The organism is Microbacterium trichothecenolyticum, from assembly GCF_000956465.1.
Classification (GTDB): Bacteria; Actinomycetota; Actinomycetes; order Actinomycetales; family Microbacteriaceae; genus Microbacterium; species Microbacterium trichothecenolyticum.
Window position 1 is genome coordinate 57,672 of sequence record NZ_JYJA01000024.1, and the last position, 42,778, is coordinate 100,449.

The following is a 42,778-nucleotide window of genomic DNA, read 5'->3' on the forward strand; positions in this document are numbered from 1 at the left end:
GGCCAACGGTGTGGCGATGTGGCTGCTGAGCTCCGCCCAGCGACACAGCATCAACGTGCGCGGCGCGTATCTCGAGGTCCTCGGAGACCTCATCGGCTCGGCGGCCGTGATCGTCGCCGCGATCGTCATCGTCACCACCGGCTGGTACCATGCGGACGCCATCGCCTCGCTGTTCATTGCGGCGATGATCATCCCGCGCGCGGTCGGCCTGCTGCGCGAAGTCGTGTCGGTACTCGCCGAGTCGGCGCCCGAGGGTACGCACGTGCACGAGATCCGCGAGCACATCCTCGCGACACCCGGGGTCGTGGACGCGCACGACGTGCACGTGTGGCAGCTCACGCGCGGGGCGCCGGTGTTCACCGCGCACGTGGTCGTCGACGGCGCCGCTCTCACCGACGGCCGGGCCGCCGGGATCCTCAGCACCCTCCAGTCGTGCCTGTCCGACCACTTCGACGTCGAGCATTCCACCTTCCAGCTCGAGCCCGCCGGACACGTCGAGCACGAAGCCCACGCGTAGCGCCGGACGTCAGTCTTCGCGGCGCACTTCGGCGGGGGACTTGTCGGGGCGCAGCCCTCGCCACCGTGGGTGGCGCAGGATGCCGCCCGGGGTGAACTCGCCGTACTCGACTTCGCCGACGAGCTCGGGCCGTACCCAGAGCGCGTCTCGCGCGTCGAGCGGCGGCACGCCGACCAGGGGGTTCCGGTCGGTGCGCAGCGGCGTCAGCTTCTTCAGCAGCATCGACAGCGTCGAGTCGCTGAACCCGCTGCCCACGCGGCCGGCGTACTGCAGGCCGTCGGCGCCCGGGATGCCGAGCAGCAGCGACCCGAAGGTGCTGCTGCGCCCGCCCTTGCCGGGACGGATGCCCGCGATCACGACCTCCTGCGTCCGGGTGTTCTTGACCTTCAACCAGGACTCCGAGCGGCCGCCGCGGAGATATCGCGACGCCGGGTCCTTCACGACGATGCCCTCGAGGCGCAGCTGCTCGCTGGTGTCGAGCGCGGCGTCGACATCGTCGAACACGGGCGGTACGGTGATCGCTTCGACGGATGCTGCGGCCACCGCCTCGAGCACATCACGGCGTTCGCGCAGCGTGAGCGCGGCAAGGTCGTCGCCGTCGTGCGAGAGCGCGTCGAACAGGTAGTACCGCACCGGCGTCCGCCGCGCCACGCGAGCGATGTCGCCGGCGTGCTCCAGGTTCATCCGGGTCTGCAGGAGCGGGAAGCTGGGCCTGCCGTCGGGTTCGAGGGCGACGAGCTCGCCGTCCACGACGCACGGCTCCGCACCGAGGCCGGCGTCCACCGCCGTCAGCTCGGGGTAGCGGTGCGTGACTTCGTTGCCGCTGCGGGCGAACAGGCGCAGGCGCCGCCCGTCCCATGCGCCGACCGCGCGTATGCCGTCCCACTTCATCTCGACCCAGGCGTCGGTGCCCTCTCCGCGATCGGCCCACGTGCGCGCCGCCAGACGCGCCTGGGCGGGAGTCGCACTCGTCGCGAGCATCGGGCGCAGCTCTGATGCCCTTGCCGGCTGTGCGTGCTCGCGCGGATCGCCGGTGAGGGTCCGGTTCGCCTGACGGGTCCGGTGAGGCTCGGGATCTTTGTTCGAGCCGGAGCTCGCATCGCCGGCAGAAGCGGACTCCCGCCCGACAGGTGCGCGCCCGCCAGAGGGGCGAGGCGCATCGGCCTGGGGACTGGGCTCGACGACGGCGCCGCTCGGCTGAGGCCGGCCGGCAGCATCCGTCTTCATTCGATGCAGGAGCCAGCTGGACTTCTCACCTTGCCCGGCCGTGCGGATCAGCGCCAGCCGCACACGCCCGAGCGGGCCGCCGGGGCGCCCCTCGAGGGTCGCGATGACCTCGTCGTCACGCCACTTCTCCAGCTCATAGCGGCCGTCGTCCCAGATGGTCACGGTGCCGCCGCCGTATTCGCCCGCAGGGATCGTGCCCTCGAACGTGGCGTACTCCATGGGGTGGTCCTCGGTCATGATCGCGAGGTTGTTGCGCTGGTACGAGTGCGGGACGCCGCGCGGCACGGCCCAGCTCACCAGGACGCCGTCGTGTTCGAGGCGGAAGTCCCAGTGCAGTGCGGTCGCGTGATGCTCCTGGATGACGAATCGCGGCAGTTCGCCGTGAGGCGACGCGCCGAGGGGGTTCGCCGGCACCGGCTCGGGGGTCCGGTCGGCGCTCCGCTTGGAGATGTACGCCGAAAGCGGACCCGACTCGGCTTCGCGCCCGCCCGCGTGGAACCCCAGCGCGGCCATGGGGTCGCCGATGGTCTCGGCCCGCTCGAGCACCTCGGTGAACTCGAGGTGGCGCAGCCCGGGATCGTCGAGCTCGTCCCAGGTGCGCGGCGCGGCGACCGTCGGATGCGGCCGGCCACGCAGCGAGTACGGCGCGATCGTCGTCTTGGATCCGTTGTTCTGGCTCCAGTCGATGAGCACCTTGCCGTGTCGCTCGGCCTTCTTCATGCTGCTGACCACGAGGTCCTTGTGGTCGGCCTCGATCGCACGTGCGAGCTCGTTCGCGAGCGCGGAGGCCTGCTCCGTGGACTGCCCCGGCGGCAGCGCCGTGTACAGGTGGATGCCCTTGCTGCCGCTCGTGACGGGGTAGGGCTCGAGCCCCATGTCGAGCAGGATCTCGCGTGCCCAACCCGCCACCACGGCGCATTCCGCAAGCCCGGCGCCGGGCCCGGGGTCGAGGTCGAGTACGAGCCGGTCGGCGGGCCCGCGCCCCCCGACGGCGTCGAGGCGCCCGCCTGCTTGTTCGTGAAGCGCGAAGCGCCACTGGGGCACGTGCAGCTCGAGGCTCGCCACCTGAGCCAGATAGACGAGCGTCGGCACATCGCCCACCAGCGGATACTCTTTGGTGCCCGTGGAGTGGGGGATCGGCATCCTTCGCACCCACGACGGCGCGCCGCGCTCGAGGTCCTTCGCGAAGAAGACCATGCCGGGGTCGTCGTCGGTGCCGACGCCGTCCGGCCACCGCTTGCGGGTGACGGGTCGTCCCACGACATGGGGGATGAGCAGCTCGGCGATGTGCGAGTAGTAGTCGATGACCTCGCCCTTGGTGGTGCCGGTCGCGGGGTAGAGCACCTTCTCGAGGTTCGTGATGCGCAGGCGGCGGCCGCCGATGCGCACCAGCTGCTCGTCGCCCGCCATGCGCTCAGAGTATCGGCGCGGCGTCGCGCAAGGGGTGGCCGCGTGTCGGCGCCCTGGTGTTCACTGGTGGGGTGAGAGCGATCTGGAAGGGTGCACTGACGTTCGGGCTCGTCAACGTGCCGGTGAAGGTGTACTCGGCGACCGAGGACCACGATGTCTCGCTGCATCAGGTGCACAACAAGGACGGCGGGCGCATCCGCTATCAGCGGATCTGCGAGATCGACGGTGAGGTCGTGCCGTACTCCGACATAGACAAGGCCTACGACGACGGTGAGAAGACCGTGGTCCTGACCAAGGAGGACCTCGAGTCCCTGCCGGCGGAACGCAGTCGCGAGATCGACGTCGTCGAGTTCGTGCCGAGCGAGCAGATCGACCTCCTGACGCTGGACCGCGCGTACTACCTCGAGCCGGATTCGGCCTCTCCCAAGGCATATGTGCTGCTGCGCAAGACGCTCGAGCAGACCGATCGCACGGCCATCGTGCGGTTCTCCCTCCGGCAGAAGACCCGGCTGGCGGCGCTCAGGGTGCGCGACGACGTGCTGGTGCTGCAGACACTGCTGTGGGCGGACGAGGTGCGCGAAGCCGCGTTCCCGTCGCTCGACGAGTCGGTGCGCATCTCGGCGAAGGAGCTCGAGCTGTCGGCATCGCTGGTCGAGAGCTTCTCGAGCGACTTCGATCCGGAGGAGTTCAAGGACGAGTACCAGGAGGAGTTGCGCACCCTCATCGAGGCGAAGCTCGAGAAGGGCGACGCACTCGACACCTCCGAGACCTTCGGCGAGCAGGAGGAAGAGGAGGCCGGTGGCGAGGTGATCGACCTGATGGCCGCGCTCCGCGCCAGCGTCGAGAAGTCCCGTGCAGCCCGTGAGGGCGCGGGCGCGAAGGCGGCCTCAGGGACGGATGCTGCAGCCCCGGCGAAGGCCGACGCCGAGGCGCCCGCCAAGAAGCCCGCGGCGAAGAAGAAGAAGGCGTCCTGACCGGCGGTACGCCGTCGGCTCAGGCTTTGGGCGCCTCGCCGTGCTCGGGGCCCCGTTCGAACACCTCGGGATCGAGCACGAGGGCCTCTGCCTCGGCGTGGTCGGTGACGACGTCCTCACCCGCCGCGGCGGCCTTCTTGGCCTTGCTGCGCTCGCGGAGGTAGTGCCACAGCGTCACGAGCGCGGTGCCGCCGACGGCCACGAGGAGAATGAGGTCGATGTAGTTCTCGACGAACGTGGCGACGGGCGGGATATAGCCGAGCAGGTAGCCGAACATCGTGAGCCCGAAGCCCCACAGCACGGCTCCGATGAGGTTGTAGAGCGTGTACTTCCACTTGTTCATGTGGCCGATGCCGGCGGCGACGGGCGCGAAGGTGCGGACGATCGGCACGAAGCGCGCCAGGATGATCGTGAGCCCGCCGAACCGCTCGAAGAAGGCGTTGGTGCGTTCGACGTTCTTGACGCTGAACAGGCCTGATTCCTTCTTCTCGAAGACCGCAGGGCCACCCTTGTGGCCGATGTAGTACCCGACTTCACCGCCGACGAAGGCCGAGAGGCCGATCAGCAGGGACACCACCCAGATGTTGACGCCGAAGATGTTGCTCGTGTGCGTCAGCAGGCCGGAGATGACGAGCAGCGTGTCACCCGGGAGCAGGAAGCCGATGAGCAGCCCTGTCTCGGCGAACACGATGAAGCACACGACGACCAGCGCCCAGGGCCCTGCCCATTCGATGATGGCGGCCGGATCCAGCCAGGGGATCAGGGCTGTGGGAACTGCGTGCACGATGGTTGTCCCGTCGTCAGTCGGCGGAGGATGCGAGAACTCGCGTGCGGAAGGTGGGACTTGAACCCACACGCCCGAAGGCACAGGAACCTAAATCCTGCGTGTCTGCCGATTTCACCACTCCCGCGAGTGGCTCTCAGTCTACTGAGGGGACTGAGGGTCGGCTGTGGGGTGGGCCCCCGGTCGGCCAGGAGGTTTAGCGGCGGATCCCGAACAGGAAGTAGCTGGCAGGACCGATCCAGTTCACGAGGAGCGCGGGGATCCATGCGGCCTTGGGCCCGCGGACCTCGTCGGGGTCGCGATGGGCGAGATCCCAGAATGCGAGGAACGCGAACGCGACCTGCACGATGCCGAGCACGCCGAGTCCTGCCTTCGCCGCAGGGGCCATCTCCGTCTTGGTCATCTTCGTCCCTTCGTCTGTTCCTCCATCCTGCCGCGCCGGCGGTCCGCCCGCATCTGTGGATAACTTTCGGCTGGCTCTGCGGCGAATTGGGAGGATGCCTGCGTGACTTCCCCCGCCGCCCCCGTCGCGACCCTCGTGGCGGAGCGTGTGCGGGAACTGCTCCGCGCGGAGCGGTCGGATCCGGCCCGCGACCCCGAGTTCGCCGCGCAGATCGCCCGTGCGGAGGTGCGCCGCCACAACGACTTCGCTCTCGCGCGCGGCCTCGCGCCCGTCGACGACGAGACGGCATGCGTGCGGGAAGTGCTCGCCGCGGTATCAGGGTTCGGCCCGCTGCAGGCTTACCTCGACGACCCGACGGTCGAGGAGGTCTGGATCAACGCACCCGACCGGATCTTCGTGGCCCGCAGCGGAGTCCCGGAGCGCACGCCGCTCATGCTCACCGATACCGCGGTGCGCGATCTGGTGGAACGGATGCTGCAGTCCAGCGGTCGGCGGGTCGACCTGAGTCAGCCGTTCGTCGACGCGTCGCTTCCGGACGGCTCCCGGCTTCATGTCGTGATCCCCGACATCACCCGCCGGCACTGGGCCGTCAACATCCGCAAGTTCCTTCCCGCGTACCGAGATCTCGGGCGACTCGTCGCCGCGGGCTCGATCGCCCCCGAAGCTGCCACGCTGCTGCGCGACGCGATGATCGCGGGGCAGTCGGTGCTGGTCTCGGGGGCGACGCATGCGGGGAAGACGACGCTGCTCGGCGCGCTCATCGCGGCGTGCCCGCATGAGCAGCGCATCGTCACGGTCGAGGAGACCTTCGAGCTCGCCGTCGCTGCGCCGGATCTCGTCGCCCTGCAGGGCCGGCAGCCGAGTCTCGAGGGCACCGGCGAGGTGACGCTCCGCCGGCTCGTGAAGGAGGCGCTGCGCATGCGCCCCGACCGGCTCGTCGTGGGCGAGGTGCGCGATGCCGAGGCGCTCGACCTGCTGCTGGCGCTCAACACCGGCGTTCCCGGAGCCGCCACGATCCATGCCAACTCCGCCCGCGAAGCGCTCGGAAAGCTCGCCGCGCTGCCGTTGCTGGCCGGGCGCAACATCGACGCGAGCTTCGTGCAGCCGGCGGTGGCGGCATCCGTCCACGTCGTCGCGCATTGCGAGCGCGACGCGAGCGGCGCACGACGCGTGGTCGAGATCGTCGCGCCGACCGGAGTCGCGGACGGCGTGATCACCGCGCGCACGCTCTACCGGACGGTCGACGCGTGACCTTCGTATGGGGAGCGGCGCTCGCCGCCGGGCTGCTGCTGATGATGTCGCCGTGGTTCTGGCCCGCGGGCTCCGGCCGCCCGAGCGTGACGCGCCGCGGGCGGATCTCGCGACTTCTCGAAGACGCGGGGATGGCACGCGCGTCGGTGCCCTCGGTCGTCGTGGTCGCGGGGGTGTGCGCGGCAGTGGCGGCCGCGGTGGCATGGCTCATCGCGCCGGTGGCCGCGCTCGCCCTGGTCGCGGCCGTGGCCGGCGCGCTCGCTCCCTTCACCTGGCTGCGCTCGCGTCGCTCGAAGCTGCTGCGCACGCGGCGCGGACTCTGGCCGGACGTCTGCGATCTGCTCATCGCGTCGGTGCGCGCGGGGATGTCGCTGCCCGACGCGGTAGCCAGCCTCGCAGACTCGGCTCCCGCTGAACTGCGGCCTGCGTTCGCGGCGTTCGCGCGCGACATGGCGGCGTCGGGGCACTTCGACTCGAGCGTCCAGCGGCTCAAGACGAATCTGGCCGACCCCGTCGCCGACCGCATCGTCGAGACCCTGCGCATGGCGCGTCAGGTAGGCGGCACCGAGCTCACCGCGGTGCTGCGCGCGCTCGCGTCCTCCGTGCGAGCGGACGCGGCGCTGCGGGCCGAGGTCGAATCGCGGCAGTCGTGGATCCGGGGCGCGGCCGTGCTCGGCGTGATCGCCCCATGGGTCATCCTCGCGATGCTCGCCATGCGTCCCGAGGGCGCCCGCGCGTACGGCAGTCCTGGCGGCATCGCGCTCATCCTCGTCGGCGCGGCGGTGTCGCTCGTCGCGTACCGGCTCATGATCCGTCTCGGCCGCCTCCCCGAACCGAGGCGGTGGTTCGGGTGATCGGGCTCGCGATGGGCGACGTCGCGTACGCCGTCGTGCTCGGCACGGCGCTCGGTGTCGGGGTGTGCCTGCTGATCTCGCTCGCTCCGCGGTGGGGCGCGCCCAGCCTCGCGCGGCGGATCGCGCCCTACATCCGCGATGTGACCGATCCGCGCGGGCTCGACGTGGCCGCCCCCGCGGTCGGGGGCTCGCCGTTCGCGTGGTCGGCGTTCGCGCATCGCCGCCTCGCGCGGCTGGCCGGTGGAGATGCGGTGCTCGCCCGTCGCCTGCATCAAGCCGCGTGGACGATCGACGCGGCCCGCTTCCGCGGGCGGCAGCTCGCCTGGGCCATCGCCGGACTCGCGATCGGCGGCGGAGTGGTCGTCGTGCTCGTACTGGTGGGCCGCGGATCGCCCGTCCTCGGGCTGCTGCCGCCCGTCGCCGCCGTTGCGGCGGCCCTCGCGTACGACGCGTGGCTCACGCGTGCGGCAAGGGCACGGGCCACGCGGATCGAGGAGGAGCTGCCGACGGTGCTCGAGTTCCTCGCGCTGTGCCTCTCGGCGGGCGAGGGCATCCTCGACTCGCTGCGTCGTGTCAGCGACGTGGGCGCGGGGGAGCTCACCGCGGAGCTTCGCGGCGTCGTCGTGGCGGTGGGCACCGGCTCACCGCTGTCGGAATCCCTCACGCGCCTTGCCGCGGGCCTTGAGATCCCCGCTCTCACCCGCTCGATCGACCAGCTCGTGGCGGCGATAGAGCGAGGCGCGCCGCTCGCGCACGTTCTCCAGGCGCAGGCGATCGACGCCCGCGAGGACGCGAAGCGCACACTCATCGAACGCGCGGGCCGGAAGGAGATCTACATGCTCTTTCCGCTCGTCTTCTTGATCCTCCCGCTCAGCGTTCTCTTCGCGGTGTTCCCGGGGATCTTCATGCTGCGACTCGGACTCGGCTGACGGCCGGAAGGAGAAATGATGAAAGCACGGATGCTGCACCTCGCTGCTCGTCTTCGCGCGACCGCGCGCGACCTCGCCGACGACGAGCGGGGTGACGTCCCCGGGTGGGTCCTCATCACGCTGATGACCGCGGGGCTCGTCGTCGTGATCTGGGCGATGGCCGGGCCTGCCTTGGCCGACCTGTTCGAGCAGGCGATCAGTCGCGTCTCCGGGCTCTGACGTCGTGCGTGTCGTCCTCGCCCGCGCCGTGTCGGGCGTACGCGCCCGACTCGCCGCAGACCTGATCGACGACGCCGGGGCGAGTCCGGTCGAGTTCGTCCTCGTCGGGACGCTGCTCACCGTGCTCACCCTCGGAGTGCTGCAGTTCGGCCTCGCCGTGTACGTCCGCAACGTCGTGCACGACGCAGCCGTGGAGGGCGCGTATCACGCGGCCCTGGCCGACACGACGCTCGGCGACGGTGCGGAACGCACGCGCGACATCGTGGGTCGCACGATCGGCGCCGGGTACGCCACCGAGGTCAGCGTGCAGGAGACGGCGTCGCTCGGTCAGCAGACCATCGAGGTGCGTGTCCGGGCGACGCTGCCCCTTGTGGGCCTGCTCGGTGCATCGCGTGGACTGGAGGTGACGGCGCATGCACCGGTCGAATCGTTCGGCTGACGAGATCGCAGCGGGTCCGCTCGGCGACGATCGCGGATCGGCGGCGCTCGAGTTCATCCTCGTCGGGCTCCTCCTCCTGGTGCCCCTCGTCTACTTGGTCGTGACGCTGGGCCTCATCCAGGGGCAGAGCCTCGGTGCGGAGGCCGCCGCCCGTCACATCGCGCGCGCGGTGTCGACGGCGAGCGACGTCGACGACGCCCGCACGCGGGCCGACGCGGTGCTCGGGGCGGTGTCGGAGGAGTACGGACTCGACGACGTCGACCTCTCCATCGCCTGCACGCCGTCGAGCGGCATCTGTCCGCGGGCGGGCGCGACACTGCACGTGCGCGTCCGCACAACAGTCACGCTGCCGCTCGTGCCGCCCGTGCTCGACCTGGAGCGCATCGCCGCGATCCCGATCGAGGCCTCTTCGGCGCACAAGGTCTCGCGCTTCTGGAGCGAGCGGTGATCGCTCAGGTACGGCGCGCCCTCGCCCCGAAGCCCGAGTCACGCGATCCCGACGACGGAGGCAGCGTCCTCATCCTCACCCTCGGCTACGCCGTGCTCGCGATCGCGGTGATCCTCGTGTGCACCGCCGCGACGAGCCTGTACCTCGCGCAGAAGCAGCTCGACGCGGTGGCGGATGCCGCGGCTCTGGCCGCGGCAGATGGGTTCGACTTGACGGTGGTCGGTGGCGAGCCGGTCGCCACCCTCACCGACGCGGGGGTGCGCCGTGAAGCCGAGGCGATGATGGGAGCTCTCGATCCCGAGGCGCGACTCGTCTCGGCCTCGACCCCCGACGGGGTCTCCGCGCGGGTGCGGGTCGCCGGGCAGTGGCAGCCTCCCATCGTCACCGTGTTCGTGCCCGGCGGCGTCGCCCTCGAATCCACCGCGACGAGCCGCACGGCGCTGCGCTGACGCGCGGGGTTCGCAGGCGCTACGCCTCCGACGTGGCCGAGGCGCGCGCGGCGCGCGCAACCGCCTCCATGCGCGAGTGCACATCGAGCGTGCCGAGCACGTTCTGCATGTGCGCGCCGACCGTCTTGATGCTGATGCCCATCTCGGTGGCGACCTGCTTCTGGGACATCCCCTCCGTGCGACCGTCATGGATGGCGTCCGGACCCGATCCGGGCGCCATCCGTGTGCGTGCGCACGGATGAAGGGTGGATGCGATGGATGCCGTCGGCTACAGTGTCCCGGAGTCGGTGCGAGCGTCGTGCCCGCACACCGGACCGGAGGGAGGAAGAACGATGGCTGTCTCTGTAGCGCCTCGCAACCCCACCCCCTTCCGCGAGGTCGCCCGCACGCGTTGACCCGTCGGCGACCTCCTGTCCTGGAGTGTCCCACCGATGTCATACGAACGCCTCGACGCGTCCGCATCCGTTCTCTCGCCGGATCTCGAACCCGGCCGCGATCAGCGCTGGTCCACGTGGCCGGCTTCTCCGCCCACCCAGCGCGGCCCGCTGCCGCACCCGGAATGGGTCGTCACCGCGTCCGGCGCGTTCGATACCGAGCTGGGTGTCGTGAAGACCGGCAAAGAAGCCGACGTGCACCTGATCGAGCGCGCGGTGCCCGGCACCGCCGGCGTGCTCCTGGCAGCCAAGCGCTACCGCGACTCCCATCACAGTGATTTCCACCGCTCGGGCAGCTACGAGGAGGGGCGCACGATGCGCAACACGCGCGACGCACGGGCCGTGAATCGCGGGTCCTCATACGGGCGGTCGGTCGCTGCAGGCCACTGGGCGGTGAGCGAATTCGACGCGCTCTGCCGTGCCTGGCGCGCGGGGGTCCCGGTGCCGTATCCGGTGCAGGTGAGCGGCACCGAGGTGCTCATGGAGTTCGTCGGCGAGGGGCGGGCAGCCGCGCCGCGGCTGGCGCAGAGCCGGTTGCACGGAGAGCAGCTGCGCAGCGCCTTCGACCAGGTCGTCGGCATGCTCGAGGCGTTCGCGCACGCGGGATACGCACACGGCGACCTCTCGCCCTACAACCTGCTCCACCACGACGGCCGTGTCGTCGTGATCGATCTCCCGCAGATCGTCGACGTCGCCGCGAACCCTCAGGGTCTCGACTTCCTCCACCGTGACGTCGTCAACGTGTCGACGTGGTTCACCCGTCGCGGCCTCGAAAACGACCCCGAGGATGTGTTCGCCCACCTCGTCGCGATGCTCTGGTGAGCGTGGGTCAGGTGGAGTCGCGGACGTTGGACACGGGGATCTGCTTCACGTGCTGCGGGCGCGAACGACCGGAGAGAACGCCGGAGACCCCGGCGCGCGTGCGCCGGGGTCTCCGGACCCTTGGACTACCGGACGCCCTTGGCCGGTGTGGCCTCGAACGCCTTCTCGATCTCCTGCGTGAAGGTGTTGCCCTCGGCGTCCTTCGCCGTGACGCGCAGGTCGACCCAGCCGCCCTTGTCGGGCACGGGGATCTGCGCGGTGAACCCGCTGACCCACGCGCGGCTCGTGACGAAGATGTCGCCGTCACCCTCGACCGCCCCGGTGGGGGCGTCCGTCTTGGCGGACTTCAGCTCCACCGGCCTCCACTGTCCGTTCTCCCCGCGCGCCTCCAGCGTCGCACCGGTGATGGCACCGGCGGGCGAGGTGCCGGCGACATGACCGAGTTCGAGGCCGAGCGTGACCCCCGAACCCTTCTTGCGACCTTGGCCCACCTGATTGTCGATGTTGACGTCGACGTCGTAGTACGCCTGGATCATCGGCAGCAGGCGGTTGCCCCAGTCGCCGAGCTTGCCCGCGGAACGGAAGGTCCAGTCGCTGACCGTCCTCGTCGATCCTTCGAGATGCGCGCCGTCATGGGTCGCCGTGCTCACCACACGCCACTGCTGGTCGCCGTCAGGGAGGTCGAACAGATTCACGCCCTGGTGCTCCTGCTGCTTGACGAGCTGTCCGTCGATGTAGACATCGGCGGTCTGGTGCACGGTCGACGGCTCGACCCACGTGTCGAACGTCCCGGTGTGGTCGGCGTCACCGCCGTCCGCCCAGCTGGGGATGTTGACCTGGGCCCAGTCCGACACACGGTAGGGCACCCAGAACCCGGTGGCCACGTACGGGCGCACGATGCCGCCGAAGTACTCCTCGGAGGTGCGCTCGCCGCGTGTGTACGTCGTCTGCTTGTCGCGGATCTCCCACATCACGGAGCTGACGGCGACCCATTGGTTCCAGCGGAGGCTGTCGGTATTGACCCATTCGGTGCGATCCATGCCGCGCTGCGCGCGGAACGGGAACCCGCTGCCGTACTGTGCCCCGGGGACGAAGTCGTACCGGAACTCGGCCAGCTCCTCCTGCTGGCCGTGGAAGCGTGTGTCGATACGAGCCAGGTCTCTCGACGAGTGCTTGTACGCCAGCTTCTGCGGGATCTGCCCGTCGCCGTACTCGGCGATGTCGTACACGACGTCCGTCGTGGGCACACCCACCGCCGACAGCGTGACCTTCTTCCTCCCGCCGAGCTGCCCGAGCAGGGCTCGCCCTTCGACGCCGCTGATGCCGGCGACCGGGATGGACACGTTCGAGAAGTCGGCCTCCGAACCGACCCACGTGCTGAACTCGCCGTCCGCGTCGTTGACGAGGACGAGAAGCTTCGCCCCCGCCGCGGCGGCGTTGGCAGCCTGCTCGGATGGGGAGAGGTCGGTGCTGCGGGTGACCACGGCGATCTTGCCGCCCACCTCTGCCGCGGCGAGCTCGTCGGGTCTTCCCGAGCCGGCCTCGACCGCAGTGGCCTTGAACGAGCCGTCGAGGAAGGTCGAACCTGGCTGGAGGATGAGATCCAGGGCGTTCTTGCCGGCGCTCACCGTGAGCAGCGGCGTCTGCAGGCGCCAGCGCGTCGTGAACCCGAAGTCGGCGTCGTCTATCTTCATCGGCTGCGCCCACATCTCATCCGTCCACACCGGCATCGTGGCGCTGGCGAGAAAATCACCCACCTTCATGTCCATGCGGCGGAAGACCGGCTCGAGTCCCTTCTCGCCGACGTCGAGGGTGACCTGCTTCGCCGCGCGGGCGTCCAGAGCGACGGTCTTGTCGCCGTCGAGCTGGAGCGTCGGCTCGCCCACGAGGACGCTGGCGATCGTGTCGGGCGTCCGGCTGAGCTCCATGAACGACACGACCGAGTAGTCGCCCTTCATGAGGCGGAGCGTCGTCTCGCCGTCCACGGGGATCGGCTCGGCGAACTGCGTAGCCGCGTTCCACAGGAACGCGTACGTCTGGACCGGGTTGCCGTCGAAGCCCGTCGCCGTGATGGTGAGGTCGTAGCGCTCGGCCTCGGCGATCGTGCCGAGAGCGGTGCGCGTGACCGCGTCGCCGTCGACGAGGCCAACGAGCGCGCCCGAGAGCTGCGTGCCGGCCGGTACTTTCGCGGGGTCGACCGTCATGGTCACGGAGCGGGTCTCGCCTGCGGGGATGGTGAGCGACGCGGAGTCGATCGTGAGGGCGTCGAACGCGATGCCGTCCGAGAGCGGGCCCGGCTCGCCGGTGCCGTCGTCGGGGGTTGTATCGCTGAGCGTCGGCTCGAGCGCCACCGTGAGCTCGGCGTCTGTGCGGTTCGTGTACTCGATCGTGCGGGTCACCGGCGCCGGCGCCTGTCCCCACGCGAGCATTCCGAAGTCGCCGGTGCCCGACGCGATGACCGGTGCATCGAGGGCGGCCGCGACGTTGATGACGCCCGTGCCGCCCTGGTACGGCGTGTAGCCGAGGTCGACGGCGCTGCTCGCGAGCGCAGCCTTGAGCTGGGCCGACGTGTAGTCGGGGTGGGCGCCGAGCAGGATCGCGGCGGCGCCGGCGACGTGGGGCGTCGCCATCGACGTGCCGCTCATCGCGACGTAGGAGCCTTCTCCGGGGCTGTCGGCCGAGCGTGCGGCCGTGACGTCGTTGCCGGGACCGGTGACGTCGGGCTTCATTGCCCCGGAGCGCGCGAGCGGACCCTGGCTTGTGAAGTACGAAAGCGAACCGGACGGGTCGTCGACCGAGCCGACCGTGAGCGCTCGCTCCGCCGAGCCGGGGGCGCCGATGGTCTCGGGCGCGCCGGCGTTGCCGGCCGCGACCACGAACAGGGTGCCGGTCTCCTCCGAGATGCGGTTCAGGGACTCCGCCATCAGGTCCTTGCCGTCGGAGGCTTCCGTCGAACCGAGGCTCATCGACACGATCGGGGCGTTCTGGCCGGCCCACTCCATCGCGTCGATGATCCATGAGTCCTGCCCGTAGCCGTCAGCGCCGAGCACCTTGCCCACGAGCAGCTGGGCGCCGTCGGCGACGCCGCGGTGGGTGCCCCCGCTGGCCGCGCCCGTGCCGGCGATGGTGGACGCGACGTGCGTGCCGTGGCCGTTGGGGTCGGAGTCGACGTCCTCGCCGGGCACGAAGCTCTTCGATTCGGCGCTCACGTGGCCCTGCAGGTCGAGGTGGGTGTCGTCGTAGCCGGTGTCGAGAACCGCCACCGTCACGCCCTGACCGGTGTAGCCCTCAGCCCACGCTTCCGGGGCGTCGATGTAGGGCACGCTCGAGTCGAGCGTCGCGCGCACCTTGCCGTCGAGGTGGATGGACTGGATGCCTCCGGCGAAGCCGGGGGCAGTGGAGAAGCTGCGCGCGGTCGGCGCCGTGAGCGACTGCCACGCGGATGCTGCGGCGTCGTGGCCGAGGGTCGCCGCGGCGCCGCCGATGCTCTCGAGCGGCGTCAGCACGTCGAAGCCGGGGACCGGTGCCGTGAAGGACCTGGCCGCTGCGGTGTCCTGCTCGACGATGATCGGCGTCGCGTCGACGGTCGCGTCGTCGTAGCCGTAGTCGATGAGCAGCGTGACGTTGAACAGATCGGAGTCCAGCGCGCCGGACGCGAGGTAGGGCAACGCCGCGTCGGGGACGACGTGAAGATCGCCCGCCGCCTCGTACGTGCGGACCCCGGCGCCGTCGACGGCGGTGTCGATGGAGACCGTGTGGGTGCCGTCGCTGAGGTCGGTGACGGTGACGCGGTCACCCGTGATGAGGGTGACGGAGTGGGAACTGCCGGCGACCGCCCGTGTGGCGGGGGAGTTGTCTGGGGCGGAAGTGGCGGCCGCCGGCAGGGTGGTGAGGCCGATGCCTGCGATCGCGATCGTCAGGCCGCTTGTGGCGGCGACGATCGGACGGAGGCGAGGGCCGAAGGGCTGGGGTCGTGACATGCGCGAGCCTCTCGGTGTGTGGGGATCCGTGTAACCCCCACCTTCCTGTGCCGGGTGCATAAAGTGGATGGCGGAGAAATGCCATGGCCTGCATCCGCCAACGTCGGTGGGTGACGATGAACAGATGGAGAAGCTCGCCGTGCTCGATGCGCTCGGCCTCGACGAGGCCCACACCGCGGTCTACCGATTCGTGCTGCAGCAGCCGTCAGCGTCGACCGCGGAGATCGGGTCGGGCCTCAGTATTTCTCTGCCGCGCACGCGACCGATCGTCGCCGAGCTGGAACGCCTCGGCCTGCTCGCCCGCCAGGCCGCGCGCAGCGACCGGTTCGTGGCTTCGCCGCCTTCGATCTCGCTGCGCCCCCTGCTGCTCGAGCGCGAGCGCGGGCTCACCCGCGCCCACGAGGCCCTCGTCGAACTCAGCGACCTCTACCGTCGTTCGGCCGAGCAGCGCAGCGTGGCTGACGTTGTGGATGTCGTGATCGGCGACGACGCCGTGCGCCAGCGCGTCGCGCAGCTGCAGGCGGCTTCCGTCGAGCAGGTGCGCGTGCTCGTGCTGCACGAAGTCGCGCTGCTGAGCGGCGAGGAGAACATCGAGGAGGACCGCGCGCTCGCGCGCGGCGTGCGGTATCGCGTGATCGTCGAGAATGCAGTGCTCGAACGACCGGGCTTCCTCGACGCGGCCCGCGAGATGGCCCAGATCGGCGAGGAGATCCGGGTGCTGCCCACGCTGCCCACGCGGATGTTCATCGCAGACGACCAGATGGCGCTCGTGCCCATGCACTCGCAGGCCGAGGATCAGGGATTCGGGGCCCTCCTCATCCATCCCAGCGGCCTGCTCGACCTCGTGACCTCGATCTTCGAGGAGTACTGGCGGGCCGCCACCGAGTTCCTGCCGATCGCCGCCGTCCCGACCGCCGACGCCGTCGACACCGACCTCCTCCGCCTGCTCCTTCTCGGCGTGACGGATGCTGCCGCCGCCGCGCAGCTCGGCATCTCGTTGCGTACCGTCCAGCGCCGGGTATCCGACCTGATGGAGACGGCAGGCGTCACCACGCGCATGCAGCTGGGGGCTGAGGCCGTGCGGCGGAACTGGGTGTGACGCGTCCGCTACCAGCCGTGAGTGTTGAACCACTCGGCGCGACGCCGGGCCTCGGCATCCGTTTCGCCCTCGTCTGCGGTGTCGTGCCTGATCAGGCGACCCGCGTCGTCGAGCGGGACGAACCGCAGGCACACCGGGCACAGCGCGCGGCCGCCGGGGAAGCCGTCGGCGAGGGTGGCTGCTGGCTCGCCGGGTTCGCCAGAGCCGGGGCACTGCGTGGGGTCTGCGCCGGCATCCGTCCACATGATCGTGCGGTGGCGGTGCAGTCCGGCATGCCCGAGGTGGCGTGTGCAGCGACGTCCGTCGTTGCGGCTGCGGCAGAATCTCACGACCTCGCTCACGGGCGTGCTTGCGGGACGTGGCGCGGCACCCACCGCACGAAGGCGAGCGCGCCGACGAGACCGATCGCACCCATGATCCCGGTCGCGACGGAGAGGGACGCGACGGCGGCGATGACCGACACGAGCAGGGGTGCGACCGCGCCGCCCGCGTCGGTCAGGGTCCGCCACGAGCCGAGGAAGGGTGCGGGGTCGGCCTTCGGTGCGACGTCGGCGCCGAGGGTGAGCAGAATGCCGCTCGACAGGCCGTTGCCGACGCCCAGCACCGCCGCGAACATCGCGAACCACATCGCCGCCTGGGGGAGATCGTGCGTGAACGCGAGGGCGACGAAGCCCGCACCCATCAGGATCATGGCCGGCAGGGCGGCCCACAGCCGCCCGAAGCGATCCATGACCTGTCCGCTCGCGTAGAAGAGGGCGAAGTCGATCGCGCCCGAGATCCCGACCACGAGGGCGATCGTCTGCGCGTCGAGGCCGATCGACACACCCCACAGCGGCAGAACGACCTGGCGCGCCGAACGGACGGCGGAGAGGGATGCCGCGGCCAGGCCGAGCGTCGACAGCACGCGGCGGTGCCGCCACATCGTGCGGAACACGCCGGTTCCGGGAACGGTGCCGGAGGTCTCCCGCCGTGGAAGGCGGATGGAACCGGTGACCGGCTCGCCCGTGTCTTCGGTGTCGACGGACGCGTCGCGCAGCGCTTGCTCCTCCGGCATGAGGAATCGCTTCTCGGGGTCGGGGCCGAGGAGCACCAGGAGCACCGTGGCCACGAGGCATCCGCCGAAGAACCAGATCGTGGCGCGCTCGTCGCCGAACAGGGCGAGAAGTCCGGCCGCGACGAACGGGCCGACGAACATGCCGAGGCGGAACGTGCCGCCCAGCAGCGACAGTGCGCGAGCGCGGAACGACAGGGGGACACGGGTCGTCATGAACGAATGGCGGGCCAGGCCGAAGGCCGCGGCGCAGAAGCCGATGAGGAAGACCGCGAGGGCGAAGATGCCGAGCGACGGCGCGAACGCCATGCCCACCACCCCGCCGAGTGAGATGACCCCGGCGATCACCATGGTCAGCCGCTCGCCGACACGGGCGACCGCCCAGCCCGCGGGGATGTTGCCGCAGAGCTGCCCCACGACGAGCGCGGAAGCGACGAGGGCAGCGGTGGCGACATCCGCGCCGAGCTGTGCGGCGATGACGGGGATCAGCGGGATGACGGCGCCTTCGCCGAGCGCGAACAGCACGGTGGGGCCGTAGACCATCGGCCCGAACCGCCACAGCACGTCACGAGCGGTGGGGGAGCCTGTGTGATCGGTCATCGCTTCCACGTTAGTCTGGAGTGTCATGCTCGACTTCGATCCCTCCGCCGACATCCAGGCCCTGCGTTCCACGTTCGCCGACATCAAGGCCGTGGTCGACGTCGAGGCACTCAACGCCGACATCGCCCGACTCAGCGAGGAGGCCGGCGCCCCCAATCTGTGGGATGACGTCGAGAAGGCGCAGAAGGTCACCAGCGCCCTCAGCCACCGCCAGGCCGAGCTCAAGCGCGTCACCGACGTCGAGCAGCGCCTCGACGATCTCGATGTGCTCGTCGAGCTCGCCAACGAGATGGACGACGAAGACTCCGCCGAAGAAGCGCGCCACGAGATCGCCGAGCTGGAGGACATCGTCAGCCAGCTCGAGGTGCAGACGCTCCTCGACGGCGAGTACGACGAGCGCTCCGCGGTCGTGACGATCCGCTCCGGCGCGGGCGGCGACGATGCCACGGACTTCGCCGAGATGCTGATGCGCATGTACCTGCGCTGGGCCGAGCGTCACAAGTACCCCGTCAAGGTCATGGACACCTCGTACGCGGAGGGCGCCGGGATCAAGTCGGCGACGTTCGAGATCGACGCACCGTACGCGTACGGCACGCTCTCGGTCGAGGCCGGCACGCACCGGCTCGCGCGGATCAGCCCGTTCGGCTCCGCCGACAAGCGACAGACGAGCTTCGCCGCCGTCGAGGTGATCCCGGTGATGGAAGAGGCCGTCGAGGTCGACATCCCCGAGAACGACCTGCGCGTCGACGTCTTCCGCTCGTCGGGCCCGGGTGGTCAGTCGGTCAACACCACCGACTCCGCGGTGCGTCTGACCCACATCCCCAGTGGCATCGTGGTGTCGATGCAGAACGAGAAGTCGCAGATCCAGAACCGCGCCGCAGCCATGCGCGTGCTGCAGACCCGCCTGCTCCTGCTGCAGCGCGAGAAGGAGGCGGCGAAGAAGAAGGAGCTCGCCGGCACCATCACCGCGAGCTGGGGCGACCAGATGCGCTCGTACTTCCTCTACGGTCAGCAGCTCGTCAAGGACCTCCGCACCGGCCACGAGGTGGGCAACCCGGCGATCGTCTTCGACGGCGACCTCGACGGCTTCATCTCCGCCGGCATCCGCTGGCGCAAGCGCAAGGACGACGACGACTGATCCGGCCCGCACTCGTCAGACCGATGCGCAAACGACGAGTGTCGCTGAACCGGGGCGGGTGGCGTCCGCATAGGCTCGTTAGGCCATGATCCGGTTCGAGAACGTCACGAAGCGCTTTCGCGGCACTTCCAAACCCGCCCTGAGCGATGTCGATTTCGAGGTGCTGCGCGGGGAGTTCGTCTTCCTCGTCGGCGCATCGGGCTCCGGCAAGTCATCCTGCCTCCGCCTGATCCTCCGCGAGGAGACGCCGTCCGAAGGGCGTGTGGTCGTCCTCGGGCGCGACCTGCGCACGTTGTCGAACCGCAAGGTCCCGTACTTCCGCCGCCATGTCGGCGCGGTCTTCCAGGACTTCCGGCTGCTGCCCACCAAGACCGTGTTCCAGAACGTCGCGTTCACGCTGCAGGTCATCGGATCGTCGCGCGGCTTCATCCAGCAGGCGGTCCCCGAGGTGCTGGCACTCGTCGGCCTCGCCGGCAAGGAGAAGCGGTTCCCGCACGAGCTGTCGGGCGGTGAGCAGCAGCGTGTCGCGATCGCCCGTGCGCTGGTGAATCGGCCCCAGATCCTGCTCGCGGATGAGCCGACCGGAAACCTCGACCCTGCGACATCCATAGACATCATGCAGCTGCTCGCGCGCATCAACGCGGGCGGCACCACCGTCGTGATGGCCACCCATGAGGCAGGCTTCGTGGACCAGATGCAGCGCCGCGTCATCGAACTGCGCCACGGTGAGATCATCCGCGACGAGCGGCACGGCGGGTACGGCGACCGGTCCAGCCTGCCGAGCCTCGCGCCGGAGCCGGAGCGCGGCGCCGCCGCTGTCGCCGCGCTCACCGCGGTGCTCGAAGTTCAGCGCGAAGCCGCGATCGCAGCGGCTGCGGGCCTCGACCCGACGGCCGTGCAGGACGACGACGAAGCCGTCGGTGCGGAACCGGGCGCAGCGTCGCCGGCCGCCGGTGTCGCGGCGGCTGCGGCCGCCGCAGCCGCCGCGGTCGCGGTCACGGCGGCAGAGGCCCAGCAGGCGGAGGGCCTTGCACAGGCCCTCGAAGAGCCGGTCGTCGAAGATGCGCCCGCGGCCGAGGCGTCCGCTCCCGCGAAGCCCACCCACACCCAGCCGATCCCGCTCGTCGACGCCGTCGAGCTGCAGGTCGAGGAGCTCGGTCTCGCCGATCGGCTCGGCCTCGGCACCACCGATCCCGACGACGAAGTGGGGCCCACCTCATGAGGTTCGGACTCATCATGTCGGAGGCGTTCACCGGCCTCCGGCGCAACGTCTCGATGGTCGTCTCGGTGGTGCTGGTCACCTTCGTGTCGCTCACGTTCGTCGGTGCGGCGATCCTCATGCAGATGCAGATCGGCACGATGCGCGACTTCTGGGTCGAGCGCGCGCAGGTCGCGGTGTACATGTGCACCAGCATCTCGACGCCGGCGACGTGCTCGAACGGCGAGGCGTCGCCCGAGCAGGTCGAAGAGGTGCGCGCGAAGCTGGAGGGCAGCGCGCTGGCGCCCCTCATCCGCGACCTGACGTTCCTCGACCACCAGCAGGCGTACGACGAGCTGCTGCAGATCGCCGGCGAAGAGAACGCGAGCATGATCACGCCCGAGCAGGTGAACGAGACCTTCCGCATCACGCTCGTCGACCCCGAGCAGTCGGACGTCATCATCGAGGCCTTCAGCGGCATGCAGGGGGTCGAGCTGGTGAAGGACCAGATGCAGTACCTCGACCCGCTGTTCTCCGCCCTGACCATCGCGACGTACATCGCGGTCGGCATCGCTGTGCTGATGCTGATCGCCGCGGTGCTGCTGATCGCCACGACCATCCGCCTCTCCGCCTTCGCGCGAAGGCGGGAGCTCGGCATCATGCGCCTGGTCGGGGCATCCAATCGCTTCATTCAGACGCCGTTCATCCTCGAGGGCGTGATCGCGGCGCTGCTCGGGTCGATCCTCGCGAGTGCGGCCGTCATCGCCGGCGTGCACTTCGGCGTCAACAACTACCTGCGCAACCGCGTCGACTTCGTCACGACGTGGGTCGGCATGGCGGATGCGTGGCTGGTGGTGCCCGTCCTGATCCTCGTCGGCGTGGTGCTCGCTGCGCTGTCGGCGAGCTTCGCGATCCGCAGGTGGCTGCGCGCGTGATCATCGGCCCCGTCGCAGGGGTAGACTGACAGGCTGCCGTCCGCCCCTTCGACAGGCTCAGGGGCCAGCGGGTCGGCATCAGCGAGGAGACATCATGCCCAGGGAACGCGGGGAGAAGGTCGTGGCGACCAATCGTCGCGCGCGCCACGAGTACGCGATCGAGAAGACGTACGAGGCCGGCCTCGTGCTGACCGGCACCGAGGTGAAGTCGCTGCGCGAAGGCCGCGCGAACCTCTCGGACGGCTACGCGTACATCGACAACGGCGAGGCGTACCTCGACGCGGTGCACATCCCGGAGTACTCGCAGGGGCACTGGACGAATCACTCGTCCAAGCGCACGCGCAAGCTGCTCCTCCACAAGGAGGAGATCGTCAAGCTCTCGCACGCCATCTCGGCGGGCGGCTACACCCTGATCCCGCTGAAGCTGTACTTCTCGGACGGCCGCGCCAAGGTCGAGATCGCCGTCGCCAAGGGCAAGCGCGAATTCGAGAAGCGCCAGACGATCCGCGAGCGCGAGGACAAACGCGAGGCGGAGCGCGCGATGCGGTCCCGCAACCGCCTCGGCGAGTAGAGCCTCAGCTCACAGCTTCCGCAGCATCCGCGCCGTGCGCGGCCCGGTCGCTGAACGCCGTCTTCGGGACGAAGCACAGCAGGATGGCGGCGGCCAGTGCGGTCACGCCGCACACCACCCACACCGTGACGTAGCCCGAGAACGATCCCGCCGTGCCCTCGGTCGCCGCACCGGTCGCGCCGTGCAGCAGCGCGATGCCGAACACGCACGACGCGATGGCGCCGCCGACGGTCTTGACCGAGTTCGTGAGACCTGTCGCGACACCGGTCTGAGTGGGCGGAGCAGCGGATGCCGCGGCCGCCGGCAGCGCCGCGACCAGGGCTCCCGAGCCGAGGCCCACGATCACCATGTTCACGATCACCTGCGTGTAGGTGTCGTGGAACGGCAGGAACATGAGGAACCCGATGCCGACGAGCGTCGCCGCGCCGATGAGAGTCAGCCGGGGCGCGGTGAGCCGGGCGATGAGCGGGAACAGCAGGGCGCCTGTGATCATCGCGATGAGGTAGACGCCGATGATGAGCGAGGTCTGGAAGCCCGTCGTGCCCAGGCCGTATCCGTACACCGACGGGTCGGTGCGGGCGAAGGTCGACAGCGGGGCCTGCGCGCCGAGCACGCTCACTCCGAACAGGCCGGCCGTGAGGAACACCGGCCCGAGCGCAGGGGAGCGGAACATCCGCACATCGATGAGCGGGTCGTCGTGGCGCAGCTCCCACAGCGCGAAGGGCACTACGAGCAGCACCCCGAGAGCCGTGACGAGCCAGGCGATCGGATCTGCCGGGCCGTTGAGGCGCAGCAGACTGAGGCCGCCCGTGAAGGCGACGAGTGCGAGGGAGATGAGCACCAGACCGACGTTGTCGAGGCGGCCGCCGGTGGGCTCGGGCGACTCCTTGACTCCGAACAGGATCACGAAGAAGCACGCGACGACGAGCAGGGCCGGCACCAGAAGCACGATCCACAGCGGCAGGCTGTCGATGAGCATGCCGCCCACGAGGGCGCCGGTGATGGCGCCCGTCTCGAGCGCCGCCACGAGGAATCCGGCGGCTCGTGCCGTGATCGTCGCACGGCCCTCCATGCGCCGTGAGCGCGACCAGATCAGCGCGATCTCCAGAGGCAGCCACACCACGTAGAACCCCTGGATGGCCCACGCCGCGAGGAAGACGCCGAACGAGTCGGTGAACGGCAGGACGAGGGATGCCGCGGCCGTGATCGCCGTCGAGATCACCAGCATCCGCTTGTGCCCGACCATGTCGCCGAGCTTCGCGAATGCGGGCACGACGAGCGCCGAGAGCATGAGCTGCGTGCCCTCGAGCCAATTGACGTCGGCGTCGTGCACCCCGAGGTGGCGGGCGATGTCGGTGAGCATGGGCGTGTAGAAGCCTTGGATCACGCCGCTCGTGAACTCGACGAACGCGAGGAAGCCGACGACTCCCGCGAGCGCGCCGATGGTGACGCGTGAGGACACGGCGCTGCCCGTCATCGGTACTCCTTCGCTCGGGCCCCAGACCCGGTCACTGCTGCGCTCCGCCCCCTGGGCATGCCGAAGGGTGGGTGCGAATCACTCTAAACGCTGGAGAAGGGTGCGATGGAACAGCTCGCCCCGCTCGAGCGCTGAGATCTCGACACGCTCGTCGACCCCGTGGATCGAGGCGCGCTGCGCCTTGCTCATCTCGAGTGGCGCGAAGCGGTAGACCGCCGGCGAGAAGCGGTGGAAATGTCGCGAGTCGGTGGCCGCCATCATCACGTACGGCACGGTCGCAGCGCCCGGGTGCGAAACCTTCACCGCGTCGGTGATGAGCGCGAACTGCGCATTCTCCGTCGACGACTCCGGCGAGGGCCCGTCGCCTTCGAGCACCTCGACCTTCACATGCCGGTCGGCGACCCGTTTGCGGACCCGCTTCACGGTGCTTCCGACCGACTCGCCCAGCGCGATGCGCAGGTTGAGCGTCGCCGTCGCCTGCGAGGGGAGGACGTTCGCGGCCGTTCCGCCGGACTGCATGGTGGCGGCGACGGTCGTACGCACGAGCGCCGCGGGCTCGCCGCCCATCGCGGTGAAGGCGCGCGCGGTGAGCCAGGGTGCCCTCGACAGCAGCCGATAGAGTGCGCGAGAGATGCCGCCCGTCCGGGTCGCGAAGAGTTCGAGCATGCGCGTGACCGCCGCGGGTGTGCGTGCGGGGAACGTCTCGGGCGACAGTCGCTCGACGGCGCGCGCGATGCGCCGGACTGCGGTGCGGGCAGGAGGAGCGGACGCGTGCCCGCCTTCGCCGCGGGCGCTCAGGCGGAGCGTCAGCACGCCCTTCTCGCCCACGCCCACCATGGCCGCAGTTCCGCGGACGAAGGGCAGCGGCGCGTCGACGACGGCGCCACCCTCGTCGAGCACGAGCCACGGCGCGACGCCGCGATCCCGGAGCGTCTCGGCGATGGTGCGGGCGGCACCGCCGAAGGTCTCCTCGTCGCCCCCGAAAGACAGGTACACGTCGCGCGCCGGTGTGAAGCCCGAGGCGAGCAGGTTCTCGACGGCATCCATGACGACGACGAGCGGTCCCTTGTCGTCGAGCGAGCCGCGGCCGTACACCCAGCCGCGATCGACGCGCCCCTCGAACGGCGGGTGGGTCCAGGCGTCGCTCTCGTCGACCGGGACGACGTCGAAGTGGGCCATCAAGACGGTGGGCCGCTCCGCGATGCGTCCGCGCCACCGGTACAGGATCCCCAGCTCGCCGATGCGCTCGCGCTCGAGATGCTCGTGGACGAGCGGGTAGAGCTCGATGAGCAGGTCGGCGAACGCATCGAACGGCCCTTGCCCGCGCTCACTCCGCTCTGCCGAGACAGTGGGCAGCTGGATCATGCGCGACAGTCGTTCGGCGATGCCCGCGCGGGGCGCGACGTCGGCAGGGCTCATCGGGCGGCGAACCGGGCCTCGACGGCCGCCGAGATCACGATGTCCTCGGGCTGGAGCTGCACGGCGGGCCCCCCACCCGCGCCGTCCGAGGCGAACGAAGCCTTCGCCATCAGCATGCGCGGTGCCGGTGCCATCTCGGGGCCGGCCTGCTGCGTCAGCAGTCCCACATCAGCGAGCTCGACAGCGGTGACAGCGGCGAGTCCGAGTGCCCCGGCGTACGCGGTCGCGCGCGCAACGGCCACTCCCACCGCCTGCGTCGCGACCTCCCGTTCCACGGATGCCCTGGTCTCGAGTGTGAGCTTCCACTCGATCCAGCCGAGCTGCACGCCCTCGCGCTCCGCCACCTCGCCGGCCCACCAGGACAGCACCGCGAAGTCGGTGAACGTGACGGAGAAGTCGACGGTCGCGTAGTGCACCGGTGCCAGGCGCTTGCCCTCGTTGTTCCAGGGACGCTCCGACCACACCGACACGCGCTGGCTCGTCCACTCGCTGACGGTGCCCGCGGACTTCCGCGAGGCGAGGTCGTCGCGCACCGGCTCGGTGAGCGCGGCCATGCGCTCGACGACGGCTCCGCGCTCGGGTCCTTCGGCGCGGATGGTCAGGTGCGCGATCGCGCGCTCGGGGGCGATGCGGGTCTCGTGCTCCCCGCGGACGGTGATGACGACGTCGCTCATGCTCAGACCCTAACCCGTGACCGGTGGGTCACTCCGGGAAGATCTGCCCGACCGGGAGGCGCTTCTCGGCCTGGAACGCATCCTCCGTCCGTCCGTATGCCCAGTACGCCGACAGCGACAGGTCGGCCCGCGCGACGCCGCGCTCGAGCAGGAGCGGCCGCAGCGACTTCATCGCGCCCCGCTCGCCGTGTGCGAAGACCTGCACCCGGCCGGCGGGCCAGTCGGCGGCACCCACTGCCGCGACGAGCCGGGCGCCGGGAGCGTCGTGGTCCTCGTCGACCCACTGGACGACGGCGCCCGACGGCACCTCGACCCGGTGTGCCGGCGAACGCGTCTCGATGATCGTCGTGACGGCCGTTCCCGCGGGCAGCGACTCGAGCGCGGACCAGATCGCCGGGATCGCCGACTCGTCGCCGACCAGCACGTGGTGATCCGCGGTGAGGTCAGGCGAATAGCCTCCTCCGGGGGAGGACATCGTCAGCCGATCGCCCGGCTTCGCGTTCGCGGCCCACGGCCCGGCGATGCCGGTGTCGCCGTGCACGACGAAGTCGATGTCGATAGTCCCGACTGCGGCATCCACGCGCCGGATCGTGTAGGTGCGGATCGTCGGCAGTTCGTCGAACGGCACCGTCTCGCGCAGCGTGGCGAGATCGTAGGGCGGCTCGAGCGCGCTGCCTGCCGGAGGGAAGTACAGCTTCGCGTACTTGTCCGTCTCGGGCCTGTCGGCGAAGTCGGCGAACTCGTCGCCCGCCAGCGTCACCCGCACGAGATCGGGCGAGAGCCAGGTGCTCCCGGTCACGAAGAGGGTGGTCTGCGGGCGCGCGGCACGAGGTGAGGTCACCCTTACATGCTAGGCAACGGATGCTGCATCCCGGCCGGAGCTGGCCAGGAATGGCGGGGAGGGCGCATCCGTTGTATCCTGATGTGCTCGGATGCTTCGGCGCCCGAGTAATGGCAACTCCACAGTGTGACAGCGGCCCTTCGCGAGAAGGACACCTCGAAAGAGGAAGCGGGGATGATCGGTTTCGACATCGCCTGTGAATCTGCGAGAAGCGGGCCGAGGATGCAGGGTTATCTCGTGAACGCTCCCTGCGAACCAATAACTGCCGAAAAGAAGCAGTCCGACTTCGCCCTCGCTGCCTGAGCAGCGAGCCCGAGTCCGTCAATCCGTGACTGATCCCGTCACGGGTATTGGCGTCATCTAGGGATCTTGCTGCGTGACGTCGCCTGAGCGTCACGCGGGACTCTTTTCAGGATGGGCTTGTCGACTTAGGTGTCTGTGACAAAGGTCGGAGCCGAGTAGAACGATTTCATAGACTGCGCCCGGAGAAACCGTAGTTACCCAGCGATGGACGGGGGTTCGATTCCCCCCATCTCCACCGCCGTTGTCACCACCGAGTGGAAGCCCCGGTCCTCGCGAGCAATCGCCAGGACTGGGGCTTCTCCTGTCACGTGGGCGAGGTCACGCCCCGGCGATCCACGCCGTGGTCTCGCCTGGAAGCCGGCTCCCGTCGACGGGTCCGCTCGAGAGCGAGACATCCGACCCCGCCGGAAGCTCGAACGGCTCGGTCCCGAAGTTCGTGAACACGGTCCACCCGTTCGGACGTCGGAAGCCCAGGACGTCGTCACGTCCGGTGTCGATCCACTCCAGCGACTCGCCGGTCTGCGACGCGCGCCGCAGCGCCAGGGCGTCGCGGTACAGCGACAGCGTCGATGCGGGATCGCCGTCCTCGGCCGACACCGCGTACTCCGCGAACCACGCGGGCTGAGGCAGGTGTGCACCTCCCGCACCGAATCCCAGCGACGGGCCCTGAGCGGACCACGGCAGCGGGACGCGGCATCCGTCCCGTCCGATGTCTTCACCGGGGCTGCGGAAGAAGGTCGGGTCCTGGCGCTCGGCGTCGGGGATCGCGGCCACTTCGTGCAGGCCCAGCTCCTCGCCCTGGTAGACGTACGCCGAGCCGGGCAGGCCGAGCACGAAGAGCGTCGCCGCTCGCGCACGACGAAGTCCGCGTGCCACGTCGAGCTCGGGCTCGGCGCCTCCCGACAGCAGCCACTCGTTGCCGTGCTTGCGCGTGGGGCGTCCCTTGTCGTCGCGCTCGACGTCGGGCAGTCCGTAACGCGTGGCATGACGCACCACGTCGTGGTTCGACAGCACCCACGTCGTCGACGAGCCCGACTTCCCGGCGAGCGCGAGGTTGTCCCCGACGATCCGGCGGAACTGCGCGGCGTCGAAGTCTGCCTCGAGCAAGTCGAAGTTGAAGGCCTGGCCCAGGCTCTCGGCGCGCGCGTACAGCGGGATGCGGGAAGGCTCGACCCACGCCTCGGCCACGGCGGTGCGCGGCGGGTCGTAGGAGTCGAACACCTCGCGCCACTCCGCGTACACCTCGTGCACATCGTCGCGGTCGATCATCGGGTGGTTGCCGTCGCGAGGCATCGCGTCGAGCTCGGCCTGCGAGGGGAGGGGATCGACGAAATCCTTCGTGAGCATGTGCGCCACGTCGATACGGAAGCCGTCGACACCTCGGTCCGACCAGAATCGCAGCGTCTTCACGAAGTCGGCGCGCACCTCCGGGTTCGACCAGTCGAGGTCGGGCTGCTCGACCGCGAAGTTGTGAAAGTACCACTGCCCGTCGGCCACGCGCTCCCAGGCCGAGCCGCCGAACACCGACTCCCAGTCAGCGGGTGGCTCGGAGCCATCCGGCCCGGATCCGTCGCGGAAGATGTACCGTGCGCGAGCGGCCGAGCCTCGGCCGGCCGCGAGTGCCTCCTGGAACCATTCGTGCTGATCCGACGTGTGGTTCGGCACGATGTCGACGACCACCTTGATGCCCGCACCGTGCAGCGCTCTGAGCATCTCATCGAAGTCCTCGAGCGTGCCCAGGCGAGGGTCGACGTCGCGGTAGTCGGCGACGTCGTAGCCGCCGTCAGCCAGCGCCGACGGGTAGAACGGGCTCAGCCAGACCGCGTCGATCCCCAGCTCTTTCAGGTAGGGCACGCGCGAGGTGACGCCTCGGATGTCGCCGATGCCGTCGCCGTCGGCATCCGCGAAGCTCCGCGGATACACCTGGTAGACGACCGCCTGACGCCACCAAGCGGGCAGTTCGAGGTCGTGCTGGTCTGAGGGGGAGGGTGCGGGGTGCACAGTCGTCACGGGGACGCTTTCCTTTCGGGTTTCGGTGAGGGATGACGGATGCTGCGGCCTCAGCCCTTGACGGCTCCCTGGGTCACGCCTTCCATGACCCATCGCTGGGTGAACAGATAGACGATGACCGCGGGCGCCATCGCCATGAGGTACGAGGCGAACGACACGTTGTAGTTGTTGCTGAACTGGGTCTGGAAGATGTTCTGGACGACCGGCAGCGTCTGCGATGCCGGGTCCGAGATGATGAGCGACGGCATCATGAAGTCATTCCACGATGCCAGGAACGCGAAGATCCCGACAGTGGCGCTCATCGGTGCGAGCAGCGGGAAGATCAACCGCCAGAACGTCTGCCACGTCGTGGCGCCGTCGATGCGGGCGGCCTCTTCCAGCTCCTCGGGTATCGACCGCAGGAAAGCCGTGAACAGCAGGATGCTGAAGCTCAACTGGAACATGATGTGCAGGATCGTCACGCCCGCTGGGTTGTCGAGGCCTGCGAGACCCGTCAGCTGGATCTGAGGCAGGGCCACCACGGGGAACGGCAGGAACATCGCCGCGAGCAGGTAGTAGAACGAGTAGCGGAAGAGCCTGCGATCCCAGTTGCGGGAGATGGCGAACGACGCGAGCGCCGCCAGGATGATCGTGCCGGCCACGGTGAACGCGGTGACCAGCAGCGAGATCGTGAAAGCGCGGGGGAAGTTCGTGAGTTCCCACGCGGTGGTGAACCCGTCGAGACTCCACGGCGCCGGCAGCGAGAACGCGTTGCCGTCGACCGCCTGGCCTTGGGTCTTGAACGCCATGGAGATCGTGACGTACAGCGGGATCAGGACCGTGAAGGCGCAGAGGATCAGCACGATCGTGCCGGACCAGTTCACGCGCTCCATCGCGAAGCGCGAGCGGGCGGGCTTGCGGACGGCGTCGCCGTCGAGCACGCGTTCGGCGTTGATGTCCTCGACGGCGAGGGCTGCTTGCGTGGTCATCAGAACACGTTCCTTCCGCGAGTGAGACGGAGTTGGAGGAGGGAGAGGATCAGCGCGATGACGAAGAAGATCGTCGCGTTGGCCATCTGGTAGGCGTAGTCGCCACCCGAGAAGCCGGTGAAGATCGTCATTGCGATGCTGCGGGTGGCGGTGCCGGGGCCGCCGTTGGTGAGGCCGACGATGATGTCGTACGCGTTCAGGAAGTTCTTGAAGCCGAGGATGACGTTGATCACGACGTACCCCGCGACCAGTGGCAGCGTGATCCGCAGGAGCTGTTGCATCTTGCCGGCGCCGTCGATGTCGGCCGCTTCGTACACGTCGCCCGGGATGGACAGGAGGCCGGCGATGTAGATGAGGAGCGTACCGGGGATCGCCTGCCACGCCGTGACGATCACGATCGCGATCCACGCGAGATCCGGATTCGCGAGGATGCTCTCGCTGAGCCATGGGACGCCCCACGCCTGCCCGAGCGCGGGCACGGAGTTCGAGAACAGGAAGTTGAAGACGTAGGCGATGATGATGCCCGAGATCACCATCGGGATCACGAAGATCGCCCGCAGTCCTGCCTTCAGCCGCACGCGCGAGACGAGCCCGACCGCGAGCAGGAATGCCAGCACGTTCACGACGATGACGGTGACGGCAGCGAAGCCGAAGGTGAACAGATAGCTCTGCAGGATCGCCGGGTCGGTGAAGACGGCCACGTAGTTGATGAGTCCGACGAACTCCCAGTCGCCGAACCCGATCGAGTCGGTGAAGCTGAAGAAGATGCCGATGACCGCCGGGATCGTGATCGCGAGGGTGAACAGGATGAGGGCGGGGAGCAGGAAGAGGTAGTAAACCCCTTCGACGCGTCGGCGCGTGCGCGGCATCGTCGCCGCGCCGGAGCGCCTGCCCGCCTTGGGCACCGTGAGGGTAGCCGTGGTGGTTGCCATGAGTGCGTTCCCTTCGTGTCTGCTATTGGCGCAGTGCCAGCCGAGCCCAGTCGGCGTCGAGGGTGCGCAGTGTGCTCTCGATGTCGGACCCGGTCACGATGCCCTGCATGTAGTTGTCGGTGGGGATGGTCAGCGGGATCGCCTTCGAGGCGCCCTGGTAGAACTTCGCGGAGTCGTAGTACTTCTTCATGCCGAGGATGCGCTCGTCGGTGACCGGTGCAGAGTCGGTGGTGGTGCCGTAGCCGAGGAACGCGGCGTTGTACTCGTCCATCACGTCCTTGCGGAACAGGTAGCTCAGGAAGTCGCGCGCACCCTGCTTCTGATCGGATGCCTCGGGGATCCACGCGGCGAGGTCGATGTTGACCCGCACCTTGTTGTCATCGCGGTCGTCGGTCATCGGCAGCGGGAACGTGCCGAGGTCGAGGTCGGGGTTCGTCTTGTCGATCTCGCCGAACGCCCACGGCCCCTGGAGGTACATCGCCGCCTCACCCTTCGCGAAGGCGAGGTTGCCGTCGCCGTAGCCCCGGCTCGCGGCATCCGCGTTCGTGTACTCGCTCGTGAGCTGCGTCATCCGCTCGACGGGGTCGGCGAGGGTCCTCTCGAACGACACCGGCGAGTCCGGGCCGACCTCGGTGCCGAGCTCGTTCATCTCGTCGTAGAACGAGGCGACGTCGACCTCACCGCCGACGGCGTAGTCGAACCATCCCTGCCCGACGGTCCACGGGTCCTTGAAGGTGGCGTAGAACGGCGTGATGCCCGCCGCCTTCAGCGCGTCGCAGACCTCGACGAGCTCGTCCCACGTGGTGGGGACCTCGAGACCCTGTTCTTCGAAGATCTGCTTGTTGTAGATGACGGACGCCGCCATCACCGAGTACGGCAGCACGCTCGTGCGCCCGGGGTAGGTGGCGTACTGGTCGACCAGATCCTGCACCTCAGGGAGGATGCGGTCGGCCTCGGGCATGTCGCTCAGGTCGCTGAGGGCGCCGCGCTCCATGAAGCGCGCCATCTCCATGTTGTAGTTGAGCAGTCCGAGGTCCGGCGGGTTGCCGCGCAGGAAGCCGGCCTGCAGGTTCGATGACGTGTCGAAGACGACCTCGACCTCGTCCTGGCTCGCGTTGTACTCCTTGATGAGATCGCGGAAGTAGGGGATCGCCTCGGGCTTGCTGAGATGGAACCTCACCTCGGCCGGCCCGGTCGATGCGCCGGAGCACGCGACCAGGGAGGTGCCGAGGATCGCGATGACGGCGCCCGCCGCGCTCGCGCGGCGGAGGAAGACGGATGCTGCAGGCACGTCGTTGTCCTTTTTCCGTGGGTTGTGGGACTTCATTGGTTCGAAGAGTAGATTTACTCGCCGAATCAAGTTGTTGTGGACCATAATGCTGAGGAACGCGTGAAAGGTCAAGACCTCGATGTCACAATCGCTGCTCACCCCGACGGCACTGCGTCGCGCGAGCCTGGACGCCGTCCTCGGCTTCGCCTGGGACGCCGAGGCGCTCACAGCCTCGGACGTGATCGAACACGTCGGGCTCACGCGGTCGACCGCCATCGACGTCATCGATGAACTCGTCGAGCGCGGCCTTCTCGCGGAGCTGCCGAATGCCCGTGCGGTGGGGGAGTACCAGAAGGGGAGACCCGCTCGGCGGTTCGCCTTTCGCGCGGACACCGGGTGCGTGGTCGGGCTGGACGCCGGTCGCGCCCGCCTCACGGCGACCGTCGCGGATCTGCGGGGCGCCACGCGGGTGGTGCGCCATCTGTCAGCCGATGCGCCCCAGGATTCGCCCGAAGACCGTCGTCGCGACGCTGCGCGTGTCGTCGATGATGCGCTGGCGGCCGCTGGGATCACGCGAACCGACGTTGTCGCGCTGTGCGTCGGTGTTCCGGCGCCCGTGGACCGGAACGGGTCGTCGCCCTCTCATCGCGATGACTTCTGGCGCCGGATGAACCCATCGTTCGGCGAGCTCTTCGGCGAATGGGTTCCGATCGTGCGGGTCGAGAACGACGCATCCCTGGCTGCGGTCGCGGAGCGGGCGGTCGGTGCGGCCGTCGGCTACGACGACTTCGTGACGCTGCTCGCGGGCGAGCGGCTCGGCGCGGGGGTCTGGGTCGACGGGACGCTGCTGCGGGGTGCGCATGGCGGCGCCGCCGAGATGGTCGCCTTCGACCACGTCGCGGGCGTCGAAGGGGCGTGGGGGCTTGGACACCGGGTGGCCGAGTTGGCACGTCGTGCGGTGGCGAAGGGCTCGCTGCCGTCGTCGAGTGCGCTGCGTGCACTGGACTCCGCCCAGATCGACGCCAAGACCGTGCTCGCGCTCGCCGCGGAAGGGGACGCGGGCGCGGTGGTCGTCGCGCGGCAGGTGGGAGAGACGCTCGCCGTCATCGCCGGCGTCTTGGGGAGCCTCTTCGACTCCCGGCGGATCATCGTGTCGGGCGCCGTCGCCGCCGGCGCAGCACCGCTGATCGACGCGGCACTCGACGCGCTGCCGCAGGAGCTGGACCTGCCCGCCCCCGAGATCGTCGCGTCCGACCTGGGCGCCGACATCGTTTCGGTCGGAGCCGTGCGCGCCGCCGTCGAAGCGGCGCGCACGGGTGCGCTCGATCTGCCCCGGTTCGCGGCGGCTAGCTGACGCGCCAGAACTCGCTCAGCCGATCGGCGACGGTACGGGCCTGCTCGTACCCGGCCCGGGCCGCGGAGGGGCGGGTCAGCGGGTTCATCATGTTGTCGCCGAACGCGGTCAGCGATGCGGCGTCGGGAAAGACCGTCTCGACGCTGCTTCCCTGTGCGCGCAAGAGGTCGACCTGGGTGGCCAGGTGGGTGCCCCATTCCACGGGGGTGAAGGATCGGCCGCCGAGGGGCGACAGCACCAGCACACGATCGTGTCCGGCCGCGAGATCCGCGTTGTCCGCGTTGGATCGGTAGCCGCCGTCGATGTACCGGGCGTCGCCGATGCCATAGGCGAAACCGCCGGCGCAGCTCGCCGCGACCGCGTCCACGAGGTCGATCCCGCTGTCGCGATCGAACGCGACGGGCTGGCCGCTGTGCGCGTCCACGGCGGTGACGACGATCCGCTGCCGTGGCCAGAGTGCTGTCGGGAACCGCGCCGCGACGGTCGCGCGCCATTGCGCGGAAGTGGCGGCCGCGGCATCCGTCTCGAGTTCCCGGCCCATCTTGCGGCGCCAGTCGTCCGCGTCCGATGCGGCCGCGATGATCGCCTTCATCCGGTCCAGGTGACGCGACTGCAGGCTGGGCCCGGCAGGACGAGGGCGTGGGCCGGCAGGGCCCTGGATCACCGGGGCGATCGTCGCAGCGAACAGTTCGGCCGGGGCGGTGCTGGTGACCTGTGCCGCGGCGGTGGATCCGGCCGAGGTTCCGACGATGAGGTCGGCATCAGTGACGTCCAGCCCGGCTTCGGAGAGGCCGGCGATGACGCCGATCAGCCAGGCGTTGCCCGCCGATCCGCCGCCGCCGAGGACGAGTGCCCGACGCGGGTCGGGGTGAGCTGAGGTTGCTGAGTTCATGGGAGTCGCCTTTCGCGATTGCGTCTCAGGGGCTCCCGTCCGGCTATCTCTGCCGTCCGATCGTGCGCTGCGGGGGAGCACCCCATGGGGATACTGCGTTCATGGGTCTCACCTCCCGTCGTCGATCACGATCGCGGGCAAGCCTCGCACGAGGACAGGTCGGCCGCAAGGCGCCCGATCGGCGGCTGCGATCGCGCGCAGGCGCCGGTCGATGATCTCGGGCGTCTCGCCCGTCACCGTATGCGCGGGGATTCAGTGGTTCACCGACTGGAGGTGGTGCGCTGCCCCGTACTGCGAACCCGCGGCGGCCTCCCTCTACGCGGGGCAGTCCGGCCCGCGCGGATAGCCGCCTCTCTGGTCCGGGCACACGCCGACGGCGAGCAGGTACGACTCGAGGAGGTCCCGGCTGCCGCCGGCCGCGGCGACCATCGGGTTCTCCGAAAGCCACACGGCGTAGACCACCGGCGAGGTGAACCGTCCGCCCGACAGGAACGCGGCGGTTCCCTCTCTGAAGGGCACCAGCAGGGCCGGGTGACAGTCCCATCGCTCGATGCAGAGGGGCTCGGCACGATCGGCGATGTCCGCGCAGGGCGACAGCCCGGCCGCTTCGCAGTACTGCGTCGCCCACGCCACCAGGCGATGCGAGCCGATGCCGGGCCGAAGGCCGAATCCGATCGGGTCGATCGTGACAAGGGCCGAGCCGGCGGGATCCGATCGAGGCGGTGTCGCCTGTTCGGCGGTCGGAGGCGCTGGCACCTCCCGTGGGGAGATCGGCCCGGACGCACTCGCGGGAGAGGGCGCACTGCAGCCGGCCAGAAGCAGCACCGCCCCCAGCAACACGACCCATCGACCCCAGGCGAGCACCGGCATCTCCCCTTGGGCGTGACGGTAGACCCGGACGTCAGTGCGCACAAGATGATCGCTACCGACGGACATCGCTTCGCGGACGGTATCTGTCCTGATACCGCGAGAGGATCGTGCTGTCAACCCGCCTGGCCTGACGTCCGAAGGAGGACCGAGCAATGTCCAGAGTCGTGTGGTTCGACATCCCCGTCACCGACATGACGCGAGCGATCGCGTTCTATCAAGCGCTCACCGGAGAGAAGCTCATCCGGCTCCCTGTCGGCCCCGACAAGGAGACCGCCGTCTTCGCCGCGGCGGAGGGGGGCGCGGCGGGATGCCTGTTCGCAGCCCCGGAAGACAAGCCGTCGCATTTCGGGTCGCGCGTCTACTTCGACGCAGGTCCTTCGATCGACGAGTGGCTGGCGCGGGTCGAGCCGGCGGGCGGGGGCATCCTCGTGCCAAAGACGGAGATCACGGGCGGTCGCGGCGTCTACGCCTACATCGAGGACAGCGAGGGCAACCGGATCGGCCTCAACGCCCCAGCGTGAGCCTGAGGCCGGCGTCGCGGCATCCGACGGGTCCGCGCGGCCCATCGGCGCTGAGAGGATTGGCAGATGACCGCAACACTCGTGGCACGCGGCGTGGCCGGCGGATACGGCCACCGCACCCTGTTCGACTCGCTCGACCTGACCGTCGCGCCCGGTGACGTGGTCGGCGTGGTGGGCGCGAACGGAGCCGGCAAGTCGACGCTGCTGCGCCTGCTCGGCGGCATCGACGAACCGCAGGCCGGCACCATCTCGCTCTCGCCAGCCGACGCCTTCGTCGGCTGGCTTCCGCAGGAGCACGAACGCGTCGAGGGCGAGACCGTCGCCGAATACATCGCTCGTCGAACGGGGTGCACGCAGGCGACGAGGGACATGGATGCCGCGGCCGCAGCACTCGCCGACCCCGGGCTCGCGTCGAACGGCGCCGACCCCGCCGACATGTACTCGATCGCGCTCGACCGCTGGCTGGCCAGCGGCGCCGCCGACCTCGACGAGCGGCTGCCCGCTGTGCTCGCCGATCTGGGACTCCATCTCGGCGGCACGCCTGCGGACCGGGCGACGATGACCGGGCTGTCGGGCGGGCAGGCCGCCCGGGTCGGGCTCGCCGCTCTGCTGCTCTCGCGGTTCGACATCGTTCTGCTCGACGAACCTACGAACGACCTCGACCTGGACGGGCTCGAGCGGCTCGAGTCGTTCGTGCGCGGCATCCGCGGTGGTGTCGTGCTGGTCAGTCACGACCGAGAGTTCCTCGCGCGCTGCGTCACGCGCGTGCTCGAGCTCGACCTCGCACAGCATTCCAACCGCGTCTACGGCGGGGGGTATGACGCGTACCTCGAGGAGCGTGCGACGCTTCGTCGGCATGCGCGGGAGAAGTACGACGAGTTCGCCGAGAAGAAGGCCGATCTCGTGGCCCGGGCGCGCACGCAGCGGGAATGGTCGAGCCAAGGCGTGCGCAACGCGATGAAGAAGTCTCCCGACAACGACAAGATCCGGCGCAAGGCGAATACCGAGTCCAGCGAGAAGCAGGCGCAGAAGGTACGGCAGATGGAGAGCCGCATCGCGCGCCTGGAAGAGGTCGAGGAGCCGCGAAAGGAGTGGCAGCTCGAATTCACGATCGGCACGGCGCCGCGCTCGAGCACGGTCGTGTCGACATTGAGCTCGGCGGTCTTCGAGCAGGGCTCGTTCACACTCGGACCGGTGTCGCTGCAGGTCAACGCGGGAGAGCGGATCGGCATCACGGGGCACAACGGCGCGGGCAAGTCGACGCTCCTGCGGGCTCTGCTCGGCCGGCAGGCGCCGGACGCGGGCGCGGCGAGCCTCGGGGTGAACGTCGAGATCGGGGAGATCGACCAGGCCCGGTCGCTGTTGGTGGGGTCACAGCCGCTCGTGGCGGCATTCGGAGAACTCGTGCCGGACATGGAGTCCGGCGAGGTGCGGACCCTGCTCGCCAAGTTCGGCCTGAAAGCGGATCACGTCGGCCGACCGGTCGATGAGCTCTCGCCGGGTGAACGCACGAGAGCCGCGCTGGCGCTCCTGCAGGCTCGTGGCGTCAACGTGCTGGTGCTCGACGAGCCGACCAACCACCTCGATCTGCCCGCGATAGAGCAGCTCGAGCAGGCGCTCGACTCGTATCGCGGGACGCTGCTGCTGGTGACGCACGATCGGCGGATGCTCGACGCCGTCGACCTCGACCGCCACTGGCGCGTCGACGCCGGGCGCGTCACCGAGCTGTAGTCGCGGCCCGCTAGCGACCCTGGCGCTTCTTGTACGGCTTCGGCTGGCCTTTCACGATGGGCGCTCGGCCCTTGCCCTTGGAGGCCTTCGCCTTGCCGCCCCCGGGAGCCTTCGGTGCGGTGACAGGAGCGGGGGCTTGCGCGATCCGAGTCCTGGCCTCGTCGAGCAGGAGCGCGCCTGCGGGGGTCAGCGACCAGCTCGGCTTGCTGCGGGTGAAGAGCGGGTGCCCGACCTCTGCTTCGAGCTTGTCGATCGTCGAGTACAGCGACGCCAACGGAACCCCGAGCGCATCGGCGGCACGCGGAACATGCAGGTCCTGGTCGACGATGGCGACGAAGCGCTGCAGCTCACTGATCTTCACTGGCGACCTTCCGTGCACCGAGGGACAGATCAAGTCTGCCGCAGCGACCGGTGTGACTGCGATTCGCACGTCGGTTCCGTGGTGCGCCGTGGAGGCGACGCCCCGGAGATCGGACCATCGTCCGGGGCGCCGCCGGTCCGTCACGCGGCGATCTCCTGAGAAGCCACGTAGCCCTTGCCGGCTTCCGCGATGGTCGCGGCCACGGCGGCCGGCTGCGACACCGCGATCGCGTGCGACGCGCCGGCGACCTCGAGGATGCCCCGCGAGCCCGCACGCTCAGCGCCGGCTCGGTGCACGGCGACAGGGATGTTGAGGTCCTGATCGCCGAAGACGTGCCACGACGGGATGTCGCGCCAGGCCGGCCGATCGGTCGGGAGGCCCTCCGACAGCGCAGCCTGCGTGACCGGGCGCTGGGTCGCGGCCATCAGCGCGGCGACCTCGGGCGAGACATCGGCGGCGAACTGGTGGTGGAACAGCTCGGGGCGGATGGCGAATTCGTCGCCGCCGCTCGACACCGGGTACGCCGTGAGCGCGTCGCCGAGCGTGCCTCCGGGCGCGCTGTTCGACAGCTCGAACGCGCTCTGCCCGGTCTCGGGGACGAACGCCGCGACGTAGACGAGTCCGACGACGGCCTCGCTGCCCGCGGCCGCCTCGGTGATGACGAGCCCGCCGTACGAGTGGCCGACGAGGACGACGGGCCCCTCGATCGACGCAAGGACGTCGCGGACGTACGCCGCGTCGCCGGCGAGGCTCCGCAGCGGGTTGGCGACCGCGATCGCGCGGACGTCGTGCTGCTGCAGCTGGGCGATGACTCCGTTCCACGATGACGACTCGGCGAAGGCGCCATGGACGAGGACGATGGTGGGCTTCTGAGCGGTCATGTCGAGTTCCTTTCGAGGGGGTTTTACGGTCTTGTGAGCTTGGACCGGGCAGGTCCTGGACTTGTGACATGGGCCGCGTCGATCGAAGCGGAAGCCTCTGGCATCGAGGAGACTGGGCCGATGCCCCTCCTCGATCACCTCGGCATCACCGTGGAAGACCTTGCCCGCGCGGTCGCTCAGTTCGATCCCGTGCTCACGGCGCTGGGCATGGAACGCACCGACGGTGACAACGGGGTCTCGTGGTACGTCGAGGATGAGACGGAACTGATCCTCTTCCCCGCGCGGGAGCCCGGGACCGGCCCCCATGTCCACGGCTCGGTCGGCTGGCAGCATCTGGCGTTCGCCGTGGACTCCCGTGACGACGTCGATCGGCTCCACGCCATCGCGCTCGCCGCGGGATGGAGCGCGGTGCGCGATCCCAAGCCGTACCCGCGGTTCAACGAGCGCTACTACGCGTCCTTCCTCGAGGACGACAACGGCATCCGCATCGAGTTCATGCACAACCCTCCGAAAACCGCGCCCGGCTGATCCCGCAGATGGTTCGCGGACCTGTCACAGAACGCCGCGTCATCCGGTCTCAGCTGTGACGCGCGCGTTCCGCGCGCGACGAAGCAGAGAGGGTTCGACATGAGGATCGCTGTCATCGGGGGAACCGGACTGATCGGCTCGAGGGTCGTCACCGCGCTCGAAGCCACGGGCCACGACGTCGTCGTCGTGGCCCGAGCGGTGGGCGTGAACTCCTTCACCGGCGAAGGGCTGGAGCACGCCCTCGGCGGAGTCGAGACCCTTGTCGACGTGTCGAATTCGTCATACACGGACGAGGCCGGCGCCCGCGAGTTCTTCTACGGGTCGACCCTGAACCTCCTCACGTACGGCGCCGCCGCCGGGGTGGCGCACCACGTCGTGCTGTCGGTCGTCGGCACCGACCGGCTCGCCCGCTCCGAAGGCGGCTACTTCCAGGCGAAAGCCGAGCAGGAGCGCCTGCTGACGGCGTCCGGTCGCCCGTATTCGATCGTCCACGCGACGCAGTTCTTCGAATTCATCCGCAGCATCACGGATGCCGCGACGCGCGGCGGGATCGCACACGTCGCCGACGCCCTCATCCAGCCCATGGCCGCCGGCGACGTGGCCGCGGCGGTGGCCCGCGCCGCACTCGCGCGACCCACCGGCGGGATCACAGAGCACGCGGGACCCGAGGTCTTCGAGCTCGGCTACCTCGCGCAGCGCGAGCTCCGGTTCCGTCGCGACGAGCGCGAGGTCGTCGCCGACCCGCTCGCGACCTACTTCGGCGCGCAGCTCGACCGGTTCGAGCTGCTGCCCGGAGCGGGCGCCGTCATCGCGCCGACGCGATTCCACGACTGGCGGATCTCTGCCGGCGAGGCCGGCGACGCGCTGCTGCCGTCCGCGGCGGGCGTACGCTGAGCGCGGCGACGGGAGCGGCGGAGGCAATGGGCGAACGCACGGAACCTGTGATCGATCCGGACGACATCGCGCTCGCGGTCACCGTCTTCGACGAACACCGCCGGCGCATCTTCGGCATCGCGTATCGGATGCTCGGCACCGTGGCCGACGCCGAAGACATCGTCCAGGAGACCTGGATCCGCTGGCAGAACGCCGACCGTGCCGAGGTCCGCGAGCCGGGCGCGTTCCTCGCGACGGTCGCGACCCGTCTCTCCATCAACGCCACGCAGTCGGCGCATGCACGCCGTGAGACGTACATCGGGCCGTGGCTGCCCGAGCCGGTCAACACCGACGCCGACCCCGCGCTCGGCGCGGAGCGCGGCGAGGCCCTGCAGTACGCGATCCTGCTCGTGCTCGAGAAGCTGACGCCCACCGAGCGGGCCGCGTACATCCTCCGCGAAGCGCTCGACTACCCCTACGAGCGGATCGCCGACGTCATCGGAGCCACCGTCGCGAGCGCCCGTCAGCTGGTCAGTCGCGCCCGCAGGCACCTCGAGTCGGCGCGGAAGGCGGAGGTGGCCGCAGCGGAGCAGCGGCGCCTGCTGGAGGCGTTCCTGGTTGCCGCGCAGAAAGGCGACGTGGGCGATCTCGAGCGACTGTTCGCCGAGGACGTCGTCAGCTACACCGATGGCAACGGCTTCAAGCTCGCCGCGCGCGTCCCGGTGGCCGGGCGAGGTCGCGTCGCCAAGTTCGTGGCCGCGTTCTCGAGCCATTTCTGGACCGGCAAGCAGATCGGCTGGGTGGAGGTCAACGGCCGACCCGCAGCCACCCTGTCGGAGGATGGGGAGGTCACCACCCTCGTCACTGTCACAGCGGCGGAAGACGGCATCCGGCGCCTCCTCTGGGTGATGAGCCCTGAAAAGCTCGGGCACGTCGCCCAGGTCGGGGCGTGACCGGGCGGCTCGGCTCGTGGCTGCACCGCTCTGCGCGACGCTCGAGCACGAACGCCGCCCAGCACGAGCGCGTCGTGAGGGCGCTGGTCGCCGTCGCCGAGCAGGCTGACTCCCGTGGATTGACGAGGATGCTGCACCCGGGCGTGGTTCTCACGGTCGACGGCGGCGGGGTCGTGGCAGCGCCGGCCGCCGCACTCGAGGGCGCGCCGGACGTCGGCGGGTACCTCCGTGGCCTGCTGCTGGACGGGGTGGTGTCGCTGCGCGTGGAGTCGGTGAACGGAGTGCCGGGGATCGTCGTCTCTGAGGAGGGCCGGGTGACCGGGGTGCTCAGTGTCTGCGTGCGGGGGCGCCTGATCCTCGAGGCGTGGCTCGTCTCGAACCCCGAGAAGCTCACGCGCTGGAGTTGCTGAGTCAGGGCTGTCACAGATCGGCGGTGAGGACGGTCCTAGCTGGTGAGCGCCGCTCCACGCGCTCCCTGAACGAAAGGCACATCATGGCAAAGATCGTCGTCATCGGAGGATCCGGGCTCATCGGCGCGAAGGTCGTCGCGAAGCTCACCGAGCACGGCCACGAGGCCGTTGCGGCATCGCCGAACTCCGGTGTCAACACCATCACGGGCGAGGGCCTCGCCGAGGTGCTGCAGGGAGCGGATGTCGTCGTCGACGTGTCGAACTCGCCGTCGTTCGCCCCGGCGGACGTGATGGAGTTCTTCACGACGTCGACGCGGAACCTCATCGCGGGAGCGCGCGAGGCGGGCGTCGGGCACTTCGTCGCACTCACCGTGGTGGGCACGAACCGTCCGAACACGATCTCGTACTTCGCGGCGAAGACCGCGCAGGAGGAGCTGATCCGCGACTCGGGCATCCCGTACTCGATCCTGCACGCGACGCAGTTCTTCGAGTTCATCACCGGCATCGCGGGGGTGTCCGGCAACGGTGACGCGATCCACCTGCCGGGCAACCTCGTGCAGCCGATCGCCGCGGAGGATGTCGCGACCGCCGTGGCGCGTACCGCCGCCGGAGCGCCGCTGAACGCCGACGTCGAGATCGCCGGCCCCGAGGTCATGGGACTCGACGAGATGGTGCGTCGCGGCCTCACCTTCCGCGGGGATCCGCGTGAGGTCGTGACGGACGCCGAGGCGCCCTACTTCGGTGCGCGGATGCAGGAGCGCACGCTCATGCCCGTGGCCGGGGTTCAGCTGTTCGAGACGACTCTCGAGGAGTGGCTGCCGGCGAACCCGCCGCGCACCTGATCGCAGGAGGCGGAGGGGTCCGCGTGCCACGGGCACGCGGACCCCTCCGGCGTTGCGAAGGCCGGTCAGGCGGTCATCGCGGTCTGGATCCGCCGGTCGAGCTCCTCCAGCTCGCCGAGAGCGTCCGTCGCGGCCCACACCCGATCACGCTTGCGTCCGGTGATCTCGGTCAGGACGCCGGGGATGTTGTCCGGTGTGACGCTGCGGGTGCCGCTGCGCCGGTTGGATGCCGAGACCCGCTCGAATGTGCCGGCGATGGGCCGCCCCCCCGACGGCTGTAGACGATCGACTTCGGGCGCGCTGGCGATCGCTGAATGGGGGCGGAGTGCCAGCGGGCTGTCCTCCCCAAGTGGTCACTTCGTTGCGGGATTCGGAGTTGTCCACAGAATCGGCGCTGACCAGTAGTTTAGTGCGGCGTGAATGTCGGTGGCCGTCGGCAGGATGGGGGTATGAACTTCCCGCTGACCGAGCTCCGGGGCATCGCCGATCTGCTCGGCGACACGCTCGGTGCGCCGCTCGGTGGTGAGGCGCAGCGGGGTTTGTCGCACGGTGAGTTGGTCGCCGCGTTGGGTGTCGTCGAACGGCTGGGGCGGTTCACGGATGCGGCCCGCCTGGCGCTCGCCGGGGAGGTGGGGCGGCGTGCCGACTCCGAGTTCGGTGACGACCGGATCACCGCGCGGTTCGGGTGCGGGTCGGCGCAGGAGCTCGTGGAACGCGCCACGCGGGTCTCGGCAGCGACCGCGCGGGCACGGCTGCGGGACGCGAAGGCGATCACGAGTCGGGTGACGCTGACCGGGCAGACCCGCCCGGCACCCCTCGACCGCGCCCGGGCCGCGCTGGCATCCGGGCGGCTCTCCGCGGACGCCCTGACCACGATCGTCGACGCGCTCAGACCGCTGCTGGGCCGGTGCACGGTCGACGAGATCGGGGCGGCCG

The 42,778-nt window shown here is 69.6% G+C and carries 42 protein-coding genes, 1 tRNA gene, 1 other RNA gene and 1 pseudogene (1 of these 45 running past the window's edge); 25 read left to right on the plus strand and 20 right to left on the minus strand.

What is annotated here, in order from left to right:
• Positions 1 to 517: the 3' portion of a cation diffusion facilitator family transporter gene (locus tag RS82_RS03260; protein ID WP_045296880.1), read on the plus strand. It extends 395 nt beyond the left edge of the window; 517 of the gene's 912 nt are visible here — the last part of the coding sequence; its start codon lies off the left edge, out of view; it ends in the stop codon at positions 515 to 517.
• Positions 518 to 526: 9 nt separating this feature from the next.
• Here the strand turns inward: RS82_RS03260 and RS82_RS03265 are convergent, their stop codons facing one another.
• Positions 527 to 3,154 (minus strand): ATP-dependent DNA ligase, encoded by a 2,628-nt coding sequence (locus RS82_RS03265; RefSeq protein ID WP_045296881.1) that lies wholly within the window; start codon positions 3,152 to 3,154, stop codon positions 527 to 529.
• A gap of 71 nt (positions 3,155 to 3,225) precedes the next feature.
• Between RS82_RS03265 and ku the strand changes: the two genes are divergently transcribed.
• Complete coding sequence (gene ku, locus RS82_RS03270) at positions 3,226 to 4,128, plus strand: non-homologous end joining protein Ku (protein ID WP_045296882.1); 903 nt, start codon at positions 3,226 to 3,228, stop codon at positions 4,126 to 4,128.
• A gap of 19 nt (positions 4,129 to 4,147) precedes the next feature.
• Here the strand turns inward: ku and RS82_RS03275 are convergent, their stop codons facing one another.
• The 3 genes from RS82_RS03275 to RS82_RS03285 all read right to left on the minus strand — a co-directional run bounded on the left by RS82_RS03275 (position 4,148) and on the right by RS82_RS03285 (position 5,315).
• On the minus strand, positions 4,148 to 4,912 hold the full coding sequence (locus tag RS82_RS03275) for a DedA family protein (protein WP_045296928.1): 765 nt from the start codon (positions 4,910 to 4,912) through the stop codon (positions 4,148 to 4,150).
• Between the two features lie 45 nt (positions 4,913 to 4,957).
• A tRNA-Leu gene (locus RS82_RS03280) sits at positions 4,958 to 5,039 on the minus strand.
• A 69-nt stretch (positions 5,040 to 5,108) separates the two neighbouring features.
• On the minus strand, positions 5,109 to 5,315 hold the full coding sequence (locus tag RS82_RS03285) for a PLDc N-terminal domain-containing protein (protein ID WP_052676671.1): 207 nt from the start codon (positions 5,313 to 5,315) through the stop codon (positions 5,109 to 5,111).
• Positions 5,316 to 5,417: 102 nt separating this feature from the next.
• Between RS82_RS03285 and RS82_RS03290 the strand changes: the two genes are divergently transcribed.
• Genes RS82_RS03290 through RS82_RS03320 form a run of 7 tightly spaced genes read left to right on the plus strand, consistent with a single transcriptional unit; the run spans position 5,418 to position 9,904 of the window.
• A complete protein-coding gene (locus RS82_RS03290; protein WP_045296884.1) occupies positions 5,418 to 6,566 on the plus strand; it encodes a TadA family conjugal transfer-associated ATPase in 1,149 nt (382 codons plus the stop codon).
• Positions 6,563 to 7,420 (plus strand): type II secretion system F family protein, encoded by an 858-nt coding sequence (locus RS82_RS03295; protein ID WP_045296886.1) that lies wholly within the window; start codon positions 6,563 to 6,565, stop codon positions 7,418 to 7,420. The genes RS82_RS03290 and RS82_RS03295 overlap by 4 nt, the downstream gene beginning before the upstream one ends.
• Positions 7,417 to 8,349: a type II secretion system F family protein gene (locus RS82_RS03300; RefSeq protein WP_045296888.1), complete on the plus strand. Its 933-nt coding sequence runs from the start codon at positions 7,417 to 7,419 to the stop codon at positions 8,347 to 8,349. The genes RS82_RS03295 and RS82_RS03300 overlap by 4 nt, the downstream gene beginning before the upstream one ends.
• Positions 8,350 to 8,379: 30 nt before the next feature.
• Positions 8,380 to 8,568, plus strand: coding sequence for a hypothetical protein (locus RS82_RS03305; RefSeq protein ID WP_211255847.1), 189 nt, complete (start codon positions 8,380 to 8,382; stop codon positions 8,566 to 8,568).
• A 4-nt stretch (positions 8,569 to 8,572) separates the two neighbouring features.
• Complete coding sequence (locus RS82_RS03310) at positions 8,573 to 9,007, plus strand: TadE/TadG family type IV pilus assembly protein (protein ID WP_211255846.1); 435 nt, start codon at positions 8,573 to 8,575, stop codon at positions 9,005 to 9,007.
• On the plus strand, positions 8,982 to 9,455 hold the full coding sequence (locus tag RS82_RS03315; RefSeq protein WP_045296890.1) for a M35 family metalloendopeptidase: 474 nt from the start codon (positions 8,982 to 8,984) through the stop codon (positions 9,453 to 9,455). The genes RS82_RS03310 and RS82_RS03315 overlap by 26 nt, the downstream gene beginning before the upstream one ends.
• Positions 9,452 to 9,904: a pilus assembly protein TadG-related protein gene (locus RS82_RS03320; RefSeq protein WP_245619498.1), complete on the plus strand. Its 453-nt coding sequence runs from the start codon at positions 9,452 to 9,454 to the stop codon at positions 9,902 to 9,904. Before RS82_RS03315 ends, RS82_RS03320 begins: the two co-directional genes overlap by 4 nt.
• 19 nt (positions 9,905 to 9,923) lie before the next feature.
• Here the strand turns inward: RS82_RS03320 and RS82_RS03325 are convergent, their stop codons facing one another.
• Positions 9,924 to 10,073, minus strand: coding sequence for a helix-turn-helix transcriptional regulator (locus RS82_RS03325; protein ID WP_169748669.1), 150 nt, complete (start codon positions 10,071 to 10,073; stop codon positions 9,924 to 9,926).
• Positions 10,074 to 10,335: 262 nt separating this feature from the next.
• On the opposite strand from RS82_RS03325, the gene RS82_RS03330 reads away from it, so the two are divergent.
• Complete coding sequence (locus RS82_RS03330) at positions 10,336 to 11,160, plus strand: serine protein kinase RIO (protein ID WP_045296895.1); 825 nt, start codon at positions 10,336 to 10,338, stop codon at positions 11,158 to 11,160.
• Positions 11,161 to 11,285: 125 nt separating this feature from the next.
• Here RS82_RS03330 and RS82_RS03335 read toward each other — a convergent pair whose 3' ends face one another.
• Entirely contained in the window at positions 11,286 to 15,140 is a 3,855-nt protein-coding gene (locus RS82_RS03335) for a S8 family serine peptidase (RefSeq protein WP_052676672.1), read from the minus strand.
• 124 nt (positions 15,141 to 15,264) lie between these two features.
• On the opposite strand from RS82_RS03335, the gene RS82_RS03340 reads away from it, so the two are divergent.
• The gene (locus RS82_RS03340) at positions 15,265 to 16,239 is read left to right on the plus strand and encodes a helix-turn-helix domain-containing protein (protein ID WP_245619499.1); all 975 of its coding nucleotides are present in this window, start codon (positions 15,265 to 15,267) and stop codon (positions 16,237 to 16,239) included.
• An 8-nt stretch (positions 16,240 to 16,247) separates the two neighbouring features.
• Here RS82_RS03340 and RS82_RS03345 read toward each other — a convergent pair whose 3' ends face one another.
• A complete protein-coding gene (locus RS82_RS03345) occupies positions 16,248 to 16,580 on the minus strand; it encodes a hypothetical protein (RefSeq protein WP_045296935.1) in 333 nt (110 codons plus the stop codon).
• Positions 16,577 to 17,890 carry an MFS transporter gene (locus tag RS82_RS03350; RefSeq protein ID WP_045296897.1) on the minus strand — a complete coding sequence of 438 codons (1,314 nt, stop codon included), beginning with the start codon at positions 17,888 to 17,890 and terminating at the stop codon, positions 16,577 to 16,579. Before RS82_RS03350 ends, RS82_RS03345 begins: the two co-directional genes overlap by 4 nt.
• Before the next feature lie 25 nt (positions 17,891 to 17,915).
• Here RS82_RS03350 and prfB point away from each other — a divergent pair, with 25 nt between their 5' ends.
• The 4 genes from prfB to smpB all read left to right on the plus strand — a co-directional run bounded on the left by prfB (position 17,916) and on the right by smpB (position 21,732).
• A complete protein-coding gene (gene prfB, locus RS82_RS03355; protein ID WP_045296898.1) occupies positions 17,916 to 19,028 on the plus strand; it encodes a peptide chain release factor 2 in 1,113 nt (370 codons plus the stop codon).
• A gap of 85 nt (positions 19,029 to 19,113) precedes the next feature.
• A complete protein-coding gene (gene ftsE / locus RS82_RS03360) occupies positions 19,114 to 20,250 on the plus strand; it encodes a cell division ATP-binding protein FtsE (protein WP_045296899.1) in 1,137 nt (378 codons plus the stop codon).
• Entirely contained in the window at positions 20,247 to 21,161 is a 915-nt protein-coding gene (ftsX, locus tag RS82_RS03365) for a permease-like cell division protein FtsX (protein WP_045296900.1), read from the plus strand. The genes ftsE and ftsX overlap by 4 nt, the downstream gene beginning before the upstream one ends.
• 94 nt (positions 21,162 to 21,255) lie before the next feature.
• Complete coding sequence (smpB, locus tag RS82_RS03370) at positions 21,256 to 21,732, plus strand: SsrA-binding protein SmpB (RefSeq protein ID WP_045296901.1); 477 nt, start codon at positions 21,256 to 21,258, stop codon at positions 21,730 to 21,732.
• A 4-nt stretch (positions 21,733 to 21,736) separates the two neighbouring features.
• Here smpB and RS82_RS03375 read toward each other — a convergent pair whose 3' ends face one another.
• From RS82_RS03375 to RS82_RS03390, 4 genes are all read right to left on the minus strand, one after another.
• Positions 21,737 to 23,209, minus strand: a complete 1,473-nt coding sequence (locus tag RS82_RS03375; protein WP_045296902.1) for an MFS transporter — start codon at positions 23,207 to 23,209, stop codon at positions 21,737 to 21,739.
• A gap of 78 nt (positions 23,210 to 23,287) precedes the next feature.
• Positions 23,288 to 24,628 (minus strand): M20/M25/M40 family metallo-hydrolase, encoded by a 1,341-nt coding sequence (locus RS82_RS03380; RefSeq protein WP_045296904.1) that lies wholly within the window; start codon positions 24,626 to 24,628, stop codon positions 23,288 to 23,290.
• Entirely contained in the window at positions 24,625 to 25,302 is a 678-nt protein-coding gene (locus RS82_RS03385; protein WP_045296906.1) for an SIMPL domain-containing protein, read from the minus strand. Before RS82_RS03385 ends, RS82_RS03380 begins: the two co-directional genes overlap by 4 nt.
• 28 nt (positions 25,303 to 25,330) lie before the next feature.
• Positions 25,331 to 26,143, minus strand: coding sequence for a siderophore-interacting protein (locus RS82_RS03390; protein ID WP_045296907.1), 813 nt, complete (start codon positions 26,141 to 26,143; stop codon positions 25,331 to 25,333).
• Positions 26,144 to 26,313: 170 nt separating this feature from the next.
• Between RS82_RS03390 and ssrA the strand changes: the two genes are divergently transcribed.
• Positions 26,314 to 26,684, plus strand: a transfer-messenger RNA (tmRNA) gene (gene ssrA / locus RS82_RS20970).
• A gap of 80 nt (positions 26,685 to 26,764) precedes the next feature.
• Here the strand turns inward: ssrA and RS82_RS03395 are convergent.
• The 4 genes from RS82_RS03395 to RS82_RS03410 all read right to left on the minus strand — a co-directional run bounded on the left by RS82_RS03395 (position 26,765) and on the right by RS82_RS03410 (position 31,683).
• Complete coding sequence (locus tag RS82_RS03395) at positions 26,765 to 28,456, minus strand: glycoside hydrolase family 13 protein (protein WP_045296908.1); 1,692 nt, start codon at positions 28,454 to 28,456, stop codon at positions 26,765 to 26,767.
• A gap of 50 nt (positions 28,457 to 28,506) precedes the next feature.
• Entirely contained in the window at positions 28,507 to 29,328 is an 822-nt protein-coding gene (locus RS82_RS03400) for a carbohydrate ABC transporter permease (protein ID WP_045296937.1), read from the minus strand.
• A 95-nt stretch (positions 29,329 to 29,423) separates the two neighbouring features.
• Positions 29,424 to 30,356, minus strand: coding sequence for a carbohydrate ABC transporter permease (locus RS82_RS03405; RefSeq protein ID WP_045296909.1), 933 nt, complete (start codon positions 30,354 to 30,356; stop codon positions 29,424 to 29,426).
• A 22-nt stretch (positions 30,357 to 30,378) separates the two neighbouring features.
• Positions 30,379 to 31,683, minus strand: a complete 1,305-nt coding sequence (locus RS82_RS03410; RefSeq protein WP_084695436.1) for an ABC transporter substrate-binding protein — start codon at positions 31,681 to 31,683, stop codon at positions 30,379 to 30,381.
• Positions 31,684 to 31,765: 82 nt separating this feature from the next.
• Here RS82_RS03410 and RS82_RS03415 point away from each other — a divergent pair, with 82 nt between their 5' ends.
• Positions 31,766 to 32,980 carry an ROK family protein gene (locus tag RS82_RS03415; protein ID WP_045296911.1) on the plus strand — a complete coding sequence of 405 codons (1,215 nt, stop codon included), beginning with the start codon at positions 31,766 to 31,768 and terminating at the stop codon, positions 32,978 to 32,980.
• On the opposite strand, the gene RS82_RS03420 is transcribed toward RS82_RS03415, so the two are convergent.
• Together RS82_RS03420 and RS82_RS03425 are read right to left on the minus strand one after the other, a co-directional pair.
• Entirely contained in the window at positions 32,973 to 33,872 is a 900-nt protein-coding gene (locus RS82_RS03420) for a patatin-like phospholipase family protein (RefSeq protein ID WP_045296912.1), read from the minus strand. The two genes, RS82_RS03415 and RS82_RS03420, sit on opposite strands and share 8 nt — an antisense overlap.
• 315 nt (positions 33,873 to 34,187) lie before the next feature.
• A complete protein-coding gene (locus RS82_RS03425) occupies positions 34,188 to 34,628 on the minus strand; it encodes a hypothetical protein (protein WP_045296913.1) in 441 nt (146 codons plus the stop codon).
• A gap of 266 nt (positions 34,629 to 34,894) precedes the next feature.
• Between RS82_RS03425 and RS82_RS03430 the strand changes: the two genes are divergently transcribed.
• Positions 34,895 to 35,263, plus strand: a complete 369-nt coding sequence (locus tag RS82_RS03430) for a VOC family protein (protein WP_045296914.1) — start codon at positions 34,895 to 34,897, stop codon at positions 35,261 to 35,263.
• Between the two features lie 66 nt (positions 35,264 to 35,329).
• A complete protein-coding gene (locus RS82_RS03435; protein WP_045296915.1) occupies positions 35,330 to 36,994 on the plus strand; it encodes an ABC-F family ATP-binding cassette domain-containing protein in 1,665 nt (554 codons plus the stop codon).
• Between the two features lie 10 nt (positions 36,995 to 37,004).
• Here the strand turns inward: RS82_RS03435 and RS82_RS03440 are convergent, their stop codons facing one another.
• Both RS82_RS03440 and RS82_RS03445 read right to left on the minus strand, forming a co-directional pair.
• Complete coding sequence (locus RS82_RS03440; protein WP_045296916.1) at positions 37,005 to 37,355, minus strand: LysR family transcriptional regulator; 351 nt, start codon at positions 37,353 to 37,355, stop codon at positions 37,005 to 37,007.
• Positions 37,356 to 37,495: 140 nt separating this feature from the next.
• Positions 37,496 to 38,236: an alpha/beta fold hydrolase gene (locus RS82_RS03445; protein WP_045296917.1), complete on the minus strand. Its 741-nt coding sequence runs from the start codon at positions 38,234 to 38,236 to the stop codon at positions 37,496 to 37,498.
• A gap of 120 nt (positions 38,237 to 38,356) precedes the next feature.
• Between RS82_RS03445 and RS82_RS03450 the strand changes: the two genes are divergently transcribed.
• From RS82_RS03450 to RS82_RS03475, 6 genes and pseudogenes are all read left to right on the plus strand, one after another.
• Positions 38,357 to 38,764, plus strand: coding sequence for a VOC family protein (locus RS82_RS03450; RefSeq protein WP_045296918.1), 408 nt, complete (start codon positions 38,357 to 38,359; stop codon positions 38,762 to 38,764).
• 99 nt (positions 38,765 to 38,863) lie between these two features.
• The gene (locus tag RS82_RS03455; protein WP_045296920.1) at positions 38,864 to 39,658 is read left to right on the plus strand and encodes an SDR family oxidoreductase; all 795 of its coding nucleotides are present in this window, start codon (positions 38,864 to 38,866) and stop codon (positions 39,656 to 39,658) included.
• 26 nt (positions 39,659 to 39,684) lie between these two features.
• The gene (locus RS82_RS03460; protein ID WP_157005345.1) at positions 39,685 to 40,590 is read left to right on the plus strand and encodes an RNA polymerase sigma-70 factor; all 906 of its coding nucleotides are present in this window, start codon (positions 39,685 to 39,687) and stop codon (positions 40,588 to 40,590) included.
• Positions 40,587 to 41,000, plus strand: a complete 414-nt coding sequence (locus RS82_RS03465; RefSeq protein WP_052676675.1) for a sigma-70 family RNA polymerase sigma factor family protein — start codon at positions 40,587 to 40,589, stop codon at positions 40,998 to 41,000. Before RS82_RS03460 ends, RS82_RS03465 begins: the two co-directional genes overlap by 4 nt.
• An 83-nt stretch (positions 41,001 to 41,083) precedes the next feature.
• Entirely contained in the window at positions 41,084 to 41,842 is a 759-nt protein-coding gene (locus tag RS82_RS03470; RefSeq protein WP_045296921.1) for an SDR family oxidoreductase, read from the plus strand.
• Positions 41,843 to 42,291: 449 nt separating this feature from the next.
• Positions 42,292 to 42,778: pseudogene (locus tag RS82_RS03475) on the plus strand (hypothetical protein); the annotation flags it as partial.

Bases quoted from the DNA above. Each gene is read 5' to 3' on its own strand.
- RS82_RS03470 (WP_045296921.1), top strand. From the start codon at position 41,084: ATGGCAAAGATCGTCGTCATCGGAGGATCCGGGCTCATCGGCGCGAAG.
- RS82_RS03315 (WP_045296890.1), top strand. From the start codon at position 8,982: ATGCACCGGTCGAATCGTTCGGCTGACGAGATCGCAGCGGGTCCGCTC.
- smpB (WP_045296901.1), top strand. From the start codon at position 21,256: ATGCCCAGGGAACGCGGGGAGAAGGTCGTGGCGACCAATCGTCGCGCG.
- RS82_RS03285 (WP_052676671.1), bottom strand. From the start codon at position 5,315: ATGACCAAGACGGAGATGGCCCCTGCGGCGAAGGCAGGACTCGGCGTG.
- RS82_RS03375 (WP_045296902.1), bottom strand. From the start codon at position 23,209: ATGACGGGCAGCGCCGTGTCCTCACGCGTCACCATCGGCGCGCTCGCG.
- RS82_RS03350 (WP_045296897.1), bottom strand. From the start codon at position 17,890: ATGACCGATCACACAGGCTCCCCCACCGCTCGTGACGTGCTGTGGCGG.
- RS82_RS03430 (WP_045296914.1), top strand. From the start codon at position 34,895: ATGTCCAGAGTCGTGTGGTTCGACATCCCCGTCACCGACATGACGCGA.
- RS82_RS03460 (WP_157005345.1), top strand. From the start codon at position 39,685: ATGGGCGAACGCACGGAACCTGTGATCGATCCGGACGACATCGCGCTC.
- RS82_RS03410 (WP_084695436.1), bottom strand. From the start codon at position 31,683: ATGAAGTCCCACAACCCACGGAAAAAGGACAACGACGTGCCTGCAGCA.
- RS82_RS03265 (WP_045296881.1), bottom strand. From the start codon at position 3,154: ATGGCGGGCGACGAGCAGCTGGTGCGCATCGGCGGCCGCCGCCTGCGC.
- prfB (WP_045296898.1), top strand. From the start codon at position 17,916: ATGCTCGACTTCGATCCCTCCGCCGACATCCAGGCCCTGCGTTCCACG.
- RS82_RS03305 (WP_211255847.1), top strand. From the start codon at position 8,380: ATGCTGCACCTCGCTGCTCGTCTTCGCGCGACCGCGCGCGACCTCGCC.
- RS82_RS03335 (WP_052676672.1), bottom strand. From the start codon at position 15,140: ATGTCACGACCCCAGCCCTTCGGCCCTCGCCTCCGTCCGATCGTCGCC.
- RS82_RS03420 (WP_045296912.1), bottom strand. From the start codon at position 33,872: ATGAACTCAGCAACCTCAGCTCACCCCGACCCGCGTCGGGCACTCGTC.
- RS82_RS03405 (WP_045296909.1), bottom strand. From the start codon at position 30,356: ATGGCAACCACCACGGCTACCCTCACGGTGCCCAAGGCGGGCAGGCGC.
- RS82_RS03415 (WP_045296911.1), top strand. From the start codon at position 31,766: ATGTCACAATCGCTGCTCACCCCGACGGCACTGCGTCGCGCGAGCCTG.
- RS82_RS03340 (WP_245619499.1), top strand. From the start codon at position 15,265: ATGGAGAAGCTCGCCGTGCTCGATGCGCTCGGCCTCGACGAGGCCCAC.
- RS82_RS03380 (WP_045296904.1), bottom strand. From the start codon at position 24,628: ATGAGCCCTGCCGACGTCGCGCCCCGCGCGGGCATCGCCGAACGACTG.
- ftsX (WP_045296900.1), top strand. From the start codon at position 20,247: ATGAGGTTCGGACTCATCATGTCGGAGGCGTTCACCGGCCTCCGGCGC.
- RS82_RS03445 (WP_045296917.1), bottom strand. From the start codon at position 38,236: ATGACCGCTCAGAAGCCCACCATCGTCCTCGTCCATGGCGCCTTCGCC.
- RS82_RS03455 (WP_045296920.1), top strand. From the start codon at position 38,864: ATGAGGATCGCTGTCATCGGGGGAACCGGACTGATCGGCTCGAGGGTC.
- RS82_RS03325 (WP_169748669.1), bottom strand. From the start codon at position 10,073: ATGTCCCAGAAGCAGGTCGCCACCGAGATGGGCATCAGCATCAAGACG.
- RS82_RS03450 (WP_045296918.1), top strand. From the start codon at position 38,357: ATGCCCCTCCTCGATCACCTCGGCATCACCGTGGAAGACCTTGCCCGC.
- RS82_RS03400 (WP_045296937.1), bottom strand. From the start codon at position 29,328: ATGGAGCGCGTGAACTGGTCCGGCACGATCGTGCTGATCCTCTGCGCC.
- RS82_RS03435 (WP_045296915.1), top strand. From the start codon at position 35,330: ATGACCGCAACACTCGTGGCACGCGGCGTGGCCGGCGGATACGGCCAC.
- ftsE (WP_045296899.1), top strand. From the start codon at position 19,114: ATGATCCGGTTCGAGAACGTCACGAAGCGCTTTCGCGGCACTTCCAAA.
- RS82_RS03330 (WP_045296895.1), top strand. From the start codon at position 10,336: ATGTCATACGAACGCCTCGACGCGTCCGCATCCGTTCTCTCGCCGGAT.
- RS82_RS03385 (WP_045296906.1), bottom strand. From the start codon at position 25,302: ATGAGCGACGTCGTCATCACCGTCCGCGGGGAGCACGAGACCCGCATC.